This window comes from Mariprofundus sp. NF, from assembly GCF_013387455.1.
Lineage (GTDB): Bacteria > Pseudomonadota > Zetaproteobacteria > Mariprofundales > Mariprofundaceae > Mariprofundus.
Genome location: NZ_VWNC01000011.1, coordinates 1 through 57671, shown reverse-complemented (window position 1 = coordinate 57671; position 57671 = coordinate 1). Strand labels below are relative to the sequence as shown.

The following is a 57671-nucleotide window of genomic DNA, read 5'->3' as shown; positions in this document are numbered from 1 at the left end:
TTTACCTGTGAAATATTCGAAAGAAAATGGTTTTTCGACAGCCCCTTTTTTAACAAAAAGCCCCAGATCAATTGAGGCATAAACGGATGAGCTTAGGTATCTTGAGTCGTTTCCTGGCTTAATAAAATAGGCAGCTGCCTGAATCTCGTTTTGCTTCATTCTTCTGATTAATTCGGAGTCATGCACTGCTTTGATTTCAAACTTGATGCCCAGTTTCTTCCCCAGTGCTTTCACCACATCAATCGTGACGCCATTGGCCTCCCCTGCCGCATCTATATAACTGTATGGCTCAAGATTGGTTGGAACCAACAACTCGATCATCGGAGCTGTTTTAAGCCAATCTCGTTCTGCTTCAGTTAAGTGCAATGATGTAATATAGGCGCTGTTTTGAGCAAACAGGTGAGCTGAAAACCCCGTAACCAGAAGGCAGCAGAACAGGGTAGAGGATAAAAGCCGAATAAAAGAGCTGGCACGCATGGCATTACTATAGACCATTTTGCTAAGTATCAGCAAAGATTAGATCCCCCCCCCCTCTCTCTTGAGATTAATATTATTCATGGAGATTACAAACGTAACTGAATCATCTTTTGGAAACCAAATAACGCTTGAACATCCATATTCCCTCGTAATGTTGTCTATCCATTATAGACAGGAATGCCCGTATCCACCACTTGAAATAAAAAAGGCCCCCACTTGCGTGGAGGCCTTTTCATTTTTTCGACTGTGAAGTCTGGACTTACTTGTGTGCGCCCACTTTTTCACGCCAGTCAGCGCCGTAGATCTTGTCGGCGTCAGCTGGGAATGAATCGAATGCACGTGCGAACTCGTTATGAGTCTTAGCGTATTCGATTGGGTCAGTACCGGATGTCCAGCACTCGTATGCCTGGCTAAGAGACTTAGCACCAGCAGCAGGGCTGTCGATGTGGCCGAATGAACCACCACCACAAGTGTTGATCACGTTGCCATGGCCAAGGTTCTCGAAGAAACCTGGCAGACGCAGTGCGTTCATACCACCGGAGATGATTGGAGCAGTTGGCTTCATGCCATACCATTTCTGGTTGAAGTAGTGACCCATGCACTCGTCACGCTCAAGCATGTATGCAAGAACAGTCTCGTTGCCGTGGCCTTCCATCTTACCGTAGCCCATGGTACCAGTGTGGATACCAGAAGCGCCTGAAAGACGGGAGATCTTCATGTAGCAGAGTGGATCCATGCCCATTGGGGATTTATAAGAAGTCAGAGCGCCATGGCCAGCACGATGGAAGTGCAGGAATGTGTCTGGGAATGCACGACGTGCAGTGGTAACACCAGCAGGACCAGTTACGAAACCATCAATCAGGAATGCAACATGCTTTTCGTTACCGTATTTAGCGAAGGACTCAAGGATGAAGTCACCACGTTTGATGCACTCAGTATGCCAGTCAGCTGTAGCATTGGCAGAGAAGATCTTAGCCTGGCCAGTTTCCTGCTGTACACGATCCATGGTCTCAGCAACCATAGGGATAACAGTTTCCATTGGGCAGAACGGCTGATTAGCCTGAGGCTCATCATTCTTGATGAAGTCGCCGCCAAGCCAGAACTGGTAACATGCCTTAACAAATGGCTCAGGACGCAGACCCAGTTTAGGTTTGATGATAGTACCGGAGATGTAACCACCGTTTTCACGTGGACGACCCAGAACTTCCCACATATCAGCAATGCCAGTACTTGGGCCATCAAATTTCTTGATCATGCACTCAGGAACCATGAAGTCGAGCATACGCAGACCATCATGATCGCCCATGCCCTGGTTGTTACCCAGAATCAGTGACCACATGTGTGACACATTGAAGTGACCATCACTCAGGTTCGGGTCAAACAGAGGGACCGGGTAAGCGATTTTCATCAAACCGCCGCCTTTGACAGGGTCATCGCCAAATGCAGTTTCATCAATTTCATATACCAGTGCATCTACGCCACGGGTAAAGTCATCTGTAGTAGATACTTCAACGTTTGTACCTGTTGAAGATTCAGCTGCAACGTGAGCAGCTACTTCCAGGAAGCCATAGCCTTCGGCTGGAATAAGTTTATAAGCAACAAGCAGATGCTGGCCGCCTGCGATCAGGTCGTCTTCATTGAGACTGAGATCGGCGTAACGATTCGATTGATCCATTAGAGTGTACCCTCCAAATTTTTTTATATAAAGGAAGCTTGAAGCCCCCCTCCTTCGCGGTAGAGCACTTTAGTCCTCTTTGGCGACGTTGTGAAGTATAGAAGTGGGTTCCATAATGTAAAATCAAAGGTTATGATGCGCAGTATAAATTTTACTTATAGGTAGGTTTTATGAACATTACCCTGAAGCAGTTGAAGATACTCGAAGCGGTCGTTGAACATAATAGTTATACCGATGCTGCCAAAGCGCTGTTCATGACCCAGCCAGCAGTATCCATGCAGGTTAAACAGATGGAGCTGCAGATCGACATGCCGCTATTTGAGAGAGACGGCAAACAGGTATCACTGACTGAAGCCGGTGGTGAGCTACTGCACTATGCCCGTAATATCCGCCAGCAGCTGGATGAGGCGGAGCTGATGCTGGAGGAGCTCAAGGGGCTCAAGCGGGGTAAATTACACCTCACCATGGCCTCGACTGCCAACTACTTTGCCCCTCAATTGATTGCCGCCTTCCATCACGACTATCCCGGCGCACAGGTGACGCTTGATGTGACTAACCGAAGCGGCCTGCTTGCCTCACTGGATAACAACACCACCGACATGGTGATCATGGGTAAACCTCCGAAAGGGCACAATGTGAATGCGATCCGCTTTATGGATAACCCACTTGTAGTTATTGCATCCCCCGCTCATCCACTGGCCAAACAGAAAAAGGTCATTCCACTGCGCGATCTGGCTGATGAACCGTTTATTGTGCGTGAGCGCCAATCAGGCACACGCATTGCCGCAGAAAATTTTTTCGCCGTTCATGACCTGCAATTAAAGGCAGGCATGGAGATGAACCGCTCCGAAGCGATCAAACAGGCTGTCATGGCTGAACTTGGACTTGGAATCGTCTCACTTCATACCATTGAGATGGAACTGGCGCTGAAAAGAGTCGTAGTTCTAAAGATTGAAGATTTCCCTATTATGCGCCAGTGGTTCATTGTCTATCGTAATGGCAAACGCTTTGCTGCCATACCGGAAGCCTTTAAAAACTATGTACTTGAACATGCCGAATCACTAATCAATATCGTGCCACTTGATATCAACCATAAGGATACCCCATGAAAAACAGCCTACAGGCCACGCTTGAGTTCGATTTTCGCGGTGAGCGATTCACTCCTAGCATCACCGTCGACCTGGACAGCGCCATCATAAGAAATGGCCACTTGGAAAAACTCTATGACATGCTGGCCACATCGATTGGCCTGGACTCCTACAGATATGAATACGATGTTATGGTCATGCAAGAGATCACCTTTTCAGAGCCCACAGGCTTAGCCTGCGAATTCATCTGCGATGGAAAATTCGATTTCGATGGTTTTGCACTGCAGTGGGCGCGACAACAGATTATAACGGCAGTTCAACCGATTGCCGAAAAACATCTGAATATATCGGACCTTGCACAACATAAGGATATTCAAGCGGCCCTGATCGAGTGCTATCAGGCTGGCCAGAAAAAACGCCCTAAATAACAAAGCTTAGGGAGATTCTGAGTTTTTCAAATTCCCCATATTTTTTTCTGAAGCCTCAGGCTCTATTAAACTGACCTCTTCACTATCGCCCTGATTGAGGTCAGTGACCTCGTCCTGATCCCCTTCAACGTCATCTCTTTCAACGTCATCCTCTGATTTAGCTTCATCAACTGCCTGCTGGGCAAATAGCTGCAGGGTAGCCTGCCCTTTGACACAGTGGCTTGCCTGACGCTCGATACTCTTCATCAGCTCAATCAGTGAAACCATATGCCTGGCAGTTAATTTACCGGTTGCCCCGGCACGCAACAGCTGTGCTTTAATCGTTTCGTAGTTGCGCTCAAGCACCACAATAGCATCAGTTTCTCGCTGCAGTGACTCTTCACTGGAGGCTGACTGCTTCACATCCTCGAGAATCGCAATGGCCTGACGGCGCATATCCGCCAAAGCCTCCTCCAGTTCCTGAAACACTCCCGTCACCTCTTTACTCTGCAGCTGATCGATCTCCTCAGCCATCTCTGCCACATCTATAAAGTAACGCATTGATGCCAGCGCCAGAGGTAGCGCATCGGCAATCTCTTCAGGCAGCCCCTGACTGCGCAACTTGGAACAGAAGAGACCTACAGCATCAGAAAGCTTATGCAGCACCTCCAGATCGACTTTCAGTCGAGGACTTAAACTCGCTTCGGTATTGATCGCATCCTCAGCCATGCGAATTGCTATTGCCTGAATACGCTGCAACTCTTTCACCAGTGCCTCATGTGCCAGCTGCGGGGTGCCGATCAGGGTGCTATCAAGATATTTCGGCTGTGCCTCATCCTCTTCTGCCGCGACAAATTGTCGTTTAAGAAATTTCACCAGCCTGCTGGTAAATGGCCAGAGAAGCAGTACCCCAAGGAGATTAAAGGTGGTGTGAAACAACGCCAGGAAGGTGGCCGGACCACCGGCCATACCGCTGTATTCCTGAAACCAGTTGATGCCAAACAGCAGCAGTGGCAACAGCAGCAGTGCCGCGCCACCGGTAATAACATTAAAGATAACATGCCCGGCTGCCATCCTGCGGGCATTGGGCGTTGCACCAATAGCTGCAATCACCGCCGTTGAGGTTGTACCCACATTGGCACCAATCACCATGCAGGCGGCTGATGCGATGGTGATCACGCCGCCTGCAGCAGCAGTAAGCGTGATAGCAATCGCGGCACTGGAGGACTGCATCATCAACGTCATGACAAAACCGACAGCGATAAAGATAAACAGACTTAGCAGACCACCCTCTTCAATGGCCTCTAGCGATATCGCCCCTTCAAGCCCCTCAAACCCTGATTTCATCAGATCAATACCGAGAAAAAACAGGCCGAAACCGGCAATCACCTTGCCGATAGCGGCATAACGGTTATTTTGAATCAGCAGTGTCATCAACATACCAATACCGATGGCCGGCAGTGCAAAAGCTTTCAGATTAACATGGAAACCGACAACAGCTACGAGCCAACCGGTCATGGTGGTGCCAAGGTTACTGCCATAAGCCACACGAATGGCATGCTTAAGCTTGAGAAGCCCAGCATTCACAAAACCGATTGTTGCCACTGTCACTGCGCTGGAGGATTGTACAAGCGAGGTGATAAGAGCACCGGACAACACGCCTCTTAGTGGTGTTTTGGTAGAGCTCCTGAGGATGCGCTGCAGCGATTTACCTGCTGAGAGCTTCAGACCATCAGTCATCAACTCCATGCCAAGCAGGAAAAGTCCAACGCCACCAGCCAGTCCGGTAATAATCTGCCAACTCAATAGGCACCTCTAAGGAGGCGCTGATTTTTGGCAGAAGCCAGTAATCAGCATCTCCTAAACTACCCCGTTAACGGGGCCTACCTCCCCGATATTAGCACGATAGAGAGAGAAATGTGTAGCATTAACTCTTATTCCTATGCCACTATTTAATAAGGCGTAAATTGAAAACAGCAATCACACAATGGCGCACTTGGAGATAACAACGCCATCTTCATCAGCGTAGAGATATTCACCGCTAACAAACAGTACATCAGCAAAGCGAACAGGCACATCCATCACACCCTGATCCCGTTTAACAGTTTTCCTGGGAATCGTTGCCAGCGCCTTCACACCTATGTGCACACCGGCCACATCAGCTGAATCACGAATACAGCCGTTGATGATCACCCCTTCCCAACCATTAGAGGCACCGAGCGCCGCCATCACATCGCCCATCATGGCGCGCTGCATAGAGCCTGCAGAATCAACGACCAGCACTTTGCCTCTACCATCGGTCTCAAATGCAGCTTTCAGGTAGGTGTTATCCTCAAATGCTTTCAGCGTAACAATCTCTCCATGAAACCGCTGTCTGCCGCCGAAATCCCTGAATATCGGTGCAGCCACCTGCAAAGCTTCCAGATGCGCATCATACAGATCAGTGGTTTTAAACATGGTTACCTCTCCAAGCCCTACGATTTCAGCAACAATAGTCAGTTCCACCTTTATTGCACAGCCCAGAAGTATTAACATGCGCCACCAATCGGGATAGGAACAATGAACATTGTTGTTCATATCAGGATGACCATATCAGAAGTGGAAATTTAGAGCCTCATAACATAGAGTCCTCTGTTTTTAATTTTAACAGATTTTGGTCTTAAGCAGCATGAGGAGCGTTGTCAGCAATGAGCGAACTATTAGCAGAGGGCTTACAGTTAATGGGTGTGGGAATGGGTGTTGTATTCCTTTTCCTGGGACTACTTGTAGCTGTTATTTCACTGGTTTCCCGTCTCATCCAGAGCTTTGAAGCAAAAGCTGCGGGTGCTGCCGGTTCCGCTACAGGCAACGATGAAGATTTGATCGAAGTGGTTACAGAAGCTGTGAAGCGCTATCGCGCCGACCACCACCGATAAGCCGAATAGGATATTTAGGAGAAGCTTTCAGATGAATCAACCGCTGGGAATAACAGAACTCGTCCTGCGTGACGGCCATCAGTCACTGCTTGCCACACGCATGCGCATTGATGATATGCTACCTATCGCAGAAAAGCTGGACCGTGTTGGTTTCTGGTCTGTTGAGATGTGGGGTGGTGCCACCTTTGACTCCTGCATTCGCTTTCTCGGCGAAGATCCTTGGGAGCGCCTGCGCATCTTAAGCCAGGCGATGCCTAATACCCGTAAACAGATGCTGTTCCGGGGCCAGAATATTCTTGGTTATCGTCACTATGCCGATGATGTTGTAAATGCCTTTGTTGAACGCGCTGCCAAAAATGGCATGGATGTATTCCGTATCTTTGATGCCATGAATGATATGCGCAATCTGGAAACAGCCGTAAAAGCCACGCTGAATGTAGATAAACATGCGCAGGGCACCATCTCCTATACCGTTAGCCCGGTACATACGCTTGATACATGGATCGATATGGGCAAACAGCTGGAAGATATCGGCTGCCACTCCATCTGCATCAAGGATATGGCTGGCCTGCTGAAACCTTATGTGGCTGAAGAGATGGTCAAACGCCTTAAACAGTCTGTTGCTATCCCGATCTCACTGCACTGCCACGCCACAACCGGCATGAGCACCTCTGCAATCCTTAAAGCAGTTGAAGCAGGTCTGGATGTTGCCGATACCAGCATCTCATCGATGAGCCACACCTATGGCCACTCTGCGACTGAATCTGTTGTTGCCATCATGGAAGACGAGAAACGGGCAACAGGGCTTGATCTGAAGCTGCTTGAAGAGATTGCCGGTGATTTGAGAGAGATTCGTCTTAAATATGATAGTTTTGAAGGCTCCCTGCGTGGCATCGACTCGCGCATTCTGGTTGCTCAGGTTCCCGGTGGCATGCTCACCAACCTTGAGAGCCAGTTGCAGCAGCAGAACGCTGCCGACCGTTTTGATGAGGTACTTAAAGAGATTCCTAAGGTTCGTGAAGATCTCGGTTTCCTGCCTCTGGTTACCCCTACGTCACAGATTGTCGGTACCCAGGCAGTATTTAACGTACTTACCGGTGCGCGCTATTCAACCATCACCAAAGAGACTGCCGGTGTACTCAAAGGTGAATACGGCAAAACGCCTGCAGATGTAAACAAAGAGCTTCAGATTCAGGTTCTTGATGGTGGCAAGCCAATTACCTGCCGCCCTGCGGATCTGATTGCTGATGAGATGGATCGCCTGACCGTTGAACTCTGTGCTATTGCCAATGAGAAAGGCTTTGAACTCTCCGATAAACTTGTTGAAGATGTACTGATCTATGCCCTCTTCCCTCAGGTTGGCCTTAAATACCTGAAAAACCGTGACAATCCGGAAGCCTTTGAACCGGAACCATGGCTGGAGAAAGAGGAAGCAGCTAAACCTGCCATGCCAACCGTTGCTGAGCGTTATACCATCACAGTAAACGGCAAAGATTACAGTGTTGTGGTCTCTCCGGATGGTGAAGTCACCTCATTGAGCCCTGCTGCTGCACCTTCGGCACCAGCACCAGCTGCACCTGCCGCGACACCGGCAGTGAATACACCTGCTACCGCAGTCGGTGCGCCTATGGCTGGTAACATCTTTAAAGTTAATGTTACACCTAACCAGCAAGTTAAAGATGGTGATGTCATCCTGATCATGGAAGCGATGAAGATGGAGACTGAAGTGCGTTCCACCCACAGCGGTACCATCATCAGCGTTGAGGTCAAAGAGGGTGACGCTGTAGATGTTGGCCAGGCTCTGGTCACCATTGCCTGATAATTCCGATAAGCAAAGCGAGATAAGAAGTCACTATGCAGAATGAACTGTTAGACAAACTCTGGGTAACCACCGGCATTGCCAACTTTGAATGGGGGCAACTGCTGATGATCGGCGTAGGCCTGCTACTACTCTTCCTTGCCATCGTCAAAAAATTCGAGCCGTTACTGCTGGTTCCAATCGGCTTTGGCGCCATCCTGAGCAACATCCCTGTCGCTGCAATTTCAGGCCCGGATGGCATGCTCGGCATGATCTACCATGTCGGCATTGAAACAGGCATCTTCCCGCTGCTGATCTTTATGGGTGTGGGAGCTCTCACCGACTTTGGTGCTCTGATCGCCATGCCGAGAACACTGATGCTCGGTGCTGCCGCCCAGTTCGGCATATTCACCACGCTGCTCGGCGCACTGGCACTCAATGCCGTACCTGGCTTTGAATTCAGTCTCGCGGATGCTGCCGCTATCGGCATTATCGGTGGCGCAGATGGCCCCACAGCCATCTTCCTTGCCTCTCGTCTTGCCCCTGATCTGCTCGGTGCCATTGCCGTTGCTGCCTACTCCTACATGGCACTGGTGCCACTGATTCAGCCACCGATCATGAGGCTGCTGACCACAGAGGCTGAGCGTAAAATCAAGATGAAACAGCTGCGCCCTGTCAGCCGTACAGAGAAGATCATCTTCCCGCTTACCGTGCTGCTGCTCTGCGTTATCTTCCTGCCGACTGCTGCACCTCTGATCGGCATGCTCACCTTCGGTAACCTGCTGCGTGAGTGTGGTGTGGTAGACCGTCTCTCCAACGCATCACAGAATGAGATCATCAACATCACCACCATCTTCCTTGGCTTAGCTGTTGGCTCCAAACTCTCAGCTGAGAAGTTCCTCAATGTCGAAACACTGGGCATTCTCGTACTCGGTATGCTGGCATTTGCCGTTGGTACTGCCGCAGGCCTGCTGATGGGTAAGCTGATGTGTCGCTTAAGTGGTGGTAAAATTAATCCACTGATTGGTGCCGCAGGCGTATCTGCTGTACCGATGGCTGCACGTGTTGTGAACAAGGTTGGCCTGGAAGCCGATCACCATAACTTCCTGTTGATGCATGCTATGGGCCCGAATGTGGCCGGTGTGATCGGTTCTGCTGTTGCTGCGGGCATTCTGCTGGCCATCGTCGGCGGCTAATCACTTCAACCCATTAGCAGGGCTAACATGCAAATATCTGACAATGCAGTCGTATCCATTCACTACACGCTAACCCGTCCGGGTGGATACATTATTGAATCCTCACGTGATGGTGATCCCCTCTCCTATATCCACGGCACTCAAGCACTGGTTCCCGGCCTTGAAAGCGCCATGGTTGGCAAAACTGCCGGAGATCGGGTCAGTGTCAGCGTGAAACCTGAAGAGGGTTATGGCCTGCGCAGTGATGAACTGATCCAGACTATTCCTCGTAACATTTTCCATTTTGATGGAGAGATAGAACCCGGCATGCGCTTTCAGGCCGATACCGGCAACGGTGTTGAGCTGGTCACTGTGATGCAGGTGAATGAAGAGGAGATCATCGTTGATGCCAACCATCCCATGGCCGGTGAGACACTCAACTTTGATGTTGACATTATAGCCGTTCGCGAAGCGTCCAAAGAAGAGATCCCTGACTCGTAACTGTCAATAATCGATTGCTAAAATCGCCTGAATCTGGTATAAATATTCCTGCTTGGAGAGTAGATCTCACAATAAGGAGAACGCTTATGCTAGGTAGACACCAACACACCTCACCTGAGGAGGCCACGCTAATCACTGTAGGCTGGAAACAACTTCACAGCTGGCACACTCAGGAGAAAAGACGTCTGAAAAGAGCCATGAACAAACGTCTGAGGCGAGATGAGAAGCAAGAGGTCAAACGGGACCTCCTACTGACAGCAAGCCTGCTAAATATCTAACAAGAAAGCCCTCCCCGCGGAGGGCTTTTAAGTCTGTATCTTAATAAAGATGCTGATCGTACATAAACGTCTGTGAGAAAAGCGATAGAGCTAATTAGAAAAAGAACAGCTACTTCTCTCTTGGCTCTGGCGATTAATGGCATAGAGTTTCCATTATGGTCATCTACAAAACATTGGGTTTTCTCTTTCTCGGACTGGGCTTTATTGGAATTTTCCTACCACTGTTGCCAACCACGCCATTCATTCTTCTGGCTGCAGGCTGCTTTGCGAAATCATCCGAACGCTGGCATCGCTGGTTATTAGCCAATCGCACCTTCGGCCCGATAATTAACAACTGGCAGCAGCACCAGTGCATCACCTGCAGCTCAAGGCGCATTGCACTGTTATCGGTGATTCTGTTTGGTGGTTACTCAGTGGCCTTTGCTCTGGCCAACCCCTATCTCATCACCTTTGGTGCAGCCCTGATCCTCTTTACCGTCACCTACCTGCTGCGCATGAAACTGTGTGAGCCTGAACCCAGCCAGAGTGATTAAACCTTACGCTGGAAGCAGTGAACCCATACCCGGGCATCACTCTTCCACTGCATACCTTTGTGCATTCTGAGAATCAGTGACTTATAAGCTTCAAATGATTCATAACCTTCAGCTTTTGCATCTGCATCACTCATATCACCAAGATTCTGTCGTTTCAGTGCAGTCACAATGAATGGCACTCCATCAAGTTCAAACGTCTCATCAGGATAGGCATAAACGCCATCACGACGCTGTTCGGTTTTACTGCCATCCAGAGCTGCTGCAACCAGTTTTGGATGGCGCACAAGTCGCGTGATGTCGCAGGTTTTTTCAGGGAAATCGTTCATATTACCGCCGTGTCTGAATTGAAGTCATGACGGATTATTCACATACAGAGATAATAACAACCATTCTGGCTGATATGGTTATAAATCAAGGCCGTGAATCAAACCTGTTTGCAGCCCATGCCTGTAAATATTTGACAATGTGATGAGCGATTCAAAGTATGGAGTTGCGCAGGTTGGATATATATGGACCTGTCTGGGGTTTGATCGCTGGTTACTGGAGGCTTGAATATGCAACAACATCAGAGCAGAGAGTATTCACGATCCAAAATATCGATAGCTGCTGAGCTTATTCCCGAGGGTGGCGAAGCGATGCAGGTTGAGGTCAAAGATTTGAGTCTTCATGGCATCATGGTTCATGCCGAGAAGCTACTGGAGATCGGGCAAAAGTGTCAGATTCGAATCATGGTTGGCCACTACCAGCAAGAACTGCCGATCACTGCCGAGGGTTCAGTCGTAAGGATCCAGGGTAGCGATTTTGCGATTCAATTTGACTCTGTCGGTGTTGAATCCAACGAAGAGCTGGAGCGTAAAATCCTCACCAGCTCCAATGATCCCGATCAATGCCTGAAGGAGTTTACGCAGGAGGAGATGCTTTTTGATCCCCTCTCAGCCAACGATTTTGACCCGTCAGAACCACACTAAACTTGAACAGTATTAATTGGCTCCCAACTGGAGAACTTGCTCTTATTTAATATGTAATCCTTACATGCACAATATATTGCACATGTTATAAGCTCTAACTATACTTGCACAGTAAACTGTACACATAAGGAGTTAACCATGCAGGTAGTGAACTTCACCGAAGCGCGAAATAATCTGAAGCGAATACTGGACGAAGTGGTTGCAGATGCCGATTACACCGTCATCAATCGCCGTGATGCTGATGATACCGTTGTCATGTCTCTGGATTCATTTAACAGCCTGATGGAGACCGTTCACCTGCTGAGATCATCAGCCAATGCAACACATCTGCAAAGATCTATTGAGCAGTTCAATCAGGGGAAAACAGCAGAGCACCCACTGACAAATGACTAAGCTTCTCTGCTGGACTGATGAAGCGTGGAGTGATTATCTCTGGTGGCAGACACAGGATCATAAAACTCTGAAGCGTATCAACAGACTCATTCAGGATACGATACGCACCCCTTTCGTAGGTATCGGCAAACCCGAAGCGCTGCGGGAAAACCTCTCCGGCTTCTGGTCACGCCGAATTGATGAAACCAACCGTCTGATTTATGCCGTCGATGATAATCGCTTAACCATCATCTCCTGCCGCTATCACTATTGAAGTAAGTTTTTTATTCTTTTTATTAGAACCACGACAAGCACTAAACCGCTCTTAGTTCATAACCTGCGAGCAGTCGATGTACAAGAAGCATGCTGGTGATTACCCCAGCACCAAAGACAAACAACCCGGTATGCACTTCAATGGTAGCGATCATGCCCAGCTTCACCGTGGCAGCGAGAATGGCGATCACAAAAACGTCTGTCATGGACCACTTTCCGACAATAGCCAATCGGTTCACTATTTTTAATTTGCGCTCTGCCTCTTTGATGCTGTTGTTCACCAGCAGAAACGAGAGAACCATTTTGTAGATCGGCAGTGCAATACTGAATGCAAAGAGAATCAGAAACAGGAACAGCTCCCCCTCCTCCAGCAGATAGATCACACCGCCAAACAGCGAAAAGGTATCATCAAAAATATAGAACTTATGAAATGAGAACATCGGCAGAACCATGCCGGCAAGTAACAGAAGCGATGATATGATCCAGAGAATAAATCCGAGCAAGTTTCTTTGAGAGGAACCTGAGCTCACGGCTTCTCTTCTGTCTGATCCTGCAGTGCTGCTGTTTCAGTTAGATATTTGGGCAGCTCTTTTTTGGTCTTGCCTGCAAGTTTACCCAGCGTATCAATCTGGCTGATCACATTTCCCGGGCCGGTTTTGATACGATTCAGTGATGTATCAAAGGCCTTCTGAGCCTGATCCAGACGCATGCCGATCTCTTCAAACGACTCCACGAATGAGGCCATCTTGTCATGTAACTTTCCGGCCCGATCAATCAACCTCACCATATTCTCACTCTGCTTCTCTGCTCTCCAGAGCTGCTCAATCAGCTTAAGTGTTGCATAGAGCGTAGAAGGGGTTACCACTGCCACCCCCTTCTCAAAGGCCGCTTCGAATACGCCCTGGTCTGCCTCAATCGCCATCATGTAGGCACCTTCAATGGGCATAAACATCAACACATAATCAGGTGAGTTCAGGCCGGGAAGATGCGCATAATGTTTATCAGCGAGCCCCTTGATATGGCTCTTCATGCTGCCCACAAGAGCCTTTGTATGTCTGCTCCGTTCACTTGTGTCGGTAGAAGATATCGCCCTCTCATAATCGGTCAGTGATACCTTGGAATCGATAATAATGTGCTTTTCACCGGGCATGCGCACAATCACATCCGGGCGCAGGCGTCTGTTCACATCAATCGTGGTGGAGTCCTCACGCAGAAACTCATGCCCTTCACGCAGACCGGAAGTCTCCAGTATCCGCTCGAGAATCATTTCTCCCCAGTTACCCTGCGCTTTGCTCTCGCCTTTGAGTGCCTGAGTCAGACCAACGGCATCTTCACTCATTTGACGATTAAGTTTCTCCAACTGCGCCAGATGCTCTTTCAGAGAGGCACGATCTTTGGAATCGGTCAGGTGGACATCATCCACTCGTTTACGAAACTCACTGAGTTGTTCGCGCATCGGCTTGAGCACTTCATCGATGCTATTGCGGTTCTGTTCGGAAAAGGTTTTACCCCGCTCCTCAAAAATTTGGTTAGCCAGAATTTTGAATTCGTTACCGAGTTTACTCTTCGCATCTTCAAGAAGTGCCAGCTTCTCAGCCGACGATTTACGCTCCTCGCTACTGCGCGTTTCAAGTTCGCGGATGTTGGCCTTGGCATCGGACATTTCCCGGTTTAACCCATCAACAGCGGCACTGCTCGCTGCCAGCCTCTTCTCAAGATCGCCAATATGCATCACTGAATTGCGCAGCTGTTCTGAGAGCTGAACACTGTTTATCTTCAGTTCAGTGGATTCCTGAATGTGGGAGTCCACCAGCAGCTCCTTCGAAGCCAAATCCGCTTCAAGTTCGCTGATATTCCTGTTTTGATTATGATAGGTAAGCAGCCAGCCAAGCAGGAATAGTGCAGTCAGAATAAGTAGCCCAATGGCTACAGGCTCGTTGAGTACTCCCCAATCAATCAATGGTTACCCTTTCAATAGCCCTGAAACAGCCGCCAGCGCCTCTTTCAGCTTATCAGGCTCAGTGCCACCTGCCATGGCCATATCGGGTTTGCCGCCGCCTTTACCACCACAGATGATCGCCACTTCACGTACGATATTACCTGCATTGTATTTGCCAACCAGATCGGCAGTAACACCGGCAACCAGTTGAACTTTCGGACCACTCTTCTGGCCGAACACCAGAACACCGGATTTCATCTTGCCCTTGGCTTTATCCATGAAGTCGCGCATATCCTTCACGCCGGATACTTCTGCAGCCAGCAGCTTCACACCATTGACTTCAACAGCCGATGTAATCAGATCATCCAACAGACCGGTTGACTGTTTGGCACGCAGACTGGTCAGCTCTCTCTCTGTCTCTTTCAACTTAGCCTGCAGGTTTGATACCGCATCAGACGCTTCAAACGGACGCACCTTCAAGGCACCGGCCGTCTCATTCAGGGTATCGATATCAGCAATAAAACTCTGGTAAGCTGCCGGGCCTGTCACCGCTTCAATACGGCGTACACCTGCTGCAATACCGGTTTCCGACGCGATACGGAACGGACCGATATCACCGGTACGTTTCACATGGGTGCCACCACAAAGCTCGGTGGAGAAGCCTGCAGAGACCACGCGCACCTCATCACCATACTTCTCGCCGAACAGCGCCATAGCACCTGAAGCAACCGCTTCATCCTGAGTCATAAGCTTGGTCTGGACCGGGTCATTAGCCCAGACTGCCGCATTCACTGCAGCCTCAATCTTATGCAGTTCTTCTTTAGCTATAGGCTGGAAGTGGTTGAAATCAAATCGTAATCTCTCAGGATTAACGAGAGATCCAGCCTGCTTCACATGATCGCCCAATACCTCACGCAGTACCGAATGCATCAGGTGCGTTGCCGTATGATTGCGACGGATTGCATCACGGCGTTCGCCACCAACGGACAGATTAGCAATACCCTGAACAGTTAACGTGCCCCGCTTTACCTTGCCGACATGCACAAACAGATCCGAGAGCAGCTTCTTGCTGTCGCTGACCACAAACTCGGCATCACCAGAGATGATCACACCGGTATCGCCAACCTGGCCACCGGACTCGCCATAAAATGGTGTCTGGTTACAGATCAGCCACGCCTCATCGCCTTCACTCAGCGATTCAACAGCTTCGCCATCTTTGATCAGGCCCGTAATCACACCTTCAGCATTCAGGGTTGTATAACCGAGGAATTCGGTCGGGCCATGTTTCTCGCGCAACTCGAACAGTGCTTTGGGCAGACTGGCTTCGCCACTTCCACCCCATGCGGCACGCGCACGGGTGCGCTGCTCCTGCATGCAGGTGTCAAAACCAGCCATATCCAGTCCGGTATTCGTACCTTTAAGAATGTCGGCAGTCAGATCGGTCGGGAAGCCGAAGGTATCGTAAAGCGTGAACAGGGTTTTACCCGGAATCACGCCGCCCTCACCTGCATCGGCTACAGCCTGCTCCACCAGTTTCAATCCCTTATCCAGTGTTTTGATAAAACGCTCTTCCTCGATGCGGATCACCTGCTCAATGTTGGCCTGACCTTCGCGCAGTTCAACAAAGTGACTACCCATCTCAATCACCAGTGCATCCACCAGTTTGTAGATAAATGCCTCTTGTTTACCCAACAGACGGCCATGACGGCAGGCACGACGTAGAATTCGTCTCAGGACAAAACCACGCCCCTCATTGCTGGGCAGCACACCATCAGCAAGCAGAAACGCTACTGAGCGCAGATGATCGGCCAGAACACGCAGTGAAACATCAGACTCGGCATTCTCTCCAAACTTAATGCCGATCTCTCTGCATGCAGCAGCAATCAGCCCCTTGAACAGATCGATATCGTAATTGTTGTGTACGCCCTGCATCACCGCAGTCATGCGCTCCAGCCCCATGCCTGTATCAACAGAGGGTTTAGGCAGCGGCGTCAGTGTTCCCTCTTCATCGCGGTTATACTGCATGAACACGAGATTCCAGATCTCGATATAACGGTCGCCCTCCTCTTCAGGTGTTCCCGGAGGGCCACCCCAGACATCGGCGCCGTGATCGAAAAAGATCTCAGAGCATGGGCCGCAGGGGCCTGTATCACCCATGGCCCAGAAATTATCCTTGGCACCGATACGGGCAACTCTCTCAGCTGGAACACCGATCTCGTTAACCCAGATATCGTAAGCCTCATCATCCTCTTCAAAGACGGTGACAAACAGGCGGTCGGCATCAAGTTTCATCTCAACCGTGAGAAACTCCCAAGCATAGCGGATCGCATCATGCTTGAAATAGTCGCCAAAGGAGAAGTTACCCAGCATTTCAAAAAAGGTGTGATGACGGGCAGTATGACCGACATTTTCCAGATCGTTGTGTTTACCACCGGCACGCACACACTTCTGACTGGAGGTTGCAGTCACATAAGGGCGGGATTCATTACCGAGGAAAACATGTTTAAACGGAACCATGCCTGCATTGGTAAACATCAGGGTTGGATCACCATGCGGCACAAGCGAGCTTGAAGCCACAACCTCATGCCCTTTGCCTGCAAAGTAATCTAAAAATTTCTGTCGAATCTCGGATGTTTTCACCGGGAATCCTCCACCTTATTCAAATAACAGCTGTGTAAGGATTTCAGTCCCACCATCATCGCTGTTTTAGTACGCGCAGAATCGTAGCACTGTTGTGCCCCTTATTCCGCAAAAAACGGGCCTGACGCTGCCAGACCCGCTCATCATCAAATCTCAAGCCGCCCGGATCACGCTGATCCAGCAACTCACAACAGACCTGCTCATCATCGTAAGCCTCACTAATCTCAGCAAGCGCTGCCTGCAGGGCTGAAGATTCAGCGCCCTTCTGCTTTGCTTTTTGAGCCGCCAGCCATGGCGCCTCGCCCCGTTTCAGGCGTGAACGCAGAAATGCTTCGGCATAACGCTGTTCACTGAGGTAGTTATCAGACTTAAGTTGCCTGATAACTTCAGTGACGATCTCTGCATCATAATCGCGATTGGCAAGACGATCAGCCATCTCACGGGTATTAAACTCGCGTTGGCTCAGTAGTCGGACAGCATATGTGTATGCTGCCAGCTCCTCTTTATTCAGCGCCTGCAACCTCATCGATCAAACCCAGCTCTGTACGCACCTTGGTTTCGATCTCTGCCAATATTTCAGGATTGGCCTTGAGGAAGTTGATGGTGTTATCCCTGCCCTGGCCGATCTTCTCATTATCTTTGGCATACCAGGCGCCGCTCTTGTTCACAAAGCCGTACTGCACGCCCATATCAAGCACTTCACCGGCATGGGATACACCTTCACCATACATGATCGAGAATTCCGCCTTCTTAAATGGTGGCGCCATCTTGTTTTTCACCACTTTCACTCGGGTCTCATTGCCAAGTATCTCATCACCCTTCTTGATCGAACCTGTACGGCGCACATCCAGCCTGACTGAAGCATAAAACTTCAGCGCATTACCACCGGTAGTGGTTTCAGGATTGCCGAACATCACACCGATCTTCATACGAATCTGGTTGATGAAGATAATCGTTGTATTGGAGCGGGAAATAGAACCGGTGAGTTTACGCAGGGCCTGACTCATCAGACGTGCATGCAGGCCCATGTGCGAGTCGCCCATGTCACCTTCCAGCTCTGATTTCGGCGTCAGGGCAGCTACAGAATCGACCACGATCACATCGAGTGCACCGGAGCGGGTCAGCATATCCACCACTTCCAACGCCTGCTCACCGGAATCGGGCTGTGAAACCAGCAGGTTATCAACATCCACGCCAAGCTTTTCAGCATAATTGGGATCCAGTGCATGCTCGGCATCAACAAAGGCAGCTGAACCACCCATACGTTGGGCTTCTGCAATCGCATGCAGCGCCATCGTGGTTTTACCCGATGACTCAGGGCCGTAAATTTCAACCACACGGCCACGCGGATAACCACCAATTCCGAGGGCAACATCCAGTGCCAGTGAACCGCTGGGGATCACCTCAACAGGCACCTTGGCATTATCACCCAGACGCATCACTGTGCCTTTACCAAACTGACGTTCAATCTGGCTCAGTGCGGATTCCAGTGCTTTGCTTTTATCAGACATATTTTCCCCTCGTTCGAAACCTCGAACTGTTCAATTCAAATGTTTCCAGTCGCCGGTATTGCGGCCCTTCAGGCTTTAATATGGACTGGTACAGGTTAATCCTGTCCGCACGCCAGTTAATCTCTGGCACATCGGCCATCATCTGCAGTCGCTGCAGGTCCAAAAACCCATGCTGGGCAGTGGATCGGGCAACTGTGATGTGGGCTTGAAAAGCCGCCTCTCTGGCCGTGCGTTTGCGAACGGTAGCATGCCCTGCCCGTCTGCAACAACGGGCAAGATGTTTAAGGCTATTGCAATCGGGATCTTCCTCAACCCCCACCCAGAACACTCGCGCTTTTGATGGCTTTGCAAACAGGCCATATCCACCCGTTTTCAGGCTGATTGGCGCTGCTTCGGATGTGCACTGGGCCAGCTCTTCAGCAATGTCATCAGCCTCATGTCCCGATACTTCGCCATAAAATGCCAGCGTCAGATGCCACAAGTGTGGTGAGACCGCTCGCCACTGCTCAGCTTCCAGTGCAGGGCATGATGCCGACCACCAGAGCATCAACTGCTCTTTCACAGAGTCTGGAATTTCAATACCGGTAAACAGGCGCATGCAGGGATCATATGGCAGCGGCAGATTAAATCTCCACTTATTTCAAACCATAAAAAAGGCAGGAGTATAAACTCCTGCCCTGTCAGCTCTGCTATTGGACCGCATCAGCACCTTAATATGAAAACCGTGCAGTCGAATTAACTCATGTTGTGATTAGAAACCGTTCAACCACTCAGGAATATCATACATCACACCGTTATAGGCGCGCTGAAACACTTCATCGCTACGATCATCCATCTGAATCACTGTTTTTTTCCGAAAACTCATTTGATCCCCCTCTTAATATCTGCGGCTTGCCTTTTATGGTCAGATCATCACCTGATAAGATGTGTAAAAACACTCACCAGCGCTATCTTCATAACCATGGGCATCAGCAGGTTCCTCACCGAATATCTGGCAAATTGAGGTTGCGGCCACCAGTTCGCTCTCATACTTGAGTCTGTTCATTGCAACACTATCCATCACACTGTTAAGAAAACCCATGTTGACCTCCTTGCCAGATAACCAATCCGGTCACCTGCTCATGGAGCGAATCTTAGAGATAAATTTAGAGGTGGATGTGAGTCGTGTCACACGCAGAATAGTTGATATTACTACAGATTACTCAGGAGAGTTTCTCACGGATTGCCCTGCTTAACTCATCAACAGCCAGTGGTTTATTCAGCACGATCTCCCATTCGCTGACCATTTCACAAGTCGATTCATGTGTTTTGTCGTAACCAGTGACAAAAAGTACCTTCACCTCAGGATTGATTTTACGAATCTGCTCGGCAGCAGCATGCCCACCGAGTACCGGCATCACCACATCCATCAAAATAAGATCGATACTATCAATTTTGTTTCTATAAACTTCCACAGCCTGAAATCCATTTTTTGCCGTCATCACCTGGTAACCAAGCTCGATAAGCAGCTGTTCATTTGCCTCAAGCAGTGATTCATCATCATCGACCAGAAGGATTGTCTCCTGATGACCTTGCTCTACTACACTGCTTTTCAGATGCATGCCCTCCTGCCCATCCACGATGGGGAAATAGATACTAAAGCGTGTACCCGAGCCCGGATAGCTGACCACATCAATATAACCACCGTGAGAGTGAACAGCGCCATAGACCATTGAGAGCCCGAGCCCGGTTCCAGCACCTACCGCCTTGGTGGTATAAAAGGGTTCAAAAATATGGCTAACTTCAGATTCGCTCATACCACAGCCATTATCCTGAACAGAGAGAATGGTATAATTTCCCGGCAATATCTCCTGCTGATTTATGATAATAGATTCATCAACCCTGCTCGGCGTCAGAGAGACTGATATAAAAGGAGCATCAACACCTTTAAGCGCGTCACGGGCATTATTCATCAAGTTCATCAGAATCTGCTGGATCTGGGTCGCCTCTCCCCTGATCATCTGATCCTCCTGAGGGAACTGACACTCACAGCGAATATCGGCAGGGATGGATATCTTCGCCAGCTTGTACGCCTCTTTGATAAACAGCCCCAGATTAAACACCTTTAGATCTACATCATCTTTACGGGCAAAGGTCATCAGCTGACGAATCATTTCAGCCGCATGCATGGTCAGATCACCGATCTTATCAATGCGCTTCTTGAGATCAGGCGCTTCCACTTTGCGCTGCAGAAGATAGAGATTTGCAGAAATACCGGAGAGCATATTATTGAAGTCGTGGGCAATGCCACCCACCAGTGTGCCAAGGGCATCCATCTTCTGGGCATGCTGATATTTCATCTCTGCAAGCTCATGCTGCTGAATCGCCTCAATCTTCTCGTCCACTTCTCTGCTGAGTTTTTCATTGATCTGCTGCAACTGGATGGTGCGCAGTTGCACTATGTTTTCCAGATCCTCTTTGGCCTCTGTAAGCTTCTGCTCACTCTCTTTCAGACTTAAGTTAACACGGTTCAGATCAAACTGTCGCCGCTCCTGTTGACGTTGAAACAGGTATGCGGTCAATGTGAAAACAAAAAACATGGAGGGCGCATAATTGAGGGTATCGTGATCATATGTAAAATCGATGACCTGCAGACCATGCAACAGAAGCAGCGTGGCATAAAAGATGATAAATGCACCACTCCAATGCCAACCCAGACGAATCCCCATCAACATAAATGCAGCAAAGGGAAACATCTGTGCCCAGTAGATACCTGTATTACCAATGCCACCATCAACAATCAGCATGCCCAAGACAATAAAGATGCAACTAAGTAGAACTTCACGAGGATAAGGTAACCATCTCTGTTGCAGCCCCGTCACCAACCACGGCACCAACACAACGACGGAGATTATCTGCACCAGTGAGAGCAGCTGCAGGCCATGCATGTAATTGATATAACTGAAAACGGTCTCAAGCAGAACAGAGAACGAATAAAAGACGAGTAACAGACCATGCTGGCTGCGCTCATCAGGTGCAGCACCTTCGTATCCTGAGAATATCCGATGCATCTACAGCTGTCTCTCCTGGACCATGGCAACTCCTATGCCCTATCAAATTGTGCTATCCCTTTTGAACTCCCTGACAGCCTCTATCAGTTATAGCATAAAACAACGAAACTGCCTAACCCGACTCAACTGCAATAAGATGAAGAACTATTTACCGCCCCACCTCTCTATCCAGCTGACCGCTGCGCAGGCGGGCCAGATAATCCTTCAACGCATCGGCCACCTTATCCTGTAACAGATAGAGGGCGAGGAAATTCGGGAATGCCATGGAGAGCAGTAACAGGTCACTGAAATCAAGGATATTGCCTGCACTCACCAGCGATGCCAGTACGATAAACATCAGAAACATCAATCGATATACCATCGAGAAACGCTCCCCGAAGACATAGGTCCAGCAGCGCTCGCCATAATAGGACCATGAGATCATTGTGGAGTAGGCAAACAGCACGACTGAAATGGAGAGAATCACCGGAAACCATGAGATGACCGAGCCAAAGGCCACGGCAGTAAGGGCTGCCCCCTTGCTCGCCTCTACCAGAGCAGCATGTTCCGGTGCGTTGTAGACACCGGTCAGAACAATCACCAGTGCCGTCATCGTGCAGATCACCACGGTATCGATGAACGGCTCATAGAGTGCTACAAAACCCTGACGCACCGGATATTTCACCGATGCAGCAGAGTGGGCAATAGCCGCAGATCCGATTCCAGCTTCACTGGAGAATGCAGCTCGTTTAAAGCCCTGCACCAGCACACCAATCAGGCCACCGGCAACAGCTGTCGGTGCAAAGGCTTCAGAAACAATCAGAGTGATGGCAGCAGGCACATCACTGATAGAGGTGAGGATAATCCACAGACATGCCGTGAGATAGATAAATACCATGGTGGGCACCAGTGCCTCAGCAGCATGGGCAATGCGCTTGATGCCACCAATAATCACGATACCCACAGCTGTGGCCATAAACACACCAAACACCCACGGATAATCTTTGAAGAAGGATATCTCATTCTGAACCGCGCCTAGCGCCTGAGATACCTGAAAGGCATTGCCACCGCCCAGTGATGCTCCGACACAGAGAATAGCAAACAGCACAGCCAGAGCCTTACCCATTCCGGCCATCCCCTTCTCGGCAAAACCTTTGGAGAGATACTGCATGGCACCACCCATGACATGGCCATCAGGGCGGAATTCTCGGTACATCTGGGCCAGTGTCACTTCGGTGAACTTGGCGGTCATACCGAAGAATCCGGCTACAATCATCCAGAAGGTTGCACCGGGACCACCAATACTCACGGCAATAGCCACACCTGCGATATTACCAAGACCCACGGTTGCTGAGAGTGCTGTGGTCAGCGCCTGAAATGGTGAGACCTCACCGACATCATCAGATGAACGGTACTTGCCCCTGATCACCTGCAGGGCATGGCCCATCATGCGCAGATTGATAAAACCAAAACGGATGGTGAGATAAACAGCACCGACAATCAGCCAGGCCACAATAAATGGCATGGCACCTTTACCCGGCATCACATCATAAAAAAGAACCGATGCCAGATAACCATTAAGCGTGCCGAAAAACGCATCGATACCTGCCGATTCAGTTTCAGCAAAGGCAAGCTGAGCTGGCAGCAACAACGCAATGAAAAGCGATATTTTAATTAGTACCTGTCTCATGATTTACTCTCCCCAGTATGTTGAAACTATGCCTAAACAAGGCAACAAAGAAAACCCGACAGCTGATTATATGAATTTGAATTATTACCTAGACGATAATTTTTCTTGAATGACCTGCTATCTAAACAGCCACTTCGGTTTGTTCTGTTATCACTGACGCGACAACTCAAGCCACCCCATGGCTTGTTCTATTACAACTAACGCGATAATTAAAGCCATCCCATGGTTTGTTCTATTACAACTAACGCGATAATTAAAGCCATCCCATGGCTTGTTCTATTACAACTAACGCGATAATTAAAGCCATCCCATGGCTTGTTCTATTACAACTAACGCGATAATTAAAGCCATCCCATGGCTTTAATTATCTTGTTCCTCAAAGAACCAGCGGACTTCGGAGAGATCATCTTTGATCGGAGCTGGCGGCAGGTTTCTGGCCACTTCACGGCCATAACCCTTCACATAGAGCCGGGAATCAAGCAGCGCCATGACACCGCGATCATGAACCGAGCGAATCAGCCGCCCTGCCCCCTGCCTGAGCGTGGCAATGGCTTCGGGCAGTTGAATATCGCCAAAACCATTTCCTCCCTGCTCCTCGCAGCGTCTGATACGTGCCTGCAGCAGCGGATCATTGGGTGGCGCAAATGGCATTTTATCGATAATCACCAGACTTAACGCTTCACCCGGCACATCCACCCCCTCCCAGAAGCTGCGTGTTCCACAGAGCACGGAGTGGGTATCGTTGCGAAAGGTTTCGAGAATAGCATCGCGGCTACCACTCTCACCCTGAATCAACACGTTCCACGGTAGCCGTCGGGCCAGTTCAGGGCCAATCTGATTCAGAGCCTGCCATGAGGTAAACAGCACAAAGGCACGACCGTGGGCGGCACGGATCAGTGTCTCCATCTCATCGGTCATCGCATCCAAACCCTGCTCTGAACGGGGGTCTGGCAGATTACGTGGCAGATAGATCATCGCCTGAGTTCCGTAATCAAACGGGGAGGCGTGAAAGCTTTCAGCCGCATCCTCAAAGCCCAGCCTCTGTTTTGTATAGGCAAATGAACCGGATACCCGCAAGGTGGCAGACACCAGTATAAATGCAGAGGGGCGCTCCCAGAGATGCTGTTTAAGAACCGGCCCTGTCTCTACAGGTGCCACCACATAACGGCGATTATCTGCATCGCCATCACTCCAGCCCACGAACCCTTCAGCCGGTTTCCGAACCATGGCGATTTCAGCAACAATCTGCACAGCACGATCAGCCATTCTAGCCAGCTCTTCGCTGCGCTCACGTCGCGATTCGGCAAGTTTGGTCATCTGGTGCCAATACTCATCAACAGCTTCCAGATCACTCTTTTGCCAGGCCTCAAGAAGCTCTCGCCCCAGCAGAACAGCATCCTGTTTCAGGGCTGGTTCATCACCCAGCTCATCAAGCAGCGCCTGCATATCATTGAGCCACTGAATCAGGGTCAGGCGGGTCAGTTGGATACCAAAATGCTGACAGGCCAATTCAGGCAGTGAGTGCGCTTCATCAATCACATAGACATCAAAACCGGGCAGAATCTCTCCATACTCACCCGATTTCAGCGCGGCATCGGCAAGCAGCAGGCTATGATTGGTGACCACGATATCAGCTACCTGCGCCTTCTGGCGCGCCTTCATCAGCGGACACTCCTCAAAATCACCACATTTTGAGCCCAGACACTGATCAGCCGTTGTTGTGACCATCTGGCCGATGCCTTTGGCAAAAACATCAAAATCGAGCCCCGAGAGATCACCATCGCTGCTTGTCTGCGACCACTCCAATACCTTAAGCAGCGACTTCTTTTGCCATATCTCCAGCTGCGCACCACTGGCCGAACGACGCAAGTTTTGCGGGCAGAGGTAGTTGCTGCGCCCTTTCAACAGCGCCACCCTGCGCCGGACTCCCAGCGCCTTCTGCACGGCAGGCAGATCACGATGCACCAGCTGATCCTGCAGAGAACGGGTATGGGTTGAGATAAGTATTTTATCGGAGGAACGCAGTGCAGGAATCAGATAGGCCAGCGTTTTGCCGGTACCTGTTTCCGCTTCAGCCAGCAGCATACTCTTCTGATCAAAGGCTGCGGCAATCTCACCGGCCAACTTGATCTGCTCCTCGCGCCGGGCATAACCGGGCAAGCTATCAACCAATGCAGACGCATCATCGAAATCATGCCGGACAGTGCCGACCAGACTACTCATCGGTGGTAATATTCAGTGGGTGCAGGCAGGCGAAACCCTGTGCATTGAGTCTGGCATCAAAGCTAGCGCAATCACTCTGTACAACAGTACAGCGATTTCTGAACGGACAACCACTCTCAGCCACACCTTCATCGGTAGCTGCAAGCGTATCAACCGGAGTTCGCTCATCAGGATGGGCGATCGGCCGCGCTTTAAGCAGGGCATCGGTATAGGGGTGTCGGCAGTTGCCGAAAACATCAGCCACAGCCCCCTGCTCCACCACATAGCCGGCAAACATCACCGCCACATGATCGGCAATATGTCGCACCACTGAGAGATCGTGCGAGATAAACAGATATGAGAGACCACGATCCTTCTGGATATCATTGAGAAGATTAAGAATCTGAGCCTGTACCGATACATCCAGAGCTGAAACCGGTTCATCAAGCACCAGCACCTTGGGCTCCACAATCAGTGCCCGGGCAATACCGATACGCTGGCGCTGACCGCCTGAAAACTGGTGCGGATATCGATCCATGCCACCCTCATCAAGACCGCACTGATTCAACACTGCAGCTACCGCATCGCGGCGCTGACCTCGATTCATCGATGGCTGATGCACCTTCAACCCTTCTGCCACACTCTCCCAGATTTTCATACGCGGATTAAGGCTGGCAAAGGGGTCCTGAAACACCATCTGAATATGACGGCGACGCGATCGCAGTGCAGAGCCTGAAAGATGCGTCACCTCTTCATCACCCCAGAAAATCTCACCACTATCAGCTGCAAGCAGCTGCATCGCCATGCGCGCCACTGTCGACTTGCCACTACCCGACTCACCAACGATAGCCAGTGTCTGGCCTGCCTGCAGATCAAAGGAGAGATCAACCACCGCTTTTTTATCTGCGCCAATGGAGCGGAACATGCCGCCAGCGGCAAATGTTTTATTCAGGCCTGTGGCTCTGAGTACGCTGCTCATCCCGCCTCCCCATGCACGCAGCGGGCAGTGTGACTACCCTCATGCCATGCATCGGCCGCAACCGGTGCACTACAACTCGCATCGGCCAGCGCGCAGCGTGGTGCAAAGTGGCAACCGCTTGGCCAACTGCCCGGTGGTGGTACCTGCCCACCGATCACCGGCAGTGAACCACCGCTTTGCGAAACCTCAGGCCTGCATCCCATCAATGCACGCGTATAGGGGTGGGAGGGATGATCAAAAATCTCTTTTACAGGACCGGACTCAACAATCTGACCGGCATACATCACCGCCACATCATCACACATCTCAGCCACCAGACCGAAATCATGGGTTACAAGCAGGAGCCCTATACCTCTTTTTTTCTGAAGGTTTAGCAGCAGTGCGATAATGCGTTTCTGCACCGACACATCCAGTGCCGTGGTCGGTTCATCAGCAATGATATAATCGGGGTCGGCAGCCATAGCCATGGCAATCAATACACGCTGACGCATGCCTCCGGAGAGTGAATCGGGATACTGCTTAAGCAGCTGTTCGGTATCCTGCATGCCGACATCATCCAGCAGGTCGATGGCTCGCTGCCTTGCCTGCTGCTTACTCAGATCCAGATGCAGGCGGATCACCTCAATAAGCTGACTGCCGATCGAAAAGACCGGATTGAGTGCGGTCATCGGCTCCTGAAAGACCATCGCGACATGACCACCACGGGTGCGACGCAACTGTTCATCACTCATCTCAAAAAGGCTTTCGCCATCAAGCAGAATATCGCCGCGGCTCTTCTCTACACCCTGAAACTCGCCAAGGCGCAGAATCGCCTGAGCTGTCAGAGATTTACCGCAACCGGACTCACCGACCAGACCAAGCACACGTCCGGGCTCCAGTTGAAGTGAAACACCGGATACGGCCTCAACCCGCTTTCCCTGAATCGAAACGGAGAGTGATAGATTACGAACTTCAAGCATGGCGGCAGTGTGACCGATGCGCCTGCCCCTTTCCAGAAGAATTGAGCAACGCTCATTCATGTGATGAAAACAGTGATGGTCTAATCCTGAATTAGCGCGATACCCTGCGCATAATCAACTCCATCAGCAGTGGAATTTCAACGGGTTTCTGTATTGCATCACTATGAGAAATGGAGGCAGCGGCCTCCAGTTGAGTCGCTTCGCCATAACCAGTCTGGAATATGATCGGCACAGTTGCATCGATATCTCTGATCTCTTTGGCTGCAGTCACGCCACCCTTATTCGGCATCACAACATCCATCAACACAAGATCGATCTCTGACTGTTGTGTTTCGAACACCTCAACCGCCTGTTCACCGTCAGCAGCCTGTAATACGCTAAAGCCGCTGTGCCTGAGCACCTCTGCCAACACCTGACGCAAGCTCTCTTCATCATCAACCAGCAGGATAGTGAAACCGGCACCGTCAACTACGGCCTCATCATGCCCCCTGATTTCGACAGGCTCAGCACTGTATAGCGGCAGATAGATCGAAACCTGCGTGCCCTTGTCAGGTTCACTTTGCAGATCAATAAAACCGCGATGGTTCTGCACTGCCCCATAGACCATCGATAGCCCCAGGCCTGTGCCCTCACCCACCGGCTTGGTTGTAAAAAAGGGCTCGAATACCCGCTCCAGAAGCCCTGCATTCATACCACAACCATTATCACTACAGCTTAGACAGCACCAGGCTTCTTCATTCGCCATCTCAGGGAATCTGGCTACTAATCGACTATCGCTCTCTGGTCTTACCACTGCCAGTTTCACCTCGATCTCAGGTTTTTCACAACCGCTTACTGCATGTTGCGCATTGGTAACCAGATTTAGTAGCACCTGCTGCAGTTGCCCTGCATCACCTTTGATCCACATTTCATCAGATCGAGGGTAATCAAGCCTGAACGAAATATTCTCAGGAACTGAGGCGTGTGCGAGTTTATGTGCCTCTTTCATAAACACCTTCAGATCCATCGCATGCATATCAGTTCTATCCTTGCGCGCAAAGGTAAGCATCTGCTGAATAAGCTGCGCACCGTGCTGCATGGAGGACTCCATACTCCTGATCCGAGCCACTGTTCTGGCATCATCCTTGTGATGGTTACGCATCAGATAAAGATTGCCAACAATACTGGCCAGAAGATTATTAAAATCATGGGCCACACCACCAACCATGGTACCAACAGCCTCCATCTTCTGTGACTGCATCACCTGCTTCTGCATCGATTCAGCCTCGCTTAAATCCTCATGCACTGCGACAAAATGGGTAATCTCCTGCTGATCATTGAAAATTGGAGCCACAGAGAGGTGCACAGGAAAAATGGTCCCATCCTTTTTACGGTCCAGGATACGCCCGACCCATGGTTTGCCATCCTTAATGGTTTGCCAGAACTGCTGATAAAATCCTTTTGGCTGCTGCTTACTGTTTAGAATTGCAGGTGTATTGCCAATCGCGTCCCCTATCGAAAAACCGGTATTCTTAGTAAATCCCGGATTCACATACTGAATGGTGCCTTCAGCGTCCGTAATGATGATGCTCTCACTTACCGATCCTATGGCACTGGTCAGTAGACGCATCTTCTCATCCTGCTCAAGGCGCCCGGTAATATCACGCGCGATACCAGCAGTACCGACTACATTCCCTTCAGCATCAAACACTGGCGACTTGAAGGTTTCATACCAGCGCAGTTCCCCATCCACCTTCACCAGCTCTTCCACCTGCTTAGGTTCACCCCGCGCCATCACATCACGGTCATCCGATTGATAGCCAAGGGCAAGCTCTTGCGGCCATGCATCCATATCGGTTTTACCTACCAGTGACTCTGCACTGGCCATGCCACAGGCTCTGGCAAAATTTTCATTGGCTGCAAGATAGTTCCCCTGTTCATCCTTCAGCCAGGCAAGGAATGGCAGGTTATTCAATATCGCATGTAAGGAGCTACGTTCGCTTTCAGCCTGCTTAAGCGCCAAGGTCAATTGCTGCTGCGCCTCTCTTCTTTCGGTGATATCACGGATAACTGTCACCGTGGCAGGCCCACCTTCCCACTCCATAGCCGTAGCAATTACTTCAATCGGAAATACTTTGCCATCACTTTTACGGAGCCCTTCGATTTCAGAAGGGCCTATAGGCATCTTAAAACGGTGTGCCCGTCTATCCGCCATTTCATAAAAACGTCTGAATCGTTTACTGGCATAATCACGGGCATCACTACCGATGGCAGCATCAATTGACGGCACTCCAAACATCTCCAGTGCCGCCCTGTTGGCAAATACCACCTTCTGATGCTGATGCACCACTACCGCATCAAAATCCGCATCAAGAATACGTTGCATTCGTTCTGCAGTTTTAGCGACCTTCTGCTCAGCCAACTTTCTCTCCGTAATGTCTCTAAAAACACCCTGCAGTACAGGTCTGCCATTTATTTCAGTCTTATTGGTACTGATATCAACCGGCACATCTTTACCATCAGCGCGGCGCACCACCACATCAGGAATAAATGAACGCTCTTCATGAGCATGATCAGCAAATACCTTCTTATAATGCTCAAGCTCTTCAGGCGGATGTAGTTGTCCCTGATGCATGCCGATGATCTTCTCACGTGGCAGACCCAGCATCTTCTCTGCGCGTTCATTCACATCAATCAGGATACCGGTCTCTACATCACCGACGAATATTGCATCATTGGATGATTCAACCATCCTGCGATACTTCTCTTCTGATGCTTTCAACTTGATCTCTGCTGTTTTGCGTTCACTGATATCACGGAAAACAGCCTGAACAATGCCTTTACCATTGACCGCAGTGATATTGGCGCTGATATCTACCGGCACATCCCTACCATCGGCTCGGCGCACCAGCAGATCAGGCATAAAGGCCCTGTCATCTTGGACATTATCAATAAATATCTGCTTATATCTCTCTTTCTCTTCGGGAGGATGAAGCTCTGATTGATGCATACCGATAATCTGGTTACGCGGCAAACCAAGCATTTTTTCAGCCTGTTCATTGGCATCAATCAAAATACCGGTTTCGGTCTCTGCTACAAATACCGCATCATAGGATGACTCTATCATCTTGCGATACTTCTCTTCTGATGCTTTCAGTTTATTCTCTGCAGCTTTACGCTCGCTGATATCGACATGGGTTCCCACAAGGCGGGGAGGGGTAAGCGGCTTGCCATCAGCATCTACCGCCAATCTGGCGCGCGCCAGGATATCTACCCAGTGTCCGTCTTTGTGGCGCATGCGAAATTCGACTTCATACTTGGACGATTTTCCGTCGATATAGGCTTGGGCATGGCTTAGTACTTCTTCCTTCTGAGCCGGATCAACGAGTTTTGCCCACACATCCAGCGTGTTACCCAGTTCATCTTCCTTATAGCCAAGCATGGCCTTCCAGCGAGGCGAGTAATAGACCCCATTGGTTTCCAGATTCCAGTCCCACAAACCATCATCGGCACCCTGCAGGGCAAAATCCAGTCGAGCACGGCTTGTGAGTAAAGCCTTCTCGGCCTGCTTACGCTCGGAGATGTCCCTGATAATCGCTCGACCTGCAATAATAACACCATCAGCATCATACTGTGGCGTGGCTGAGACTTCGACATCAATGCAACCGCCATCCTTTTTACGCAGTGCTGTCTCCGCCAGAGGGTGGAGTTCCCCTGCAAACACACCTTTGATGCGCTTGCTTGTTTCCTCCTGGAATTCGAGGCAAATAAGCTCCATCACGGGCATGCCAATCATCTCTTCCCGGGTATAACCCAACGTATCGAGTTCCATCTGATTCACATCTATAATGCGGCCATCGACATCTACAATATGCATCATATCCCGAGCCTCATTGAACAGACTACTATAGCGCTGTTCAGTATCACTCAACTTGCGTTCAACCTGCCTGCGACCTGTAACATCCAGCCACGAACCCACCATCTCGACAGGTACTCCGTGCGAATCTTTAATCACACGTGCATGATCCAGGATCAGCATCCAATCGCCTGAGTGCGCTCGCACCCGATAGGTTAAATCAGTCTCTCCCTTCTCAACAACACGATTCAGGCATTCTTCTACAGCGGGGAGATCATCAGGGTGCACATGCTCCTTCCACCACGGCGTCTCAATAAATGTGCAGGGGGAGTAACCCAGAACATCCTGCATCTGGGGACTGAAATAGGTCGGTACAAACGTACCTTCGCCCTCCACCTGCCGCCATTCACAGCGGTACAAAATAGCCGGAGAAACGGCAACGATGCGCTCCAGTTCAGATTTCAGGGCCAGTAGCTTCTGGCTCTCAACCAGCTTCTCTTCAGCCTGCTCATAAAGCTGTTTAAAACGTTGAATGCGATCACCTTCAAGACCACGAATTACATCAAACTGGGTCAAAATGCCCGCAGGTTTACCCTCATCATCGACAATCACCATGCGCCGAATACCTGATTCGCGCATGGTCACAGAAGCCTCCAGAAGAGAGGCGCTTCCTAGCATCGTTTTGATCGGTGATGTCATCACCTCAGAGACAGTAATCTCAGCAAGGTCAACGCGTTCAGCCACCAGTCTGGCTGCATCGCGCTCGGTAAATATCCCAACTGCTCTGTCGCCACTACTGATGACCACACAACTGATCGAGCGATCATGCATCAAGGAGAGCGCATCAAGCAGACTGGCTTCAGATTCTACGGTCGCCACATTACGGCTCATTGCATCGGCAACCGGTTTGGCTTTCAGGAAATCATCATAGGAGACTGCTCTGAGAATATCGGTGAAGGTGACCAGCCCTTCAAGCTTTCCATGCTTATTCACCACCAGAAGGTGTCGAATATGGTGCTCAGCAAGAAAATCAAAGGCTTCGTAGACGTTCTGGTTACTCTCCACAGTTACCGGATCGTGCTTGATCATCTCAGAGACCAGTGTCTTATCCACATCCCGCTGCTGACTACCAGCATGTACCAGATCACTTTCAGTGATAATGCCACTGGGTTTGCCTGCATCGGTGACAACCACCAGACAGCTGATTTTATGGCTGGCCATCAGATGTGCAGCTGCACTCAGTGTGGTTTCAGGTGAAACCGTGATCACATTGTGCGTTATAATATCTGCAATCGTCAGCGTCATAGTTTCATCCTTCCATGGATTCCTAGTTTATGCCTGCGGTTTTAACATAGTGAGCGGATCAAGCAGGCGGTCAAGTTCATCGGCATCAAGGATCGATTCATCCAGACATACCTGACGCACGGTTTTACCTTCACTCACCGCCTGCTTGGCAATCTGTGATGCCCTGTCATATCCAATCACCGGTGCCAGTGAGGTGACCATACTCATGCTCCACTCAATCTGCTCTGCACAACGCTCTCTGTTTGCCACAAGCCCGTTGATGCATTTATCGGTAAACATACGCGAGGCAGAGGCCAGCAGACGCTCTGATTCGAGCAGGTTATGCGCCATCATCGGCAACATCACATTCAGATCGAGCAGGCCTGATGCACCCCCAAAAGCGATGGCTGCATCATTACCGATCACCTGTGCACAGACCTGAGCCAGAGATTCGGCAATCACCGGATTGACTTTACCCGGCATAATCGATGAACCGGGCTGCACAGAAGGCACGGTGATTTCACCAATGCCACAGCGTGGGCCGGCATTGAGCAGACGCACATCGTTGGCAATCTTGACCAGAGAGACAGCCACCGTCTTCAGCTGTCCTGAGAGCTCAACAGCAGCATCCTGAGCTGCCTGTGCCTCGAAATGGTTGGCGGCTTCATGGAACTCGATACCGTAACTTTTGGAGAGTTCAGCAGCCACTTTTGCACCGAACTTCGGATGTGTATTCAGCCCTGTACCAACCGCTGTACCACCCTGAGCCAGCTCGGTGACTCTTGGTAAGGTGGATTCAAGCCGTTTAATACCCAGTTCGATCTGACGTGCCCAGCCGGAGATCTCCTGACCCAGCGTAATCGGTGTAGCATCCATCAGATGGGTGCGCCCTATCTTCACGGCATCCATGGTTTCAGTAGCCTTTAACTCCAGCGCACTGTGCAGGTAACGAAGTGCAGGCAGAAGCTCATGCACCAGCAGATCGGCTGCGGCCAGATGGATCGCAGTAGGAATTACATCATTGGAAGACTGCCCCATATTGACATGATCATTGGGGTGTACGGAGATGCTCTCATCGATCTGGGCACAGCGATGGGCGATCACCTCATTGGCATTCATATTGGTTGAGGTGCCGGAACCGGTCTGGAAGATATCAACGACAAACTCCTCATCCCATGTTCCCTCTACCACCTCAGCAGAGGCACGAACAATCAACTCAGCCTGATCTGCAGCGAGTTTACCCAGTGCACTGTTAGCTGTGGCCGATGCCTGCTTAATGCGGCCAAGTGCACGGATAAATTCGCGCGGGAAACGCAGATCAGAAACAGGAAAATTCTCCACTGCACGCGCCGTTGAAGCGCCATACATGGCGTGCTCGGGCACCATCATCTCACCCATCGAATCCTTTTCTACTCTCATATTCGACATCACTTCTCCCGTCTAACGCACAAGATGGTCAAATCGTCATCCTGCTCATTGCGTCCATATTCGTTTAACTCATCCAACAGCATGGTTGGATAGTGATCAAGCGGTTCTTCCAGATGATCCGCTAACCACGTCCTCAACCGGGCCTCGCCAAACATCTCTTTGCCAAGCCGACTGGATGTTTCGGTGACACCATCGGTATAGGCCAGCAAAGTATCTCCCGGCTCAAGCTCGGTTCGCACTACCTCATAGGTGATGCCTTTCATCAAACCCAGCGGTGGTGAAGAGGCCTCAAGCGGCCTGATTCCCTCAGCATTGGCCAGCAGTGGCGGCACATGTCCGGCATTCATCCAGACCAGCGAATGGGTCTCGGGCTGCAATTTACCCATAAACAGGGTCACAAAACGACCGGCAGCCATGGAGTCACAGAGCGTCTCATTGAGATAGTTGGCTGCCACCTCAATCGGCCAGTCCACAGCCGCCAGACCGCGCAACATCGCCTGCAGGTTGGCCATGGTCAATGCCGCCGGATAACCCTTACCGGACACATCAGCCACCATCAGCCATACACGCCCATCCTCAAGCTCGATGTAATCGAAATAGTCGCCACCGACCGAATAACAGGTCTGCTGAAACCCCTCCAGCTTGTAATATGGAATAACCGGTGCATGTTTGGGTAGCAATCCCTGCTGAATCTCTGCTGCAATGGCCAGTGAATCTTTCAGATCCTCACGCTCCTGCAGACCAAGCATGGCGGTATTCAAACCTCTGGCCAGCTCACCAAACTCATCATCGAGCAGTACCGGCACCCGCCCGCTAAACTGGCCTTCAGTCAGGTGATGAAGGCCGGTTTTCAGTGACAGCGTCACCTGCTTGAGAATATGGCTGATAAAACCAACAAGAATCACACCGGCAGTGATGCTCATGGCCAGCAGAACCATCGCCTGGGCGAGAATGAAATGTTCCTCCGCGACCTGCCCCTCCTGCGAGAGATAAACAAACAGGCCGAGAATCAGCGTTGGAATAAAGCCGGTGACCAGAAAAACAAGCCAGGGTCGATATTGCGATGAGGTGAGATAGCGCTCCACATGTTCACTGCCCAATTCAGAGACAAACAAACCCTGATGGGCAAACTTTGCCCGCAGGCGCGTGCTGTAAACAACCGAACTTGCAACTGCCAGGGCCGGAGCCAGCACACCGGCACCGAAACTAAAATTCAGGGTCAGGGCGAGAAACATCCGCCATGTGAAGAGGTGCTCTCCCATCAATGCCACTGAACTGATCACAATGATCAGATAAAAGGCAAAAATCCAGCCGGCTATCGTATAGGCTTTGAGTGTTCGCCAGGGAAAATCGGCCATCACCGATTCGATCAGACGCCGATGTTTTTCCGGGTTATCACGCGAGATAAGGAATGTTTTCAGTGGCTGAAAGGACCACCATGCGGCACCACAAAAGAGTACGGTAAACACTGAAATATCGAGTAGTGACAAGACAAAAGAGATGCCCAGATCCGAGGCGTTACCATTGACCCGCATCACCAACTGCCCGAGCACAAAAATCAGCGGCAGCGGCCAGAGATAGAGCAGATAGTTGCGGAAATGTTTATTGAAGATTCCCATCCCCTGACCCTATCCGCTTTTTTTCTGGAATTCACCTGCAGCTTTACGCACTGCCTGCCACCACTTCACGACACGTAACGACGCAGCTTACTGCCATCATGGCAGCATCTTATATTCACGCCGGAAGAGTCAAAACGGATAGACGCTGATCCATCTTTTCTGTATGCTTTTCTAATCATCGGGAACAGGCATGACCAAGCTCATCATAGCCATCAAAGCTGTCTCACTGATTCATCAGGTCACGCTCATCTTTACCATGTTCCCCACATCAGGGAGGCTCTCTTGGACCGGTTAAACAGCTCACAAATTAGAAATATTGCACTACTGGATCACGAAGGCGCGGGTGAAACCACGCTGCTGGAGTCGATGCTGCACAGCGCCGGCGTGACCAACCGCATGGGCCATATTGATGCCCACAACACCGTTAGTGATTTCGATCCTGATGAGAAGCAGTATGAGAAGTCACTCTACTGCTCCACCCTCTCATTTGATTACAACGATCTGCATTTTAACTGTCTTGATGTGCCGGGTTCACCCGATGCCATCGCCGAAGTAATGACCGCCCTGCATGCAGCCGAGTCAGCCCTGATCTGTGTGGATGCCTGTGATGGCGTCAAGGTTAATACGCGCAGGGTGTGGCGACTGGCCAGCCAACGCGGTATTCCACGCATTATCGCGCTAACCAAACTTGATGCGGATACGGCAGATTTTACGACCGCACTTGCAGCGGTTAAAACTGAATTCGGTAACCGCTGTATCCCTCTCTACATTCCCAACGCCTCATCTGCAGCATTCACCGAGGTTTATTCGGTACTGCACAACAGAGATGCCAACGCTGAAACGGCTGCAGCGTATGAGCAGATCGTTGAGGCGATTGTCGAAACCGATGATGATCTGATGGAACGCTACCTTGAAGGTGAGACAATCAGTGAAAACGAGCTTACAGGCGCCCTGAAAGAGGCGCTACTGCATGGCAACCTGTTTCCGGTCATACCGACTGCAGGAGAGCATGAAACAGGCACCAGGGCGCTTCTGGATCTTTTGAGCGATCTGGCCCCGGCTCCGGATAAGATTGAACGCATCGTTGAGCAGTGTGGTGAGCCTGTCTCGATTAACGATATCAAAGGTTTCTCGGGTTATGTCTACCATACTGAATCCGATGAATTTGTCGGGCGCATCTCCTATCTTCGCGTTCTCTCCGGTTCCATCTCAGCCCACGATACATTCATCAATCGCCGCTCTGGAAAAGAGGAGAAAGCGGGTCATATCTTCCGGGTGATCGGCAAACAGCAGCAGGATATCAGCAGAGCCGTAGCCGGTGATCTTGTGGCCATACCCAGAGTTGCCGATATGCACGCCTGTGATGTGATTACTGATGCAACAACCGATATTAAACTTGATGAGATGAAGTTTCCGATGCCTATGGTGTCGCTGGCAATCCGCCCCAAAACAACTAAGGATGACCAGAAACTGGGCATGGCCCTGCATGAGTTTGAAAATGATGACCGCACCTTCCAGGTGCATAGTGATTCACAAACCCACGATCTGGTCATTAGTGGCATGTCTGACCTGCATCTGCGTCTGGTCCTCAATAAACTCAAACGCCGCTACAAGGTGAAGGTGGATACGTCCACGCCTCGAGTCGCCTATATGGAGACCATTACGGCGGCTGTGCAAGGCATTGATTATACACACAAAAAGCAGTCCGGCGGTGCCGGGCAGTTCGGACGGGTGGTGATCAATGTGGAACCACTTGCTCGCGGTGAAGGTTATGAATTTGTCGATAAAATCCATGGCGGCGTCATTGATGCGGTGTTCCGAAGTTCAGTGGATAAAGGGGTGCAAGCGGCCATGCAGGAGGGTGTAATGGCCGGTTATCCGGTAGCAGACGTGCGTGTCACCCTGGTGGATGGCAAAACCCATAGCGTCGACTCCAAGGATATCGCTTTCCAGATCGCCGGACACAAAGCCTTCAAAAAGGCCTTTAAACAGTGCCAGCCTGTACTGCTTGAGCCGATTGTGAAAATGGCCATCTCAGTGCCGCAGGATCATATCGGTGATATTATGGGTGATCTCAATTCACGCCGGGCTCAGATTCTCGCCACGGATATGAAAAGCAGTAGCGCCATCATCGAAGCCCAGGCGCCCATGGCAGAAATTCAATCCTATCAGGCACAGCTCAAAGCGATGACTCGCGGTGAAGGCAGTTACACCATTGAGTTCGATCACTACGATGTGGTTCCTGCTGCAATTCAGAAGCGTATTCTCAATCCGTCGGCTGCCGACTAACCGGTATAATTAATTGCCGGCCTGTAATCATGCGGCCGGCAATTAACCAGCCCCCCCTCAACTGCTGCTAATCACCTCTTCAATAACCGTGCTGAAATGGGCCAGATCGTAGGGCTTTTCAAGATATCCATCATAGTTCTGGTAGACCATTTTACGATCCAGGCTTTGCGCCGAATAACCGGATGCCACGATCACAGGAATTTCAGGATAGTCTCGTTTGACCACCTTGAGCACCTCTTCACCCCCCATCTCCGGCATGATCAGATCCAGCACCATCAGGTCGATGAGATCGCTATATTTAGCCATCATCTCCAGCGCCTGTTTACCATTCTCTGCAAGCAATACGTGGTATCCCCTCTCCTTCAAAAACTCGGAGACAATAAACCTTAATACCTCCTCATCATCAACAAAGAGAATGGCTCCGTTCATCTCTCCCTCAGGCAAAGGTGAAAGTTCCCCGATTTCAGTATGAAGCAGACTTTCAGTTTCTACTATCTCCTCTTCAATGGCCGCAGGAAGATAAATATGGAATGTTGTCCCCTTGCCAAGGGCACTGTCCAGGTAGAGGAAACCACCATGGTTTTTGATGATGCCATAAACCGTTGCCAACCCCAGACCTGTGCCTTTACCAATCGCTTTGGTGGTAAAGAACGGATCAAAAATCTGATCACGCACGTCATCGGGAATGCCACCGCCATCATCAGTCACATCGATCAACACGTAACTGCCACATAGCGCTGAGGGGTGAGTATCAACAAAGGCCTGATCTATCACCTCATTACGCAGTGAGATTTTCAGCTCATGGCCACCGGCATCAAGAATTGCGTCTCTGGCATTCACACAGAGATTCACCAATACCTGATGTACCTGAGTTGGATTGCCTCTGATCGGCCAGAGAGAGGGAGAGACATCAGTATAGATGCGCACACTTCGATCTATCGTTTCGCGCAGCAGCGCCTCAACCTCTGCGACAAGAGCACCGGCATCGATCTCCTCCACTCTGGTTTTTCCTTTTCTGGCGAAACCAAGAAGCCCCTTGGTAAGCTCGGCTGCACGCAAGGAGGCCGAGGTGATGGTGGTGATATAACGCTCAACGCTTTCGCGATCTTCGATTTTCATTCTGGCCATCTCTGCCGATGACAAAATGGCCGCCAGAAGGTTATTGAAGTCGTGGGCAATGCCGCCGGCCAGCGTGCCAATGGATTCCATTTTCTGGACATGGAAAAGCTGCTCTTCAAGGCTGCGCATCTGGGTCACATCCTGAATAATACCCTCAAAACCGATCGCCTCATCTTCATCATCAAAACGTACACGTGATGTCACCAGTGTCTTAAGAATGGCGCCATCCTTGCGTTTAAACTCAATCTCGCGCTCTTTAATCTCCCCCTTGGCCAGAAGCTCTCTGATCACATTTTGACGTTCATCAGGATCAGCATAGATGAGAGCACCATCTCGAATCTCCTGGATCATCTCAGCTCTATCGGTAAAACCGAACAGATGAACCATAGCCATATTGCAGTCAATCAACTGACCATCCAACGCATTGATATAGAGAGGCTGAGCAATATTCTCGAACAGCTCTCTGAATTTGCGCTCACTTCTCTCCAGTTCATGCGTTTTCTTCTGAATCTCACGGTTCTGTTTACGTAGTGAGGATGCCATATCGTTGAAGTTTCCGGCCAGACGGCCAATCTCATCCTTATGATCGACGGAAATTTTGAAATCGAGATTACCCTGGCCGATTTTCAGTGCCCCATCCGATAGCTGTTCAATCGGTTTAATGATGCGTCGCATAGGCAGATAGATCAGAGCGCAACCGATCATCATCAGTAGCAACGTAGCCCAAATGGTAGTGATCAGTGTCTCCTGCCATTTTTTTGTGATTCCTGTTGTTGAAAGGCCCAGACGCACAAAACCAGCCACCTGGCTCTCTTCTCCTTCAAAACGCACAGGCACCATGAAATCCACGTAACCGCTGCTACTCTGATTAATCTCACTTTTACTTTCAGAAAAGCCGGTGCTGAGCGCCCTGGCTTTCATGGCCTCAGGAAGTTTCAAGTCATGCTTCTTCTCACCGAGTCTCTGCAATAGCGTGCCATCAGCCAGATAGATATCGATATAGAGAATATTGGGCAGCCCCAACATCCCCGATGCGACCTGCTGCACAAACTCACCATCCTCCAGTACGACACCCAGACGTACACCTTCAGCAAGGCTCTCTGAGAGGGAGCGCGCCTGCTGGCTCAATGCACCTTTCAGTGCCTGACTCTGTGTCACCAGAAAGTAACTGGCTGCGGCAGCCATAATGGCCATAATCAGCAGCGCGACCAACAGGTAGATTCTGGCTCCAAAGCCCAGTTTGATGCGTTTCATTTGCTCACCCTCGCCTGCCTGAGAAGCGTTTCCGGCACAGTAATGCCCATCTTTTTGGCGACCTTAAGATTGATCGAAAGATCGGCATCACGCGCCATCTCAATGGGAAAGTGGTTCATGTTTCTATCTGCCAACATACGATTGGAGAGCTCCCCGACCTGACGACCGAGCGTCTCATTCTGAACAGTGAATGCAAACAGTGCTCCGGCGCGCACATATTTATCAGAGAGGCCGATCAATGCCCGGTTCTGTTCACGGGCTGTAAAAAAGAGATAACGCACAACATCCCTGGAGCGCATCAACTGATCAGGAATCATCCAGTAGGCTGTATTCTGCTCGGCTAATAGCAGCTTAGCCTGCTCCACAGCCTCCGTCGTCGATTTCACCTGTTTAGCAAGCAGCTGTTGATTCACCGCCAGACAGGCTTTTTCTCCACGGCGAATCAGAGCTTTGCTTTGATCAGGGTCATACACCACAGCCACACGTTTCACATCCGGAAGCAGCTGACTTAACACCTTCATCTGTCGTTCCGGGGCGACACTCATAGAGACACCGGTCATATTCTTCGGCATCACTTGCAATCGGTCATGAGGGTTTAACACCATAACAAACAGAATCGGTATATCGGTCACCTCTCCGGCAAGCGCCAGCATAGCCTCACTGCCGATCACCAAAATCTGATCCGGTTTACGAGCCCTGATTGCGCCGATCATGGCGCGTTCATCACTCAAATCGCCATCCTCTTTACGAGCAAACACCTTGGTATTGGCGACTGATGTTAATTTGAATCCCGCCAGCGCCTCCACATAGGGGCGCACATTGGGATCCAGTAGCACAACCACCTCTTTGGCCGTCGCAGTAGCTGGCAACAGCAGGAGCAACAAGCCGACAAGCGAAAAGAGTCTGTTGTAGCTGAACCCACTACTCCTCACGGTATACCTCTCGCAAGGCGCTCAGGCGACTACCGATCGGTGGCACTTCATCACGATCGATCTGCACATTAATCACAACCGGTCGTTTCAGTGCAATCAGCTTATTAATAAGTTTGCGATTCAGCGCTCCGGGTTTGTTGATGCGAACACCGACTGCGCCAAAACTCTCGGCCCAGCCGACAAAATCAATAGAGGCAAAGGTGTGTGATGTCTCCATCGCCTGCTCCGACATCGACTGCCCATGGCGCACCATGCCCAACCCACCATCATTGAGAATCACCCAGATCACAGGAATACAGTGACTCACGGCAGTGGAGAGCTCTGTACCATTCATCAGGAATCCACCATCACCGACGATAGCCACCACTGGCCGCTCTTTTGCAGCCAGCTTGCCACCGATTGAAGCGGCCACTCCATATCCCATACAGGAGAAACCAAGTGCCGCAAAAAAGGTTCCCGGTTTTATAATCGGCAGGTAGTGCAGAGCCCAGGCCAGATTGTTGCCGATATCGATAAAAAAGATGGTCTCATCCGGCACTGCAGCTCTGATATCAGCCATTAGTCGCTGCGGTTTAATCGGCGAGGCCTCTGAAGTGATCTTCTCCAACTCAAGCATCATCGGATGTTTATCAGCAAACTCAACAAACCGTCTGGTGCGAATATGCCGCTCCACGCTGGTCACCCGATGCATCCGTTCCAGCTCATAAAGCAGCTCTTTCACGACCACCTTGGCATCACCGGAAAGCGGTATCACAGAGGCGTAATTGCGTCCGAACTGGTTCGGGTCGATATCGATCTGGATAATGGTTTTGCCTCTGGCCAGCTTCTCACTCCAGCCATGCGTGGCCCACTCATTAAAGCTGGTGCCTACAGCAATCAGCAGATCGACATCCTCATCCAGCAGATAGGCATCGGCTCTCGGTGAGCCGCCAAAACCGAAACAGCCCAGTGCCAGCTCATGATTTTCAGGGAATGTCCCCTTGGCCTTGGGTGTGGTCGCAGTGGGAATCGTCAGCAGCTCGGCCAGCTCTTTAACCTCTTTTGTAGCCCCCGACCAGAGCGTGCCACTGCCAACCAGCATGGCCGCCTTCTTGGCCCGACCAATCAGTTTAACCGCCTCTTTAACCGAACTGCGGTCAAAATGTTGTGGTTGGTTGTAACTGCTGAACAGTGAATGGGAGATGGCGTTCTCATCTACCTTCTCTGCCATCACATCGGATGGAAGGCTCAGGTGTACAGGCCCCCGCTTGCCCGAAAGTGCCATACGGATCGCTTTACGGAACATATCATCGGCAAGCGACGCGTTGATGATCATCGCACTGTAGTTGGTGCTCTTCTTGAATATTTCGACCACATCTATGCCTTCATGCGACGAGTCCTGAAAAGCGCTCTTACCGAATTTACTGATCGGAATCTGGGCAGTCAGAGCCAACACCGGAATCGAATCAGCATAGGAGGTGGTAATACCTGCAAAGAGATTGGTTGCACCCGGACCTGTCGTTGCACAGCAGACGCCAAGGGTGCCACTGACACGGGAGTATCCATCAGCCATGAATGCAGCACCCTGCTCATGCTTGGTCAGGATAGGTTTAAGGCCACCCCTGAGCTCGGCTTTTGCCAAAGCGTTATAGACAGGTTCAAGTGCGCCACCGGGAATACCGAATACATATTCCACCCCCTCTTTCTCAAGGTAGTGGACAAGAAGATCGCCATTCTGAATCTCATCCGGCACTTTTTCAGGCACCGGGTATTTGATTACATTACTCATCAGGGTAGCTCTCGCTCCTCTACGCCTTCATAGAGGATGTCCTCACAGGCAATCGGCAGAAACGTCCCTGACTCGTTTTCAAAGGCTTCGATGTAACAAGGAACAACACCTGTATAAAAGGCTAATGACAACATCCTATAGATTTGTTTGGGCATGAACCCCATATCAAGGAAGCGAGCCATCATGTAGCCGCCGTAATTAATGATCATTTTGTATTTCCGCAACAACTGCTCTATTTCCATAGCAACTGAGAGATAATTTCCATCATCAATGCCAAGCTTTGCTGCCGCCGCTGATAAGGGAGCAATTCGTTCATCACCTCGAAGCAAGGGGCGACCAAAGCCATACACAATGCGTTTTTCTTGAAGTTGCGACTGAATAAATAATGATAGTCCTTCTTTGCCATCCGCGTCATAGATTCGCTTGGCATTCAGTAACAGACACGCCGCCTTGTAATCAGATTGTCTTCCATACAAGCTTGCTTCAGCACTGGCGATTCCAGCTGCAAAAGAAGCGGTAGCAGTACATTTTGCTGATCCCGCAAGAGAGGCCACTCGGTTACACCAAAGGCGAGGGTCAGGGTACCCTGTCATGATGAAGGCAGTTTCGATCAACTGAGCTTGCTTTGCTGATACAAATTGTCCCGTTGCTGACAATACCATTGTTTGCATCCACGTTGCTCTAGATGCCAATTCTTGATGAAGGTTAAAACCATGAAGCGTCGCATCTCCTCCGATAGTCCACCCACCTGACTTGGATGTAACACGGTCACGTTGCTCAGAAAATTCATTCCAACTCATTTTTCACTTCCTACTTTTTTCGTAGGTTCAGGGCCTTCATAGTTATAATATGATGGGTCAGCCCAAAAAGGGTATTCGTTCCAGTTGCGAGGTAGTTGTTCAACCCCATGAGCGAGAATCCCTGCCGAACCAGCAATCATGTAAATACCGGCACCATGTTCAGGACTAAATCCAAGATCACTTAACACGGCTGCAATCACTCCGGGCAATGAAAGATAAACCGGAGTTTTTTCTTCTGACAATATCAATTCAATTGATCGTGCTAAAGCCAATGCTTCACCTTCGAATCCGTAAATCAAGGTCATTAACTTCTCAGCCCTTCTGTCTCGCTCCCCATAATAAAGACCAAACCCGGGAGGTATTTCAGGCCAGGGTATGATTTCATCATCCTTGTGATCGTTCCAGAACGTCCGGTAATCGTGGATAAGTTGTTTCGCATAGGTGGATTTGTGATTAGAGCGACTTTCATTTGCAGGCAGTTGCCCATTCAGTAAGCGCATAGCCGCCTCAATGTGCATTCCGCCTTCCGCCATACCACCTCTTACGGTAAGCCCCGTAGTCAAAATCGTTGGTAACGGCGTTTTTCCTATTCCGCAGTTCATCGCAGCCCGTACAGCTGCATCTCGAGGACCGGGATTAGCTAAAAAAGCCATAACCTTATTGAGTAACAGGTTCTGCTCAGGTGTAGGCAATTCGCCCTGAGACATAAGAAACAGCATCTCAGTCCAACCATAATTTGCACTCAGCTTCTCGGCAGCGTAGCCGTGCCAGAGAGTCTTTTCGGCAACAAACGGATTGGTTTCAGAAGATGTTTCATGACAGATCGTTGTGCGAATAGATTCCCGTTTCGGCCGCGGTGGAAAAAAGGTTGGCATCAGAATTTATACTCCGCCTCAGCTAGCAGTGTGCGTCCAGGCCGAGGATAACCATTGGCAACCGTTACCGGTGATGGGTCATAATTTTTCGTATTGAAAAGGTTGTGCGCTTTGAATGAGAGTGTAAGCCCTTTCATCAGCCTCTCTGTGGAAACCCCCAGATCGACCACAGTAGTTGCAGGCATAGCTGCCCTAGTGTCCCCGGCTCCACGTCCACGTTTACCATCCCAGCGCAGAGCAGCATTGATATTTACCCAATCATCAAACAGGCCTGCATTAGCCCCGACTCGGATCCGATGCTGAGGTACATTCGGCAATATTAGCTGCGTCTGATTATCTTTCGATTTCTGATAGGAGTAGTTCAAATATCCATAGAGATACTCTTGCCAATCAGCTTTAAGCTCAACCTCTCCACCCCAAATCGTTGCTCCACCAGAGTTAATCGTTAATGGCGTCGTTGGTACAATTCGTTCGGTGAAACGATTATGAAACAGATTCGCGCTCAGCTGGTAATTATGTGTCAGCTTCCACACAAGGCCTGCTTCAAAGGTCTGCATTTTCTCCGGTATTAGATTCGGATTGCCTACCGATGCCGGGTTATTGATTTCGTACATCTCAATAAAACTCGGCGCGCGAAAAGCTGTGGCATAGAGTAGTTTGATATCGAGATTATCATTGGCAGACCAGACCAGAGCTAATCTCGGATTGGTCGTATTGCCGAAGTCGCTATAGTGATCAAAGCGGACACCAGCAGTCAGGATTAAATCATCTCTGATTTCCCACTCATCCTGCAGGTAAACTGCCGATACCTGCCGTTTGGCCGGTTTATTGTGATTAAAAACATTTGAGACATCGGCACCATTAACAATATGGTGCACATCGAACTGGCGCTGGAACTCCTGAGAAACACCCATGGTAAGGTGGTGACTCTGAAGAGGTTCAAACTGTAACCGCAGCTCTCCCGAATAGGTGCGATTCTTCAGAAGTGGATGACCTGTAGTAAAACCGGGCAGATTGATCTGCCACTCGGTGTCCCACTCAAACTGATCAACACCCACTCTTGCTTCAACATCAACACTGCCCAGGCGGTCTCTGTATTGAATGTTTCCATAGGCCTGTCGATTGTTGGTACGGGTTCGCGTATCGATCATATTGGTGATGGAAAGCGGTGTACCTCGGCGTTTATCAAGGTAAAGGGCTGAAAATGAGAACTTATCCATGCTGGCAATCAAGTGCGCTGTATCAGTCGAACGCCAGAAGTTCGTATAACCACTGTTACCCAGCGCATCAGATGCGACAAACTGCCTGCTACCGTCGGTGTCCAGCCGGTCATACGATGCAACAACACCGCCATCTGCATCACCCTGCCCTAACAACAGGTTGCCATGCCTGCGACTATTGTTGCCGCCACCGGCTTTAAGTTTAACCCCTTTAAAGTCACCCGGTTTTTTCATGATAATGTTAATCACACCGACAAAAGCGTTGGCGCCATAAAGGGCTGAACCAGGCCCTCGAATCACCTCGATACGTTTGATCTGCTCAATCGGGAATTCGTCAAACAGGTGGCTAAAACTCCCTTGGAATGGATTATTGATGCGGTGGCCATCAATCATCAACAGCACCTTATCCATACGTGATTTGATGCCTCGCACTTCAATATCTGATTCAGTCGAGATGGTATTCAGGTAGCTGTAACCGAAACCGGGAACGGTGACCAGCGCATCAAAAATATTGCGTGCGCCCATATTCTCCAGCTGGTGGTCGGTGATGACTGTGGCGATTGCCGGGGCTTTGCCCAGTGTGCGCGCTGACTGAGTCGCGGAGATGAACAGTTCATCCTCCTCAAACAGCAGCGAAAGGTCATCATTGATCTGATTTGCGCCTTCAAATTCGGCGGCTGACGCTGACGGCATCAATAGCCAGCCAAACAACATCGTAATTAGAATTAAATGGCTTCTTGCCATAGCTACTCCCCAAACCTGATTTGCCTTTATCGACATAAAATCAAAGCAAATCACATTACCCATACTCGTTATCATTCCACACCAAATCGGCATAAAAACTCAAACGGCTGAAGATCCTCTTCGAAACATATGGAGCTTCCTGCATAACCCGGCTCATTGCCTGGTTAACCGGTAACATTACTCTCCCTAAAATAATGAATACCGATCGACACTGAACCTGTCTCGCAACTTCCGAGACGAATGGGAAGCCTGATCGCACCGCCAGATTCTTCAATCCCCCATATGGGGGACAAGGAAAACCCTTTATTTTCAACAAATTCTCAATAAATCGTCAAAAAACCATCATACCCGTGGCGGCCTTTTCGATCAAATATGATGGTAATAGAAAAACCTGACGTAGTCATTGAAGTGATATGAGGTCAGTTGTTTAGTTGATACAGGCCTAACGCGAAAGGGCAGAGTAACATTAAGTTACTCTGCCCTTTCTTTGTTGGTGGCGCTTCAGGGACTCGAATTAGCCACATAAACACTTAATATTAAATGATATTATTTTATTATTAATGATATATACCGTAAATTATACCGTAGAATTGATGTCATCACATAGCATTTTAATAGTACTCATTCAGGAAAAATTTACAAAGTCACATGCCCTTATCTGGCCGTGATTGATTGTGGATATAAGACTTGAACATATTGAAAGAGTTGATTTTAAGGACGCTCCCCATCGTAGTCAAAGCTACAGGCGTTCAAAACTTCTGTAGGAATGCGTTCTGTCCTAGTGTACGCATCTCGTCGCCCTCTCTCTGAAATTAGATGTAAGTGCTTTCTAGCCCTGGAACCAATCACATAGAGTAATTTCTTCGCACTATCATTTGAATTGCCAGAATAAGGCACCAATCCTTGAAGCAAGGCATAAGCTATAACAACATCGAATTCTCCACCTTTTATTCCATGGATTGTAGAGACTGTTATTCCACTTCGACTTTCGAATACTTTACGAAATGCATCAATTGTATTGATAAACGTAGTGCCCTCTTTCTGGATACGTTGAATTCGAGCACGTGAACTTGAAAAAAATGCATCGTGATGCTCAACAAGGGAAGGGAAATCGCTATAATCAATATTTAATCGTTCGAACAATTGATCCATAAACTGCTCTAGGTACTCAAGGCCATCCTGCTCAGCCAGCATTATCGTGTTACATTCCCTAAGTAACATCCGCCTAGAGATGCTAGATATATCAACATTTGCATCTTCTAATGATGATAATACCTCACCAGCCCATCGCAAACGACGAACATACATCGTTGGAGATGGCTCGGATAAAATGATCCTCGTTAACTTGTACCAAAAGTTATCAATATCACGAGTAAAGGGAACCATACCAGGGCCATCAAAACTATATTCGGGTAAAGCAGTCATCAGACTTCGAGTCATACTAGCTAAGAAGATCCACTGCGGGGCCAAAATACAAATTTCATTTTGAGGTACACCCTCCACTTCAATTTGGTGTCGAATAAGTTGAGTTAGCATTTCTACCAATTCACTCTTTTCTGTTAATGTGTCAAATGTAATCACACTTGGGAAGTCACTGAATTCACCTTCCGCCGATATAGACGTATCATAAACGTTGTAGTGACTAAAATATTCAACAATACGATTTGAACTACGATAGTTGAGCGATAGACTCATCTCTCTTTGTTCAATATTTGCCATCGCTTGAAATTCTCTAGCTGTAATCGCATAACCACCAAGAGATCCGTAGATTGCTTGATTGGGGTCACCAACAATGAACGACTTAACCCTCCCCTGACCCGCTTTTATAATTTCAGCTACAATCCTATATTGTATTTCTTTAGTGTCTTGATACTCATCCACCAATATGTAAGAAAACAATGAACTAAGTAGCTTGCTAATTGATGAGTGCTGAACAATTAACTCGTAAGCAAACAACAATATCTGTTCGAAATCTACTTGCTGATTATCGTGCAAGTTCGCACAATACTGATCCAGAATATTTTCGACATATGGTCTTTGAACAGCGCTACAAGTCAGAACTCGTTCCGTTGATGTGTAATGATGGCCACAGTTCCAAACTGTTATTTTAGGGTTTCGGAAAGGTAAGCATAGTTCAGTAATTTTCTGTTCTGTGTCATGGGAATTGATCACCCTAAATCCATACTTCAATGAGTCGTGATAAATACCATAAGGTTTTAATATCCACTCCAAACAAAAAGAATGAATTGTGCCAATCCAAAGCTTTGAAGTGTCCACCCCAAGCATTTCAATGCGCTCATGTATCTCATCAGCAGCTCTATGAGTGTACGTTATGGCTACCACCCATTTCTTTTCTTCTTTCAGTTTTGATAGCTCGCGAGCTATTTTGTAGGTCAGCGTTCTTGTTTTTCCACTACCAGGGCACGCCACCAAGAAAACGCTCTTTTCCTCCTCAATGGCCTCTACCTGTTCATCATTCAGGTCACTATCATTCCACATAAACATTGATCAGAGCCTTGCAAGAATGGGGTTGATTTTATCATTAGGCAAATGTGTGAGCATATCGGATCGAATTTGGTTGAAATTCAATACTCCATCACGGAAACCTTTCAACTTCGGGTACAATACCAATACAGCGGCTCGGTTAGTTGATATATATGTTTCCCAACTGGAATACCATTGTTCTGTTTGCCCTCTGGCTGCATCCACCATAGCTCTATTCGCGTCTAATTCCTTAGCAAACAAAAATAAACGGTGGTTCAGAATTTTGAAAATAACATCATTGCTGATATGTGCATGTGCAAAAAATATCGCGTTTACAATATACTCTGGAATAATCGTATTATAGTCGACAGCCTTACCTAATAATATTGCAAACCATCCTTTCCCTGAATGGTTCGCCATCGTTAGAGCACGCTTTCCAAATATTGCAATGTCACCTGATTCGAGTTCAGCCTCTGATGTGGCAATGGTAGTAGTATCTACATAGACATCCGGTAAAATACTAACAAGACTCTTACTATTCCCAACTGCAATGAAATCAACTTCGAATGTATGTGGGGCATAAAATGGTCTAACCCAAGTGTTACCATTGCAGAATGCATCAAGAGCTGCCTTTCTAGCAATGCCAGAGGCGCGAGAACCCAGTGCTCTTTTTTTTGCACTCTTTACAGCGTTGGTGTCTCCAACAATTTCAGTGGTATCAAAAAAAGTTTCATCCAGATCAGTAATAATACTGCACTTCTTTCTAATCCGATCATCATGGAATAACAAAGCAACATTTTCAAAACCAGTACTCCGGATATTCACTAGACTGATACCCAGCTCATCGAGACTGACACCCATCACTTTTTTGATTAAAATGGGGATTAATATTTCTTCCGCATCGCCTTCTACGAGCACTACGCTTCTAGCAAAAAGCAAATTACTCCGAATAGCATCTAGATAGCGTTGAACGCTTCCGATTTGATTTGGCAATAATCCTGCTGCTGGTTGAAATGCTTCACATTTTCCATCGACCTTACCTATAACATTGACGCTTTTTACATTACTAACCTCTGAAATATGAGATGAGTGTGTTGAGTAAATTACTTGCGCATTTGTATAATTAATCTTATCGAATAAAGACTTCTGAATATGAGTATGGATATGAGCTTCTGGCTCCTCAACTATTAAAAAGTTTGCAATAGACTGATTAGCCTTTTGATACTTAAATTCAAGCAACTTAAGTGTCAGGTAAATCAAATTTGCTCCGCCCAAACTCATCTCATGAATAGCGCCCTCGTGCCCATCATCAGATTCTGCAATAAACAATTTCAAAGATTGAAATAACTGTTCTGCTTCATCTGAGAGATCAGATTTAATCGACAAGGAGACTGGTGAGTAGGCATCACCCACTGTGTTATTGATGGTGGTATGGATGTCACCCCGAATTTCAATTACGTCAGACAGAGCTTCAATTGAACTATTCAAGACATCTACTTGATTCGCAATCGGACCGAATTCGGCTGGGTCGACTTCACCACTTTTTCTTTTCAGAAGGGTCAATAAAGGGTTCCGTCGATTGTTATGAAAGTCTGAAACGACATCTCTTAATGCTTGAATAAAGGTGAAAGACACTTCTTTACTCATGGATAAAATTGGAGGCATTCTACTTCCAATTTCGGGGGGATCTAGTTGGGCGGGGAACTGGACACCTACAAAGTCTCCAACGAGACGTTTGTAGACACTTGAATCGTTAAAATCAGCACTGCTTTTCCCCGTTACAACAGCCTCATAGTCATCAAGACTTAGTCTTCCAAGTATGAGTCCAAGACCTACGGTATCTCCTAACGTAAGTTGAGATAGCTCACTTCGAACCGATGCATTAGGTCGAAAGATTAAATTGTAGGTTGCTCTACTAACTGTTTCTCCTTCAATATTTCCTAGACCATGGAGGAATAGCGCTTGAATCGATTCATCTTGGGAGATTTCATCAAACTCCAAGCTGATGATAATCCAATGACCGCGCCAATCACCCAGTCCTCTAAAAAAATCCTTTTCATCAAGCTTGATGACTGAGCGAGGCATTGAATCATCTAGCAATAGTCGGATTGCTCTGAAAAGATTGGTTTTCCCCGAAGCATTCTCACCAATGACCGTGTTCACTCCTTTATTGAAAAAGAAACTCGTATTGGAAAAATTTCGATAATTCACCAAGCTAGCTTTGGATATATGCATTTCACTTTCCCTCCATCCACTTAGATCATAGCCTAAAATCTATAAGTTGAGGAGTTTCATCAATATCTACTGTAGAGAAAAAAATCTGAGGACATATTATTTAAGTCTAAATACCTGCTGTTAGCCGCGAGTAGTCGAAATAGCTAGAACACCAGGCTATACAAGGGGCCCTGACGCTCTTTCCCTACCCAATGCGCCCTTGGGCCGCAAGCCAGATGAAAAGGCAGCCCACGGCCACTTATGGACATTCGACAACAAATATAAATTGGAATATGATTTATTGCACTGCTAGAGACCTCACCCTGAGTTAAATATTAATTTGACCGCCCAAGATGTCGCTTCTAACTAAGGAGGCGAAGATTGGCTCTGTTCCATCATGTCGAAGACTCCAAAGGATTGTGTGAACTGTTTTCTGAGATAATGAAATCATTCGGACACGAAATGGTTTCATTTGAGAATGGTCTACATTACCTCAAACACATGGACTCCCCTGAATATATCTGCCCTGTAGCAATATTTACTGACATTGATATGCCTAAAATGGGTGGCTATGAGATGATAGAAAAAGTCATAAATCGTTATCCTAATCGTTTAATTGTAGTTCTTTCTGCTCATCGGGACAGCAATAATATCAATGAAGCACATGTATTTCAGCATGTGGATAAACCATTTCACCCTGAGTCTATGGGGACGATTGCTAAGGTCTTAATCGCCAAAAAAATCTCTCTTGGCCAAGATGCTGATTTCTTGAATGAGCGCTAATGGCCGACTATCGCCTGTGTCGCGACCGGCTAGGTGCGGCCATAAATGGACAGTCAGCAATCTTTCTGTAAAAATCGAAAATCCGCTTAAGGAAATCAGGAGGAGTTCCTTGTTTTGCCTTTAGTATGCAATAACATGGAAAACAAGGGCGTATACAGGAGGGTAATACATTGAAAATCAAGTGCACGTATTACCTAGTTAGGCTTTAAGGTATTAGAAAGGAAAATGGATAAGACGCCTAGAATAGCCACGTATGACAGACGAAAACTTTTTTTATGGCCAGAGGGTTCTCCGGCCATTTATGATTCAGACGATCATTTTAAAAGTTTGATCGCCACTGAGAAATGTGACATTTGTAACAAAAGCCTGATATTTGAAAAGAACCACACGGAAAGCCTGGACGAAGATTTTTATTACATTTTAATATGCCCTTCATGTGGGTACTGGAAAGGCAGAGCATGCTTTGATAATAGTCGCCTATTAAATGGCACGTTTTTCGAATTAATACATGATTTTGGAATCAATGGGAGAATAAGAAAATTACCATTAGATTCTAGAGAAATATCAACAGTAAGTCTATTGAAATACCTTTCCAGCCACCACTCTAATATGACACATATGAATCCATTTAGAGCCGAGAAGTTTGTTATGGATTTATTAGGGGATTGGTTTGAATGTGACGTGACATATGTTGGCGGATCAAAGGACGGCGGCGTTGATGGTTACTTGTTAAAAAACAACGATATTACGAGCATTATTCAGGTGAAATGGAGAAGGGAAATAAATAAAGCAGAATCAATTAGTACAATAAGAGAGCTAGCTGGTAGTATGCTAGTGAATAACGTCCCAAACGGATACCTAGTGACAACACGTGATCACGTATCCTCTCAATCAAAGCAAGAAATTGAATCGATAAATGATAGATCTATTGCTGGAATCGGCCAACTAAGTATTGGGTACAAAGCATATAATGACCTAATTGACATGATTGACCTCTCTTTTAGAAAAATGTCAGATAGCCCAAAACTCGAAATTGACGGTATAGAACCATATGACGTCGATGCTTTGTTTAACATAGATGATAGAGACAACGACAAGATTGTAATTGAAGATGATGACTTTGATGCAATGAAAATAATTCAAGAAAATACAGCGCTCGTGAATCAAGCTGATATGGCTTTATTCCTGCATGAGAATAAAATCATTAAGCCTAACAAATAACTGCATCTGAGCATGGCGTTAGAGGGCGAGAGAATATCGAGGTAAATTTATGGCAACAAAAAAATCCACTGGGTCAGGAAAACGAGATATCGTGCAGGTAAAAAACCCCAAATCGGGACACTATGTAAAGATCGACCGAAGTGCAGGAAAAATTGTATCCCACAAGAAGTCTGATGGACCCTATAAAGGTGTGCCGGTCGCAAGGAAGCGGAAATGATTGTATACAATCCGCTTGATGGCGATGCATTCACAAGCTCAATCCCTAGTAATCCACGGCATTGCTTCCTAATGACTAGGCTTGGTAAACCTGTCCCTGAGCCAGTGCAGGATATTCGCAATGCTGTCACGGAAGCTTGCAATAATTTCGACTATCAAGTTATTGACGCTAGTTCAAGAGTTACGGGGCGAGATTTTTTATTAAAAATATGGAAGCTAATTGCTTCAGCTCCTTTATCAATTGGCATATGCCACGAGGATATCGCTCAATCAACGCAAGCTAATATTTATTATGAGTTGGGCGTTGCGCAAGCTTTAGGTAAGGAAACTTTGCTTATCAAATCACCTTTAGCAAAAGTACCTAGCGATTTTGTCCGAACCGAATACATCGAATTCAATGAAGACTTTGAAAAAACCTTTAATTCGTACTTGAACTCACTTCCTGAGCAAGCAGATCATTATGAGTTGGTTGCTGACCAATTAGATCGTAATCCTATTTTAGCAATAGATTACCTCAAACGAGCTTTTCTAATATCTGGCGAAGAACGTCTTCGTGGGAAAGCTAAGGCTCTAATAGAAGGGGCTGGTTTGGGAGACCGAGCAACAAACAGTGTTGAACTACTTGCAGCTGCCTTCTAACAAGCAGCGCAAGCGGGACAAATTTATCCCCTTCGCGAGCGTCAGTTGAAAATGCGATCATCAGAAATTGGCCAAACGTCACCGTTCGCTAGATTGCTGCAGGGTGCTGGTTTGGAGTGCAATCACCTGAAAATTGCAATGGGTGTCGGGTTTGAATGCAATCTGCATTCATTGAACAGATAGTATATGGCCTACGGATATACTCGCTGCCATGGTACAAAATCCTTTGGCAACTTCTTCGAAATTGAAAACCTCTGGCGACCAGTATGTTCAAGAAATCCAAACTGATTTAGGTCTTGGAACCAAAACCAAAGATCTTTTGAACGCTTTTCAATCAACAGTTCATCATCCGACCAACCAAGCATTTTCGCTAGCCACTCATCTGCCGCGATATGCTTGATACTAATGGCCCCACCTTGTTGTCTTTTTATTTTATAATACCAAATTAGGCTTTTCCAAACTGGTCTAGAGCAATTCCATGAATGCATGGGTTTTGCTGTTACTGTAGGGCATGGAATCGAGAGGCGAGCCGAAACATTGTATATTTTCTCTTGGTCGCTGAGTAAGCAAAAATATTTTGCATATTCTTCTTCTCGACGCTTTTTATGTCTTAACTCTTCTAACTCAGACGTGAGTTTCTTTGTTGCTCGATGAGATAATTCCTCTATCCAATGTTGAATATTTACCCATTTTAAAATGAAGACAGGATCAGAATAAGAAGCAATGGGATTAAACCAAACTATAAGTGAAGGACGCTTTGCTTGTTCAACAACATTGGAAGACCCACAAAGTAAGAAGTATACCTCAACCTTTGTCTTCCCATTTACAATCCCGTCAGCTTTCCATCCTCCATTTTGATTTTCCCATTCGCCTAAAATGCTTGTCACTTTTGGAACAGCCTCTGCCTTTTTGGATACACTTTTTCCATAAACACTTACACCTTTTTTTAGCTGCTCAAGAAGAGGCCAATTTAGATCTTTTACCAGAAGATTGTTCGATTCTCTAAATAGCTTCATTTCGGCTTCAAAGCGATCAAAATACTTCTGATTGATTACATCAATATCTCGATCTAGTTGATTTCGTGTAGAAGTAATTAACGATGTTTCCCGGTGACTATATAACCAATGCCTGTTTTCTTTTTCTAACACAGCATTATGAATCACCTCTTCAGTTGCATCCCAAGGCAGTGTTGAGAGATTAATCTCAAATGCTTCTTGATTTATAGATTTGTATTTGTTTATTTCCTCGTAACCTTTCTTGTTGGTGACATGTATTTCGACAGCAACAGTTGCTCCATTTGGCTCGGTTACTAATACGTCTGCTACTAGTTGACCATTAGCCAGGGATACTTCCTGTTGGGCTGATTCCATCAGTATATGGTCTTGCTCAACCTCCCACGCTTTTATGTGAGGGATCCCGCAGTAATCTTCCGACTCTTCGATACCATGAAGAGGAGGGATTAATAGCCTTTTATTTTCCTTGGATGCTATTTCAAGAATTTGCTTTGCAGCTTTGTGTAGAGCTGACTCTCCACTGCATTCAGACAATGAAGCATGCGCGAAATGGTCTGATCGCTCTTTGCAATGCCTGGCAATTAGCTGCCCTTCACAGTCTGGGCAGACACAGTTACATGCCTTGCCGCGAGATACGACAGAAATATGAAGCATTTTGCCAGAATGAGACATGCCCCATCCAAGTTTCACCGAAGACAATTATCCTCCATTAGGATTAGAAGTTTCCTACTCGCACTTTATTAATCACATCCTCATTAGAGACTCTGTATGTCCATTTCCCTTTGATTTTAGCACATGTAAAGTACAGTCCAGAAGCAAACCTCATCTCCCATCCCCGATAATCAGACCTACTTCCTTTCACAAGAAGTCGCCCAGCTTTGGCATGGTTAGCTAAATGAAGCATACCACTCCACTCGGAGTGGTCATTAGAATAATAACCATTGAAATCACAAAGTAACTTCTCCTCATCTTTAAAGGAAAGGTTTGAAAAGAGTAAACACACCTTGGGCTTAATCTGCATGTTATTAATTTCAAATTCACAGTCACCATAGCTAATGGTTTGCCAAAAAGCTCTGCTAGCTTTTCGGGTAAATCCCTCTTCCTGCTTAATGTATTTTACTTCCACACCAAATGGAGCACTTTCAAACCCTTCACTGATTAAATGATTTTTTGGGTAAAGAATATAGTCAATTCTCACATTTACATTTTCAGCTAAGTGCTTGCCTTTAACTTCTGTATGAAGATAGAAATCATTTGAAAGATGAGCAACAAACCACTCTTTCAATTCATCTTCGCTTTTGAATCTATTCAACGCTAGTGACAACTCTTCAAACTGATCTTTCTTTAATCGATTTGTTTGATCAATTGTAAATTTAATCGCACGTTCCCGATCATAATCAGATACTATTTGCTCAATCAACTTCTCTAGCTGTGTGGTTGTCTCCCGTTCTTTCTCTGAGGCATTCTGTATTATTAATGATGGATCGTATTCATATCCATGAAGTTCACTTCTTTCTTGAATCAGATGGATAAACTGAGCATTCACAATTTCCCGTTCTGAATTTCGAGCCTTCAGAATCTGATCATCAAAAGGCTTCAGTAACTGCTCGCCCAGTTTCAGCATGGCATTATTTTTACTTATTGGATTCCCATTCTGTTCACCACAGTTCGTACATTGATATACATAATGAATGCTTCGGTTTGAATACTCTCGCCTTCTGATTTCCAAGTGACTTTTACAATCACACCTGGAACCCTCTAGCTGTACTCGAAGTGATTGCAGCTCATCCTCTATTTCCTCTAGACGTTTTATGGTTGATTCTAATTCCATCTGCATCCCTATTTAGAAAGTACTCTCATTGTAAGCTTTGGCCTGTTTATCCATCACGTTTGAGACAAAATCAACAGAGGTACTGAAAGCCAAATTTCCTTTCTGAGTATAGTAACTAATTGACCAATGTGAAATGCAACGTGAAGTTATTTGATTCCGAGCAGTAATACCCTCCCCTTAGAGTGCTTCCGTTATAAAATAGATATATTAAAAACACCAGTATATTCCAGCACGCAGGTTACAGAGAAGCAGGCAAGTGGTTGCACTAATCTGACATGCCAGTGCAATTGAATTCGGTAGGCTACTGCAAGAAAGTGACCGGCTGAGTTCTGCAAAAAAACAGTTATTCACAATAGCCTCTAATACTGTTGAAAACTCAAAGAAATATTTCATTTGAGTTGTTGCCGCAAGAAGCTACCTTTCAATTTCATATGGAGGGCCTGTGCCTTTTAAATTAATTATTCTTCTTCTTTTCTTTATGCTATCAGCATGCGTAATGTCAGCTACAAAAGATGTTTCTGCAAAAGATAAAAACTCTTTAATTATGATTCATGCTTCTTCCAAGGATTGAATCGCTACCGTATTGCTAGACACCCAAGAGCGTGACAAATTAGCTCTATGGAGGTCACGATGAGTGGCAAGCGATATACAGAAGAATTCAAGATTGAAGCAGTAAAACAGGTGGTTGATCGAG

45 protein-coding genes (1 of these 45 running past the window's edge) are annotated in these 57671 nt (G+C 48.2%); 15 read left to right on the top strand and 30 right to left on the bottom strand.

Features of this window, described 5'->3' with window-relative positions; all coding sequences use genetic code 11:
- On the bottom strand, window positions 1-321 hold the 5' end (the start) of the coding sequence (locus tag F3F96_RS12105) for a transporter substrate-binding domain-containing protein (RefSeq protein ID WP_176963539.1). 5037 nt of this gene lie to the left of the window's left edge; 321 of the gene's 5358 nt are visible here — the first part of the coding sequence; its start codon is at window positions 319-321; its stop codon lies beyond the left edge, outside the window.
- A 415-nt stretch (window positions 322-736) separates the two neighbouring features.
- Complete coding sequence (locus F3F96_RS12100) at window positions 737-2152, bottom strand: ribulose-bisphosphate carboxylase (protein ID WP_176963538.1); 1416 nt, start codon at window positions 2150-2152, stop codon at window positions 737-739.
- 170 nt (window positions 2153-2322) lie between these two features.
- Here F3F96_RS12100 and F3F96_RS12095 point away from each other — a divergent pair, with 170 nt between their 5' ends.
- The gene (locus F3F96_RS12095) at window positions 2323-3261 is read left to right on the top strand and encodes a LysR family transcriptional regulator (RefSeq protein WP_176963537.1); all 939 of its coding nucleotides are present in this window, start codon (window positions 2323-2325) and stop codon (window positions 3259-3261) included.
- Window positions 3258-3668: a hypothetical protein gene (locus F3F96_RS12090; protein ID WP_176963536.1), complete on the top strand. Its 411-nt coding sequence runs from the start codon at window positions 3258-3260 to the stop codon at window positions 3666-3668. Before F3F96_RS12095 ends, F3F96_RS12090 begins: the two co-directional genes overlap by 4 nt.
- A 6-nt stretch (window positions 3669-3674) precedes the next feature.
- Here F3F96_RS12090 and F3F96_RS12085 read toward each other — a convergent pair whose 3' ends face one another.
- Complete coding sequence (locus tag F3F96_RS12085; protein WP_241697825.1) at window positions 3675-5453, bottom strand: Na/Pi cotransporter family protein; 1779 nt, start codon at window positions 5451-5453, stop codon at window positions 3675-3677.
- Between the two features lie 174 nt (window positions 5454-5627).
- Complete coding sequence (gene rraA, locus F3F96_RS12080; RefSeq protein ID WP_176963543.1) at window positions 5628-6104, bottom strand: ribonuclease E activity regulator RraA; 477 nt, start codon at window positions 6102-6104, stop codon at window positions 5628-5630.
- Window positions 6105-6334: 230 nt separating this feature from the next.
- On the opposite strand from rraA, the gene F3F96_RS12075 reads away from it, so the two are divergent.
- The 6 genes from F3F96_RS12075 to F3F96_RS12050 all read left to right on the top strand — a co-directional run bounded on the left by F3F96_RS12075 (window position 6335) and on the right by F3F96_RS12050 (window position 10847).
- On the top strand, window positions 6335-6562 hold the full coding sequence (locus F3F96_RS12075) for an OadG family protein (RefSeq protein ID WP_176963535.1): 228 nt from the start codon (window positions 6335-6337) through the stop codon (window positions 6560-6562).
- A 31-nt stretch (window positions 6563-6593) separates the two neighbouring features.
- Entirely contained in the window at window positions 6594-8381 is a 1788-nt protein-coding gene (oadA, locus tag F3F96_RS12070; RefSeq protein ID WP_176963534.1) for a sodium-extruding oxaloacetate decarboxylase subunit alpha, read from the top strand.
- A 35-nt stretch (window positions 8382-8416) separates the two neighbouring features.
- Window positions 8417-9556, top strand: a complete 1140-nt coding sequence (locus tag F3F96_RS12065) for a sodium ion-translocating decarboxylase subunit beta (RefSeq protein WP_176963533.1) — start codon at window positions 8417-8419, stop codon at window positions 9554-9556.
- Between the two features lie 27 nt (window positions 9557-9583).
- On the top strand, window positions 9584-10036 hold the full coding sequence (locus tag F3F96_RS12060) for a peptidylprolyl isomerase (protein WP_176963532.1): 453 nt from the start codon (window positions 9584-9586) through the stop codon (window positions 10034-10036).
- Between the two features lie 86 nt (window positions 10037-10122).
- Window positions 10123-10314: a hypothetical protein gene (locus tag F3F96_RS12055; protein WP_176963531.1), complete on the top strand. Its 192-nt coding sequence runs from the start codon at window positions 10123-10125 to the stop codon at window positions 10312-10314.
- Between the two features lie 155 nt (window positions 10315-10469).
- Entirely contained in the window at window positions 10470-10847 is a 378-nt protein-coding gene (locus F3F96_RS12050; RefSeq protein WP_176963530.1) for a YbaN family protein, read from the top strand.
- On the opposite strand, the gene F3F96_RS12045 is transcribed toward F3F96_RS12050, so the two are convergent.
- On the bottom strand, window positions 10844-11173 hold the full coding sequence (locus tag F3F96_RS12045; protein WP_176963529.1) for an ASCH domain-containing protein: 330 nt from the start codon (window positions 11171-11173) through the stop codon (window positions 10844-10846). The two genes, F3F96_RS12050 and F3F96_RS12045, sit on opposite strands and share 4 nt — an antisense overlap.
- Window positions 11174-11401: 228 nt before the next feature.
- Between F3F96_RS12045 and F3F96_RS12040 the strand changes: the two genes are divergently transcribed.
- From F3F96_RS12040 to F3F96_RS12030, 3 genes are all read left to right on the top strand, one after another.
- Window positions 11402-11815 carry a PilZ domain-containing protein gene (locus F3F96_RS12040; protein ID WP_176963528.1) on the top strand — a complete coding sequence of 138 codons (414 nt, stop codon included), beginning with the start codon at window positions 11402-11404 and terminating at the stop codon, window positions 11813-11815.
- Window positions 11816-11953: 138 nt separating this feature from the next.
- A complete protein-coding gene (locus F3F96_RS12035; protein WP_176963527.1) occupies window positions 11954-12208 on the top strand; it encodes a type II toxin-antitoxin system Phd/YefM family antitoxin in 255 nt (84 codons plus the stop codon).
- Entirely contained in the window at window positions 12201-12461 is a 261-nt protein-coding gene (locus tag F3F96_RS12030; RefSeq protein ID WP_176963526.1) for a Txe/YoeB family addiction module toxin, read from the top strand. Before F3F96_RS12035 ends, F3F96_RS12030 begins: the two co-directional genes overlap by 8 nt.
- A gap of 40 nt (window positions 12462-12501) precedes the next feature.
- Here F3F96_RS12030 and F3F96_RS12025 read toward each other — a convergent pair whose 3' ends face one another.
- The 15 genes from F3F96_RS12025 to F3F96_RS11955 all read right to left on the bottom strand — a co-directional run bounded on the left by F3F96_RS12025 (window position 12502) and on the right by F3F96_RS11955 (window position 35575).
- Complete coding sequence (locus F3F96_RS12025) at window positions 12502-12963, bottom strand: paraquat-inducible protein A (protein ID WP_176963525.1); 462 nt, start codon at window positions 12961-12963, stop codon at window positions 12502-12504.
- Window positions 12964-12986: 23 nt separating this feature from the next.
- Window positions 12987-14420: a DNA recombination protein RmuC gene (gene rmuC, locus F3F96_RS12020; RefSeq protein ID WP_241697823.1), complete on the bottom strand. Its 1434-nt coding sequence runs from the start codon at window positions 14418-14420 to the stop codon at window positions 12987-12989.
- Between the two features lie 3 nt (window positions 14421-14423).
- Window positions 14424-17039, bottom strand: a complete 2616-nt coding sequence (gene alaS / locus F3F96_RS12015; protein ID WP_176963524.1) for an alanine--tRNA ligase — start codon at window positions 17037-17039, stop codon at window positions 14424-14426.
- A 55-nt stretch (window positions 17040-17094) separates the two neighbouring features.
- Window positions 17095-17565 (bottom strand): regulatory protein RecX, encoded by a 471-nt coding sequence (locus F3F96_RS12010; RefSeq protein ID WP_176963523.1) that lies wholly within the window; start codon window positions 17563-17565, stop codon window positions 17095-17097.
- On the bottom strand, window positions 17543-18550 hold the full coding sequence (gene recA / locus F3F96_RS12005) for a recombinase RecA (RefSeq protein WP_176963522.1): 1008 nt from the start codon (window positions 18548-18550) through the stop codon (window positions 17543-17545). Before recA ends, F3F96_RS12010 begins: the two co-directional genes overlap by 23 nt.
- Entirely contained in the window at window positions 18543-19148 is a 606-nt protein-coding gene (gene thpR / locus F3F96_RS12000; protein ID WP_176963521.1) for an RNA 2',3'-cyclic phosphodiesterase, read from the bottom strand. The genes recA and thpR overlap by 8 nt, the downstream gene beginning before the upstream one ends.
- 306 nt (window positions 19149-19454) lie before the next feature.
- Entirely contained in the window at window positions 19455-19631 is a 177-nt protein-coding gene (locus F3F96_RS11995; protein ID WP_176963520.1) for a hypothetical protein, read from the bottom strand.
- 121 nt (window positions 19632-19752) lie between these two features.
- Window positions 19753-21600 (bottom strand): ATP-binding protein, encoded by a 1848-nt coding sequence (locus F3F96_RS11990; RefSeq protein ID WP_176963519.1) that lies wholly within the window; start codon window positions 21598-21600, stop codon window positions 19753-19755.
- Window positions 21601-21748: 148 nt separating this feature from the next.
- The gene (locus tag F3F96_RS11985; protein ID WP_176963518.1) at window positions 21749-23269 is read right to left on the bottom strand and encodes a sodium:alanine symporter family protein; all 1521 of its coding nucleotides are present in this window, start codon (window positions 23267-23269) and stop codon (window positions 21749-21751) included.
- Between the two features lie 360 nt (window positions 23270-23629).
- A complete protein-coding gene (locus F3F96_RS11980) occupies window positions 23630-25492 on the bottom strand; it encodes an ATP-dependent DNA helicase (protein ID WP_176963517.1) in 1863 nt (620 codons plus the stop codon).
- Window positions 25485-26450 carry an ABC transporter ATP-binding protein gene (locus tag F3F96_RS11975; protein ID WP_176963516.1) on the bottom strand — a complete coding sequence of 322 codons (966 nt, stop codon included), beginning with the start codon at window positions 26448-26450 and terminating at the stop codon, window positions 25485-25487. Before F3F96_RS11975 ends, F3F96_RS11980 begins: the two co-directional genes overlap by 8 nt.
- Window positions 26447-27409 carry an ABC transporter ATP-binding protein gene (locus F3F96_RS11970; protein WP_176963541.1) on the bottom strand — a complete coding sequence of 321 codons (963 nt, stop codon included), beginning with the start codon at window positions 27407-27409 and terminating at the stop codon, window positions 26447-26449. Before F3F96_RS11970 ends, F3F96_RS11975 begins: the two co-directional genes overlap by 4 nt.
- A 91-nt stretch (window positions 27410-27500) precedes the next feature.
- Window positions 27501-32549: a PAS domain S-box protein gene (locus F3F96_RS11965; RefSeq protein ID WP_176963515.1), complete on the bottom strand. Its 5049-nt coding sequence runs from the start codon at window positions 32547-32549 to the stop codon at window positions 27501-27503.
- Between the two features lie 27 nt (window positions 32550-32576).
- On the bottom strand, window positions 32577-33956 hold the full coding sequence (locus tag F3F96_RS11960; protein ID WP_176963514.1) for an aspartate ammonia-lyase: 1380 nt from the start codon (window positions 33954-33956) through the stop codon (window positions 32577-32579).
- Window positions 33956-35575: a PP2C family protein-serine/threonine phosphatase gene (locus F3F96_RS11955; RefSeq protein ID WP_176963513.1), complete on the bottom strand. Its 1620-nt coding sequence runs from the start codon at window positions 35573-35575 to the stop codon at window positions 33956-33958. The genes F3F96_RS11960 and F3F96_RS11955 overlap by 1 nt, the downstream gene beginning before the upstream one ends.
- Window positions 35576-35857: 282 nt before the next feature.
- On the opposite strand from F3F96_RS11955, the gene fusA reads away from it, so the two are divergent.
- Window positions 35858-37864, top strand: a complete 2007-nt coding sequence (fusA, locus tag F3F96_RS11950; RefSeq protein WP_176963512.1) for an elongation factor G — start codon at window positions 35858-35860, stop codon at window positions 37862-37864.
- Window positions 37865-37921: 57 nt separating this feature from the next.
- Here the strand turns inward: fusA and F3F96_RS11945 are convergent, their stop codons facing one another.
- The 8 genes from F3F96_RS11945 to F3F96_RS11910 form a co-directional block, all read right to left on the bottom strand.
- Window positions 37922-40237 (bottom strand): hybrid sensor histidine kinase/response regulator, encoded by a 2316-nt coding sequence (locus tag F3F96_RS11945; protein ID WP_176963511.1) that lies wholly within the window; start codon window positions 40235-40237, stop codon window positions 37922-37924.
- Window positions 40234-41169, bottom strand: coding sequence for an ABC transporter substrate binding protein (locus tag F3F96_RS11940; RefSeq protein ID WP_176963510.1), 936 nt, complete (start codon window positions 41167-41169; stop codon window positions 40234-40236). The genes F3F96_RS11945 and F3F96_RS11940 overlap by 4 nt, the downstream gene beginning before the upstream one ends.
- On the bottom strand, window positions 41159-42937 hold the full coding sequence (locus tag F3F96_RS11935) for a thiamine pyrophosphate-binding protein (protein WP_176963509.1): 1779 nt from the start codon (window positions 42935-42937) through the stop codon (window positions 41159-41161). Before F3F96_RS11935 ends, F3F96_RS11940 begins: the two co-directional genes overlap by 11 nt.
- Window positions 42937-43737, bottom strand: a complete 801-nt coding sequence (locus F3F96_RS11930) for a citrate/2-methylcitrate synthase (RefSeq protein WP_176963508.1) — start codon at window positions 43735-43737, stop codon at window positions 42937-42939. Before F3F96_RS11930 ends, F3F96_RS11935 begins: the two co-directional genes overlap by 1 nt.
- The gene (locus F3F96_RS11925; RefSeq protein ID WP_176963507.1) at window positions 43734-44612 is read right to left on the bottom strand and encodes a hypothetical protein; all 879 of its coding nucleotides are present in this window, start codon (window positions 44610-44612) and stop codon (window positions 43734-43736) included. Before F3F96_RS11925 ends, F3F96_RS11930 begins: the two co-directional genes overlap by 4 nt.
- Entirely contained in the window at window positions 44612-46576 is a 1965-nt protein-coding gene (locus tag F3F96_RS11920; RefSeq protein WP_176963506.1) for a TonB-dependent siderophore receptor, read from the bottom strand. The genes F3F96_RS11925 and F3F96_RS11920 overlap by 1 nt, the downstream gene beginning before the upstream one ends.
- Window positions 46577-47287: 711 nt before the next feature.
- Entirely contained in the window at window positions 47288-49075 is a 1788-nt protein-coding gene (locus F3F96_RS11915; protein ID WP_241697821.1) for a UvrD-helicase domain-containing protein, read from the bottom strand.
- 9 nt (window positions 49076-49084) lie between these two features.
- Window positions 49085-51295 carry an ATP-dependent endonuclease gene (locus F3F96_RS11910; protein ID WP_176963504.1) on the bottom strand — a complete coding sequence of 737 codons (2211 nt, stop codon included), beginning with the start codon at window positions 51293-51295 and terminating at the stop codon, window positions 49085-49087.
- 360 nt (window positions 51296-51655) lie between these two features.
- On the opposite strand from F3F96_RS11910, the gene F3F96_RS11905 reads away from it, so the two are divergent.
- From F3F96_RS11905 to F3F96_RS11895, 3 genes are all read left to right on the top strand, one after another.
- Window positions 51656-52057, top strand: a complete 402-nt coding sequence (locus F3F96_RS11905) for a response regulator (RefSeq protein ID WP_176963503.1) — start codon at window positions 51656-51658, stop codon at window positions 52055-52057.
- Window positions 52058-52282: 225 nt separating this feature from the next.
- Entirely contained in the window at window positions 52283-53278 is a 996-nt protein-coding gene (locus tag F3F96_RS11900; RefSeq protein ID WP_176963502.1) for a restriction endonuclease, read from the top strand.
- Between the two features lie 213 nt (window positions 53279-53491).
- Window positions 53492-54133: a hypothetical protein gene (locus F3F96_RS11895; protein ID WP_176963501.1), complete on the top strand. Its 642-nt coding sequence runs from the start codon at window positions 53492-53494 to the stop codon at window positions 54131-54133.
- Between the two features lie 191 nt (window positions 54134-54324).
- On the opposite strand, the gene F3F96_RS11890 is transcribed toward F3F96_RS11895, so the two are convergent.
- Both F3F96_RS11890 and F3F96_RS11885 read right to left on the bottom strand, forming a co-directional pair.
- Window positions 54325-55845, bottom strand: coding sequence for a hypothetical protein (locus tag F3F96_RS11890; protein ID WP_176963500.1), 1521 nt, complete (start codon window positions 55843-55845; stop codon window positions 54325-54327).
- A gap of 16 nt (window positions 55846-55861) precedes the next feature.
- A complete protein-coding gene (locus F3F96_RS11885) occupies window positions 55862-56770 on the bottom strand; it encodes a hypothetical protein (RefSeq protein WP_176963499.1) in 909 nt (302 codons plus the stop codon).
- Window positions 56771-57671 lie beyond the last annotated feature (901 nt).

Coding starts and splice junctions, on each gene's coding strand:
- F3F96_RS12055 (WP_176963531.1), top strand. CDS start 10,123: ATGCTAGGTAGACACCAACACACCTCACCTGAGGAGGCCACGCTAATC.
- F3F96_RS11900 (WP_176963502.1), top strand. CDS start 52,283: ATGGATAAGACGCCTAGAATAGCCACGTATGACAGACGAAAACTTTTT.
- F3F96_RS11970 (WP_176963541.1), bottom strand. CDS start 27,409: ATGCTTGAAGTTCGTAATCTATCACTCTCCGTTTCGATTCAGGGAAAG.
- F3F96_RS11980 (WP_176963517.1), bottom strand. CDS start 25,492: ATGAGTAGTCTGGTCGGCACTGTCCGGCATGATTTCGATGATGCGTCT.
- F3F96_RS12010 (WP_176963523.1), bottom strand. CDS start 17,565: ATGAGGTTGCAGGCGCTGAATAAAGAGGAGCTGGCAGCATACACATAT.
- F3F96_RS11945 (WP_176963511.1), bottom strand. CDS start 40,237: ATGAAACGCATCAAACTGGGCTTTGGAGCCAGAATCTACCTGTTGGTC.
- F3F96_RS11960 (WP_176963514.1), bottom strand. CDS start 33,956: ATGTCGAATATGAGAGTAGAAAAGGATTCGATGGGTGAGATGATGGTG.
- F3F96_RS12045 (WP_176963529.1), bottom strand. CDS start 11,173: ATGAACGATTTCCCTGAAAAAACCTGCGACATCACGCGACTTGTGCGC.
- F3F96_RS12050 (WP_176963530.1), top strand. CDS start 10,470: ATGGTCATCTACAAAACATTGGGTTTTCTCTTTCTCGGACTGGGCTTT.
- F3F96_RS11920 (WP_176963506.1), bottom strand. CDS start 46,576: ATGGCAAGAAGCCATTTAATTCTAATTACGATGTTGTTTGGCTGGCTA.
- F3F96_RS11895 (WP_176963501.1), top strand. CDS start 53,492: ATGATTGTATACAATCCGCTTGATGGCGATGCATTCACAAGCTCAATC.
- F3F96_RS11990 (WP_176963519.1), bottom strand. CDS start 21,600: ATGCATCGGATATTCTCAGGATACGAAGGTGCTGCACCTGATGAGCGC.
- rraA (WP_176963543.1), bottom strand. CDS start 6,104: ATGTTTAAAACCACTGATCTGTATGATGCGCATCTGGAAGCTTTGCAG.
- F3F96_RS12060 (WP_176963532.1), top strand. CDS start 9,584: ATGCAAATATCTGACAATGCAGTCGTATCCATTCACTACACGCTAACC.
- F3F96_RS11985 (WP_176963518.1), bottom strand. CDS start 23,269: ATGAGACAGGTACTAATTAAAATATCGCTTTTCATTGCGTTGTTGCTG.
- F3F96_RS11955 (WP_176963513.1), bottom strand. CDS start 35,575: ATGGGAATCTTCAATAAACATTTCCGCAACTATCTGCTCTATCTCTGG.
- F3F96_RS12075 (WP_176963535.1), top strand. CDS start 6,335: ATGAGCGAACTATTAGCAGAGGGCTTACAGTTAATGGGTGTGGGAATG.
- F3F96_RS11935 (WP_176963509.1), bottom strand. CDS start 42,937: ATGAGTAATGTAATCAAATACCCGGTGCCTGAAAAAGTGCCGGATGAG.
- F3F96_RS11975 (WP_176963516.1), bottom strand. CDS start 26,450: ATGAGCAGCGTACTCAGAGCCACAGGCCTGAATAAAACATTTGCCGCT.
- F3F96_RS12030 (WP_176963526.1), top strand. CDS start 12,201: ATGACTAAGCTTCTCTGCTGGACTGATGAAGCGTGGAGTGATTATCTC.
- recA (WP_176963522.1), bottom strand. CDS start 18,550: ATGTCTGATAAAAGCAAAGCACTGGAATCCGCACTGAGCCAGATTGAA.
- F3F96_RS12095 (WP_176963537.1), top strand. CDS start 2,323: ATGAACATTACCCTGAAGCAGTTGAAGATACTCGAAGCGGTCGTTGAA.
- F3F96_RS12065 (WP_176963533.1), top strand. CDS start 8,417: ATGCAGAATGAACTGTTAGACAAACTCTGGGTAACCACCGGCATTGCC.
- F3F96_RS11925 (WP_176963507.1), bottom strand. CDS start 44,612: ATGCCAACCTTTTTTCCACCGCGGCCGAAACGGGAATCTATTCGCACA.
- F3F96_RS12035 (WP_176963527.1), top strand. CDS start 11,954: ATGCAGGTAGTGAACTTCACCGAAGCGCGAAATAATCTGAAGCGAATA.
- F3F96_RS11930 (WP_176963508.1), bottom strand. CDS start 43,737: ATGAGTTGGAATGAATTTTCTGAGCAACGTGACCGTGTTACATCCAAG.
- F3F96_RS12090 (WP_176963536.1), top strand. CDS start 3,258: ATGAAAAACAGCCTACAGGCCACGCTTGAGTTCGATTTTCGCGGTGAG.
- F3F96_RS12100 (WP_176963538.1), bottom strand. CDS start 2,152: ATGGATCAATCGAATCGTTACGCCGATCTCAGTCTCAATGAAGACGAC.
- F3F96_RS12040 (WP_176963528.1), top strand. CDS start 11,402: ATGCAACAACATCAGAGCAGAGAGTATTCACGATCCAAAATATCGATA.
- F3F96_RS11885 (WP_176963499.1), bottom strand. CDS start 56,770: ATGCTGAAACTGGGCGAGCAGTTACTGAAGCCTTTTGATGATCAGATT.
- F3F96_RS11995 (WP_176963520.1), bottom strand. CDS start 19,631: ATGGGTTTTCTTAACAGTGTGATGGATAGTGTTGCAATGAACAGACTC.
- F3F96_RS11910 (WP_176963504.1), bottom strand. CDS start 51,295: ATGCATATATCCAAAGCTAGCTTGGTGAATTATCGAAATTTTTCCAAT.
- F3F96_RS11965 (WP_176963515.1), bottom strand. CDS start 32,549: ATGACGCTGACGATTGCAGATATTATAACGCACAATGTGATCACGGTT.
- thpR (WP_176963521.1), bottom strand. CDS start 19,148: ATGCGCCTGTTTACCGGTATTGAAATTCCAGACTCTGTGAAAGAGCAG.
- oadA (WP_176963534.1), top strand. CDS start 6,594: ATGAATCAACCGCTGGGAATAACAGAACTCGTCCTGCGTGACGGCCAT.
- F3F96_RS11915 (WP_241697821.1), bottom strand. CDS start 49,075: ATGTGGAATGATAGTGACCTGAATGATGAACAGGTAGAGGCCATTGAG.